Source organism: Pseudomonas sp. YNh (genome assembly GCF_037993085.1).
Taxonomy (GTDB): Bacteria; Pseudomonadota; Gammaproteobacteria; order Pseudomonadales; family Pseudomonadaceae; genus Aquipseudomonas; species Aquipseudomonas putida.
Window position 1 is genome coordinate 1 of sequence record NZ_JBBMRJ010000024.1, and the last position, 57,671, is coordinate 57,671.

At 60.9% G+C, this 57,671-nt stretch carries 52 protein-coding genes (1 of these 52 running past the window's edge); 9 read left to right on the top strand and 43 right to left on the bottom strand.

Annotated elements, in window-relative coordinates; translation table 11 throughout:
- From WF331_RS21400 to WF331_RS21425, 6 genes are all read right to left on the bottom strand, one after another.
- The coding region (locus tag WF331_RS21400) for a TniQ family protein (protein WP_340623267.1) at positions 1 to 736 on the bottom strand (736 nt) is incomplete at its 3' end.
- Positions 737 to 778: 42 nt separating this feature from the next.
- The gene (locus WF331_RS21405; protein WP_269807032.1) at positions 779 to 1,543 is read right to left on the bottom strand and encodes an ATP-binding protein; all 765 of its coding nucleotides are present in this window, start codon (positions 1,541 to 1,543) and stop codon (positions 779 to 781) included.
- A gap of 68 nt (positions 1,544 to 1,611) precedes the next feature.
- On the bottom strand, positions 1,612 to 2,538 hold the full coding sequence (locus WF331_RS21410) for a TniB family NTP-binding protein (protein ID WP_196185116.1): 927 nt from the start codon (positions 2,536 to 2,538) through the stop codon (positions 1,612 to 1,614).
- Positions 2,531 to 4,393 (bottom strand): hypothetical protein, encoded by a 1,863-nt coding sequence (locus WF331_RS21415; RefSeq protein ID WP_232877723.1) that lies wholly within the window; start codon positions 4,391 to 4,393, stop codon positions 2,531 to 2,533. Before WF331_RS21415 ends, WF331_RS21410 begins: the two co-directional genes overlap by 8 nt.
- 64 nt (positions 4,394 to 4,457) lie before the next feature.
- Complete coding sequence (locus WF331_RS21420; RefSeq protein WP_196185124.1) at positions 4,458 to 5,000, bottom strand: hypothetical protein; 543 nt, start codon at positions 4,998 to 5,000, stop codon at positions 4,458 to 4,460.
- A gap of 287 nt (positions 5,001 to 5,287) precedes the next feature.
- On the bottom strand, positions 5,288 to 6,205 hold the full coding sequence (locus WF331_RS21425) for a LysR family transcriptional regulator (RefSeq protein WP_284362346.1): 918 nt from the start codon (positions 6,203 to 6,205) through the stop codon (positions 5,288 to 5,290).
- A gap of 111 nt (positions 6,206 to 6,316) precedes the next feature.
- Between WF331_RS21425 and araD1 the strand changes: the two genes are divergently transcribed.
- The 3 genes from araD1 to WF331_RS21440 all read left to right on the top strand — a co-directional run bounded on the left by araD1 (position 6,317) and on the right by WF331_RS21440 (position 10,286).
- Positions 6,317 to 7,315: an AraD1 family protein gene (gene araD1, locus WF331_RS21430; RefSeq protein WP_016499710.1), complete on the top strand. Its 999-nt coding sequence runs from the start codon at positions 6,317 to 6,319 to the stop codon at positions 7,313 to 7,315.
- A 64-nt stretch (positions 7,316 to 7,379) separates the two neighbouring features.
- Positions 7,380 to 8,705, top strand: coding sequence for an MFS transporter (locus tag WF331_RS21435; RefSeq protein WP_016499711.1), 1,326 nt, complete (start codon positions 7,380 to 7,382; stop codon positions 8,703 to 8,705).
- A gap of 27 nt (positions 8,706 to 8,732) precedes the next feature.
- Entirely contained in the window at positions 8,733 to 10,286 is a 1,554-nt protein-coding gene (locus WF331_RS21440) for a UxaA family hydrolase (RefSeq protein ID WP_340623268.1), read from the top strand.
- A 265-nt stretch (positions 10,287 to 10,551) separates the two neighbouring features.
- On the opposite strand, the gene WF331_RS21445 is transcribed toward WF331_RS21440, so the two are convergent.
- From WF331_RS21445 to galB, 3 genes are read right to left on the bottom strand one after another with little or no spacing between them, the layout of a single operon-like run.
- The gene (locus WF331_RS21445; protein WP_340623269.1) at positions 10,552 to 11,631 is read right to left on the bottom strand and encodes a 4-oxalomesaconate tautomerase; all 1,080 of its coding nucleotides are present in this window, start codon (positions 11,629 to 11,631) and stop codon (positions 10,552 to 10,554) included.
- Positions 11,632 to 11,633: 2 nt separating this feature from the next.
- Entirely contained in the window at positions 11,634 to 12,350 is a 717-nt protein-coding gene (locus WF331_RS21450) for a 4-carboxy-4-hydroxy-2-oxoadipate aldolase/oxaloacetate decarboxylase (protein ID WP_284362356.1), read from the bottom strand.
- Entirely contained in the window at positions 12,347 to 13,081 is a 735-nt protein-coding gene (galB, locus tag WF331_RS21455; protein WP_241801225.1) for a 4-oxalmesaconate hydratase, read from the bottom strand. Before galB ends, WF331_RS21450 begins: the two co-directional genes overlap by 4 nt.
- Positions 13,082 to 13,235: 154 nt before the next feature.
- Here galB and WF331_RS21460 point away from each other — a divergent pair, with 154 nt between their 5' ends.
- Positions 13,236 to 14,441: a LysR family transcriptional regulator gene (locus tag WF331_RS21460; protein WP_284362453.1), complete on the top strand. Its 1,206-nt coding sequence runs from the start codon at positions 13,236 to 13,238 to the stop codon at positions 14,439 to 14,441.
- 32 nt (positions 14,442 to 14,473) lie between these two features.
- Here the strand turns inward: WF331_RS21460 and WF331_RS21465 are convergent, their stop codons facing one another.
- The 3 genes from WF331_RS21465 to WF331_RS21475 form a co-directional block, all read right to left on the bottom strand.
- Positions 14,474 to 15,730, bottom strand: a complete 1,257-nt coding sequence (locus WF331_RS21465; RefSeq protein ID WP_284362360.1) for a gallate dioxygenase — start codon at positions 15,728 to 15,730, stop codon at positions 14,474 to 14,476.
- A 25-nt stretch (positions 15,731 to 15,755) separates the two neighbouring features.
- Complete coding sequence (locus WF331_RS21470) at positions 15,756 to 17,093, bottom strand: MFS transporter (protein WP_284362362.1); 1,338 nt, start codon at positions 17,091 to 17,093, stop codon at positions 15,756 to 15,758.
- Between the two features lie 420 nt (positions 17,094 to 17,513).
- Positions 17,514 to 17,933, bottom strand: coding sequence for a PA0061/PA0062 family lipoprotein (locus WF331_RS21475; RefSeq protein WP_041168028.1), 420 nt, complete (start codon positions 17,931 to 17,933; stop codon positions 17,514 to 17,516).
- 181 nt (positions 17,934 to 18,114) lie between these two features.
- Here WF331_RS21475 and WF331_RS21480 point away from each other — a divergent pair, with 181 nt between their 5' ends.
- Together WF331_RS21480 and WF331_RS21485 are read left to right on the top strand one after the other, a co-directional pair.
- Positions 18,115 to 18,285 (top strand): hypothetical protein, encoded by a 171-nt coding sequence (locus WF331_RS21480; protein ID WP_019470887.1) that lies wholly within the window; start codon positions 18,115 to 18,117, stop codon positions 18,283 to 18,285.
- Positions 18,286 to 18,375: 90 nt separating this feature from the next.
- Complete coding sequence (locus WF331_RS21485; RefSeq protein WP_284398310.1) at positions 18,376 to 19,947, top strand: sensor domain-containing diguanylate cyclase; 1,572 nt, start codon at positions 18,376 to 18,378, stop codon at positions 19,945 to 19,947.
- Positions 19,948 to 19,986: 39 nt separating this feature from the next.
- Here WF331_RS21485 and WF331_RS21490 read toward each other — a convergent pair whose 3' ends face one another.
- From WF331_RS21490 to WF331_RS21640, 31 genes are all read right to left on the bottom strand, one after another.
- Entirely contained in the window at positions 19,987 to 22,056 is a 2,070-nt protein-coding gene (locus tag WF331_RS21490; RefSeq protein WP_284398312.1) for a hybrid sensor histidine kinase/response regulator, read from the bottom strand.
- A gap of 101 nt (positions 22,057 to 22,157) precedes the next feature.
- Positions 22,158 to 22,979, bottom strand: a complete 822-nt coding sequence (locus WF331_RS21495) for an NADPH-dependent oxidoreductase (protein WP_284362370.1) — start codon at positions 22,977 to 22,979, stop codon at positions 22,158 to 22,160.
- Between the two features lie 130 nt (positions 22,980 to 23,109).
- Complete coding sequence (locus WF331_RS21500) at positions 23,110 to 24,297, bottom strand: MFS transporter (protein ID WP_063424325.1); 1,188 nt, start codon at positions 24,295 to 24,297, stop codon at positions 23,110 to 23,112.
- Between the two features lie 24 nt (positions 24,298 to 24,321).
- Complete coding sequence (locus WF331_RS21505; RefSeq protein ID WP_016499746.1) at positions 24,322 to 25,359, bottom strand: Rieske 2Fe-2S domain-containing protein; 1,038 nt, start codon at positions 25,357 to 25,359, stop codon at positions 24,322 to 24,324.
- A 125-nt stretch (positions 25,360 to 25,484) separates the two neighbouring features.
- Entirely contained in the window at positions 25,485 to 26,315 is an 831-nt protein-coding gene (locus WF331_RS21510) for an SDR family NAD(P)-dependent oxidoreductase (RefSeq protein WP_059394833.1), read from the bottom strand.
- A 23-nt stretch (positions 26,316 to 26,338) separates the two neighbouring features.
- Entirely contained in the window at positions 26,339 to 27,103 is a 765-nt protein-coding gene (locus WF331_RS21515) for an SDR family oxidoreductase (RefSeq protein ID WP_016499748.1), read from the bottom strand.
- A 132-nt stretch (positions 27,104 to 27,235) separates the two neighbouring features.
- Positions 27,236 to 28,486, bottom strand: coding sequence for a helix-turn-helix transcriptional regulator (locus WF331_RS21520; RefSeq protein WP_241800695.1), 1,251 nt, complete (start codon positions 28,484 to 28,486; stop codon positions 27,236 to 27,238).
- A gap of 48 nt (positions 28,487 to 28,534) precedes the next feature.
- Positions 28,535 to 30,925 carry an efflux RND transporter permease subunit gene (locus tag WF331_RS21525; protein WP_284362378.1) on the bottom strand — a complete coding sequence of 797 codons (2,391 nt, stop codon included), beginning with the start codon at positions 30,923 to 30,925 and terminating at the stop codon, positions 28,535 to 28,537.
- A complete protein-coding gene (locus WF331_RS21530) occupies positions 30,912 to 31,955 on the bottom strand; it encodes a WD40/YVTN/BNR-like repeat-containing protein (protein ID WP_340623270.1) in 1,044 nt (347 codons plus the stop codon). Before WF331_RS21530 ends, WF331_RS21525 begins: the two co-directional genes overlap by 14 nt.
- 142 nt (positions 31,956 to 32,097) lie before the next feature.
- On the bottom strand, positions 32,098 to 33,306 hold the full coding sequence (locus WF331_RS21535) for an acetyl-CoA C-acyltransferase (RefSeq protein ID WP_284362381.1): 1,209 nt from the start codon (positions 33,304 to 33,306) through the stop codon (positions 32,098 to 32,100).
- An 8-nt stretch (positions 33,307 to 33,314) separates the two neighbouring features.
- Positions 33,315 to 33,785: a MaoC family dehydratase gene (locus WF331_RS21540; protein ID WP_241800699.1), complete on the bottom strand. Its 471-nt coding sequence runs from the start codon at positions 33,783 to 33,785 to the stop codon at positions 33,315 to 33,317.
- 9 nt (positions 33,786 to 33,794) lie between these two features.
- Positions 33,795 to 34,580 (bottom strand): SDR family oxidoreductase, encoded by a 786-nt coding sequence (locus tag WF331_RS21545; RefSeq protein ID WP_284362383.1) that lies wholly within the window; start codon positions 34,578 to 34,580, stop codon positions 33,795 to 33,797.
- 146 nt (positions 34,581 to 34,726) lie between these two features.
- Positions 34,727 to 35,605 carry an SDR family oxidoreductase gene (locus WF331_RS21550; protein WP_174369597.1) on the bottom strand — a complete coding sequence of 293 codons (879 nt, stop codon included), beginning with the start codon at positions 35,603 to 35,605 and terminating at the stop codon, positions 34,727 to 34,729.
- A 33-nt stretch (positions 35,606 to 35,638) separates the two neighbouring features.
- On the bottom strand, positions 35,639 to 36,790 hold the full coding sequence (locus tag WF331_RS21555; RefSeq protein ID WP_016499757.1) for an acetyl-CoA C-acetyltransferase: 1,152 nt from the start codon (positions 36,788 to 36,790) through the stop codon (positions 35,639 to 35,641).
- Positions 36,791 to 36,793: 3 nt separating this feature from the next.
- Entirely contained in the window at positions 36,794 to 37,852 is a 1,059-nt protein-coding gene (locus tag WF331_RS21560; RefSeq protein WP_016499758.1) for an acyl-CoA dehydrogenase family protein, read from the bottom strand.
- 9 nt (positions 37,853 to 37,861) lie between these two features.
- Positions 37,862 to 39,022: an acyl-CoA dehydrogenase family protein gene (locus WF331_RS21565; protein WP_016486852.1), complete on the bottom strand. Its 1,161-nt coding sequence runs from the start codon at positions 39,020 to 39,022 to the stop codon at positions 37,862 to 37,864.
- Positions 39,023 to 39,031: 9 nt separating this feature from the next.
- Positions 39,032 to 39,784: an enoyl-CoA hydratase family protein gene (locus tag WF331_RS21570; protein WP_016499760.1), complete on the bottom strand. Its 753-nt coding sequence runs from the start codon at positions 39,782 to 39,784 to the stop codon at positions 39,032 to 39,034.
- The gene (locus WF331_RS21575) at positions 39,781 to 40,887 is read right to left on the bottom strand and encodes an NAD(P)H-dependent flavin oxidoreductase (RefSeq protein WP_174369593.1); all 1,107 of its coding nucleotides are present in this window, start codon (positions 40,885 to 40,887) and stop codon (positions 39,781 to 39,783) included. The genes WF331_RS21570 and WF331_RS21575 overlap by 4 nt, the downstream gene beginning before the upstream one ends.
- On the bottom strand, positions 40,884 to 41,795 hold the full coding sequence (locus WF331_RS21580; protein ID WP_041168030.1) for an enoyl-CoA hydratase: 912 nt from the start codon (positions 41,793 to 41,795) through the stop codon (positions 40,884 to 40,886). Before WF331_RS21580 ends, WF331_RS21575 begins: the two co-directional genes overlap by 4 nt.
- 16 nt (positions 41,796 to 41,811) lie before the next feature.
- Positions 41,812 to 42,609, bottom strand: a complete 798-nt coding sequence (locus WF331_RS21585) for a CoA-transferase subunit beta (protein WP_016499763.1) — start codon at positions 42,607 to 42,609, stop codon at positions 41,812 to 41,814.
- 11 nt (positions 42,610 to 42,620) lie between these two features.
- The gene (locus WF331_RS21590; protein ID WP_016499764.1) at positions 42,621 to 43,496 is read right to left on the bottom strand and encodes a CoA transferase subunit A; all 876 of its coding nucleotides are present in this window, start codon (positions 43,494 to 43,496) and stop codon (positions 42,621 to 42,623) included.
- Positions 43,493 to 44,398 (bottom strand): VOC family protein, encoded by a 906-nt coding sequence (locus WF331_RS21595; protein WP_016499765.1) that lies wholly within the window; start codon positions 44,396 to 44,398, stop codon positions 43,493 to 43,495. Before WF331_RS21595 ends, WF331_RS21590 begins: the two co-directional genes overlap by 4 nt.
- Positions 44,399 to 44,592: 194 nt before the next feature.
- On the bottom strand, positions 44,593 to 45,540 hold the full coding sequence (locus tag WF331_RS21600) for a bifunctional OB-fold nucleic acid binding domain-containing protein/MaoC family dehydratase (RefSeq protein WP_284362393.1): 948 nt from the start codon (positions 45,538 to 45,540) through the stop codon (positions 44,593 to 44,595).
- 5 nt (positions 45,541 to 45,545) lie between these two features.
- A complete protein-coding gene (locus tag WF331_RS21605; protein ID WP_340623271.1) occupies positions 45,546 to 46,757 on the bottom strand; it encodes a thiolase family protein in 1,212 nt (403 codons plus the stop codon).
- 139 nt (positions 46,758 to 46,896) lie between these two features.
- On the bottom strand, positions 46,897 to 48,573 hold the full coding sequence (locus tag WF331_RS21610) for a DUF1302 domain-containing protein (protein ID WP_041167733.1): 1,677 nt from the start codon (positions 48,571 to 48,573) through the stop codon (positions 46,897 to 46,899).
- 71 nt (positions 48,574 to 48,644) lie between these two features.
- On the bottom strand, positions 48,645 to 49,733 hold the full coding sequence (locus WF331_RS21615; RefSeq protein ID WP_016499769.1) for an MBL fold metallo-hydrolase: 1,089 nt from the start codon (positions 49,731 to 49,733) through the stop codon (positions 48,645 to 48,647).
- Positions 49,726 to 51,591 (bottom strand): long-chain-acyl-CoA synthetase, encoded by a 1,866-nt coding sequence (locus WF331_RS21620; RefSeq protein ID WP_284362396.1) that lies wholly within the window; start codon positions 51,589 to 51,591, stop codon positions 49,726 to 49,728. The genes WF331_RS21615 and WF331_RS21620 overlap by 8 nt, the downstream gene beginning before the upstream one ends.
- Before the next feature lie 25 nt (positions 51,592 to 51,616).
- Positions 51,617 to 52,690 carry an alkene reductase gene (locus WF331_RS21625; RefSeq protein ID WP_340623272.1) on the bottom strand — a complete coding sequence of 358 codons (1,074 nt, stop codon included), beginning with the start codon at positions 52,688 to 52,690 and terminating at the stop codon, positions 51,617 to 51,619.
- A gap of 9 nt (positions 52,691 to 52,699) precedes the next feature.
- Positions 52,700 to 53,329, bottom strand: coding sequence for a nuclear transport factor 2 family protein (locus WF331_RS21630; protein WP_016499772.1), 630 nt, complete (start codon positions 53,327 to 53,329; stop codon positions 52,700 to 52,702).
- A gap of 5 nt (positions 53,330 to 53,334) precedes the next feature.
- Complete coding sequence (locus tag WF331_RS21635) at positions 53,335 to 54,105, bottom strand: SDR family NAD(P)-dependent oxidoreductase (RefSeq protein ID WP_340623273.1); 771 nt, start codon at positions 54,103 to 54,105, stop codon at positions 53,335 to 53,337.
- A gap of 14 nt (positions 54,106 to 54,119) precedes the next feature.
- Positions 54,120 to 54,854, bottom strand: coding sequence for an SDR family NAD(P)-dependent oxidoreductase (locus WF331_RS21640; protein ID WP_016499774.1), 735 nt, complete (start codon positions 54,852 to 54,854; stop codon positions 54,120 to 54,122).
- 226 nt (positions 54,855 to 55,080) lie between these two features.
- Between WF331_RS21640 and WF331_RS21645 the strand changes: the two genes are divergently transcribed.
- The 3 genes from WF331_RS21645 to WF331_RS21655 form a co-directional block, all read left to right on the top strand.
- Positions 55,081 to 56,415, top strand: coding sequence for a spinster family MFS transporter (locus WF331_RS21645; RefSeq protein WP_016499775.1), 1,335 nt, complete (start codon positions 55,081 to 55,083; stop codon positions 56,413 to 56,415).
- A gap of 17 nt (positions 56,416 to 56,432) precedes the next feature.
- Complete coding sequence (locus tag WF331_RS21650) at positions 56,433 to 57,263, top strand: alpha/beta fold hydrolase (RefSeq protein ID WP_284362404.1); 831 nt, start codon at positions 56,433 to 56,435, stop codon at positions 57,261 to 57,263.
- Between the two features lie 82 nt (positions 57,264 to 57,345).
- Positions 57,346 to 57,671: the beginning of an oxidoreductase gene (locus WF331_RS21655; RefSeq protein WP_340623274.1), read on the top strand. It continues 1,804 nt past the right edge of the window; only the first 326 of its 2,130 coding nucleotides appear in the window; the start codon lies at positions 57,346 to 57,348; the stop codon falls past the right edge of the window.

Sequence of the window (57,671 nt, forward strand, 5' to 3'; positions counted from 1 at the left end):
AACTAAACGGCAAACTCAGTGGCCAGAGCCATGATGAGTTACACCACTTCCTGGGACACGATCCATTTACATTTTGCCGGTATGCGTCTTCCCACAGCCAGAAATACATAAGGAAGCGAGCAGCCTTAAGCGACAACCGAGGCTCCAACCCAAGGCTTACGACTTCCGAATACCAACGCTGCGTCCTAGCAGCCAAATGGAGCAAAATCCTGTTCTTTTGCGGGGCTGTCGATGCAAAGGATTGCGTAATGGCAAAGTCTGTTTGCAAGCGAGCAGTAGGGCTTTTCACGTACTCTTGAAAAGCTAGCCAAGGCTTGTTGATTGCGTTGAACCGTGGCTCCTCTAATCTGCTCAGCAACACAGGATGGTCATGCAGCAGGCAAACGCAGACAGCCTGAACGCGCCAAGACCGTCGCCACCCTGGCGCACGATCTGCTGCGATGTCCTCCTGTAAACACTTAGGGCAGTACACGTTGCTCGTTTTGAAATGAAGCAGCGGCGCGTCCGGAAGCACAAACGCATCCCGAATCCCTCCCCGAAGCTCCTCAGCGAAGCATGAAGCGAAACCCGGACTTGCGTAGAGAGCGTCATGATCGCCTTGGACATCAGGAGCAAATTTTTTGATGCACTCTAACATGAGCTCTTGATCAAGAAATTGCTGATCCGCAACACGATGCAACCACGACGAAAATGTCTCATCGTAGAACGGCTTAGGTAATCCTGAAAAAACGGTCATAAAATTCACTCCATGTATTGCTTAGTAAAAGAATCGAAGATATTAAGAACCTTCATAAGGCCCAATAGCTTGCTCGGCGGAACGCATACTCAGGTAAGTAAATGTCGTTCCGACCAATCCTCCCGTAGCATTGTGAATTTCCTTAACTACTGCCGTTGACGGCAGATCGGGCCCATTGTATCGCTTCCAGACGTTGTGAACAAAATCAGTATATTCTAGCCCCAACGACATAGGAATGAGGCCAACAAATCCAGGGCAGCAGCCAGAAAAATAACTAAGATACTTTTCAATCGCCTCAGAATCACCCGCAATAACTATTCGACAACCAATTACCAAATTCAAAAGCAAAGAAATCGCATCAAAATTCGCTTGCGTCACAGGTCGTGTAAAAGACATAAAACGCTCAACATCATGAATTATGATAAACGCATATTTGCGCAGCGTTAAGACATATTCGTAGACGCCACCTAGAAAATTAAACGAATCATATTTCCTAGCATTTGGAAGCCTCAACTCTTCGACGAGTTGAGCCAAAATGAATCGTTCATTCGCATCCGTATCATCCCTAAGCGAAAGCACACGCTGACTGTTTCGGCGTAGCTGCTTTTCAAGCTGGAAAAGCAGCGTCGTCATTCCCGACCCCGACTCACCTGAAACACATAAAATCCGGGATTCTAGACCCTCCGCTGAGGCCCATTGATAACAAGCTTCTAAACTTGCTTGATTGCCGCTACCCTTGAGCCATCGAAAACGAGGCCAGGTCGGAGGTAAGCACTTCAGTAACGGTTGTGGCTGTCCTTCCTGCATAGGTATTCACCTAAAAATCCGACAATCCATATTAAAAAACACCGCAGCAACTAGAAAAAACATCCATATCAGTTCGAAAACTGACTCGCGCTCCACTCATTATAGCTATCAAGATTAACAACCACACCACTCATCTCTTGATAGGTCTCTACGAGGTCGGTTTCGTCAATATACTCCTTTTCATTTAGCACTGAACGGCGGCACGCTGAATTAAACAAGTAGAGCGCAGATCGTAGATTTACGAATGAAATCTTCCCCGATGCCTCCTGATTCAAATAAACAAGCGTCATTAAAAAATGGTCACTATTTACGATAGAAATTTCTTTCAGTGGCTTTTCACGAATATATGCCTTGAGAAATGCCGCAAATTCCGCATTTAATTGCCAAGGCTTTAGCCTTATGCAGAAATTCGCAAACCTAGTTCTAAGGGACTTAATATTCTTGACTGTATCAAGAAAATCTTCAACGCCAACTAGAATTATATTCAAGCCCCAGCGTGGGCCTGCTATCCCTCTGACCGAAAGAAGATTCTTCCTCCAACGCTGAACATTAACCACTACTTCTGTCTCACCAAATTCATCAATTACGACAGCTAAGATTTTGAATTCACGAATCGCGCGTTGTGCTTGTGCTACAGTTCTTACAGCCCGTCCGCATTTGATCGCAATTTCCTCTATCAGTCTTATTTGGACATTCAGCTGATCGGTGTCTTCAGACATATCTACGTAGACTATACGACCAGGCCATGAGCTGCCAGGCGCCCAGCTTTCATCAGCCCACTGCTTGACAAGCGATGTCTTCCCAGCTCCGAAATCACCAATCAACATCATGCCGGGGTTGTAAACGGATCGAGGAATAGTCATCAATGACCTTATCGCCTTGGTTGCGCGCACCGCAGCTGGGTAGTCCACCCAAGAATCGCGCATACACGCCGCAGCACGCTCCTTGCGTGGAAGATCTAACACCTCTATGGCAGAAGGACTAAGATCATTCATCACTATCATCCTCAGGGACAAAAATCTTCACGTCAGCAAAGCGATTGGTCTCCGGTGCACGTTGTGCTTTCTCGCCGGTAGGTTTATCGTAGGTTGGCAAGATACCTGAACGCTCAGCTTGCTTAACGCTCTCCAGAGCCTTGCGCAGAGCCTTGCCTTCAGCCTTGCCTAGCTCCATCAACTCCTGTTGCTCATTGCTTGCAGCATGTCCCTCAGCAGTCTTCTCACCGGCTTTGCCGCCAGATCGTTTTCGGGCTTGCTGTTCCATTTGAGTACGCGGCACCCGGCTCTTTTTTTGCGCCAGAACGATATGCCATTCATCTTTGTGCAGCACATATAAATGATGAAGATCCATAGGGTTACGCCGAACGGAAACTTTAACTTTTCGGTTAATAAGACTCCTGCATGGCCCATGATCATACATGACTCCCTTGTACTTTATGCCAGCAGGCAGTACAAACACACGGCCACCTGGCAACATATTAATAAGAAACGACTCAGCATCGAGCATCAACGGCGGTAATCTCATGCCAGCTTCTTGCGAGTTAAAATACCGCTCCCACCGCATGTTAGGGCTAAGGCCATCAACGTCACTCTTTGTGTCGTTAAGAGCGATAATTTCGAGAAACACCAACTGTGTTAGCCGCTCTAATGTGTACACCGCCTTTTTTCCAGGATTAAAATATTTATCATGCCTAGGTGCTGATCCCGTGCTTCCCTCAAGACGCTGGATGCAGTTCTTATTGAGCAGCTTGATTTCATTTTCCACTCCTCCACCTTGCTGAGGCCTGTCTCTAAAAGAAGTTTTTATGCCGAATTTATGGCAAGTGGACTTTACAGCTTTATTGGCATGCTCCGGCCCACCATCCATCAGCACCTCTACAACTTTTCCGTACATTATCCAATGACTGCTCTTTAAACCATAGTCAGCCAACAATTTTTTCTTGGGAAGAAACGCCTGATACATCGTCGCGGCGATGGTTGCACTATTAGGAGGAACAAACGAGATGGTGCATGCCAGATGCCCACCAGAATAGTCATCTCTCATAGCTGTCAAAAACGGTCGCCCCAATTCTTTTCCCGTTTCAGAATCAATCACAATACAATCAACGGGACTCGAATCAATTTGGGTTCGCCTCAGCGGCGCCTCTGGCATATAGGAACTCGGGAACGCGCCATACTTTTTGCTGACGTAATCAGGGCCGAACTTTTTTAAGTCCCGCTCGCGAGGATCAATCGAGAGAAAGAGGCGATGTCCAGTGCTTCTCGAGAATGGCTTTACCCCATCGTTGTGACACAGTGTCAGAAAACGCGTGTAGACGGCAGCCTCATACGCACCTTCATTATTGTACGCTTGTTCATAAGCGCGCATGAAGATGGAATCTAACTCAGAATCATGCGTCGGTGTTCCAGATTTTTTACCTGGCTTACGAGGCACCACCGATTGCCATCTAGGGTCTTCAGCGTATCGCTTCAGCACGTCCTTGAATGCTGTAGGTCGCAGCCCCATTTTTTCTCTTCCAGCCTCCCTGGAAAGCCCCGCTTCCATTTCTTGGATGATTACTGCGCGCCTTTGGCCCTCTGCTTCTTGCTCAGGCGTAAAGCGCTCTGCGCTGACAAACTTTTCCAGCAATGGTAGCGTGCGCTGTTTTTCCGCATCATGTAGTTGTGCCTGATGCATTGGGCCAAATGTACCAGGATCAATTTTGAGCGGAACATTGCTTTCGACTACTCGTTCAATGCCGGTGCTGCCCTTTAGGAAAATCTTGTCTCCGCTCGCCGAAGATTCGATCACAACGTAGGGCTGTGTAGGGTCATCTGGCAGGCTTACGATTTCCCCATCGATAAATTTCATTCAATACCTCTCTCCCGCAATTTCCATCAGAGGCCATCTAAATGCCGTAAGGGCTAAATTATGCTTATTGACTTAGTGATTGCATCAAGATACTTTTGGAGTAGCAACGTAGCCGCCTCATGACAAGCGAGATGCTGGGTGGCTCTAGCCCCACCATTAAGAGAAAGCGCTGTACTTTCATGACCACAAAATAATAAGACACGTACGGAGCCCCGAGAGTCTCTGCTGCTGATATCGCAATCGCTAATTCCCGGATAAAATCCACCCGGAATTGCAAAGCTGCGACGTTTTTATAGTTCACCACATACAATGTAATTTCATCTTGAAAACTTAGGTTATAAGCTTTGGCATTGTCATTGAGTAACGCATAACGACGGTTCGCTTGCAGTACCTTTGACCGCAGCGCTTGAGCCGCTTCGACGGGGGTAAGCAGAGTCAGGCCATCACGTGAAACACTCCTCACGGCGCCATCGCTCCAGCGCTGCAGTCGGACACGATCAGCGCTGCTCAAGCCACCCCTGACGAGGTAAAGCTCTGAGTCCTGGTCTTGTTTTACTAAGGCACCTACATGAAGCATGGCGTTCACCATGATCGAGATAGCGATCACTATGGTGTAGCACCGGATCGGATGTGGCGGAGAGGTCGGCGATAAAAGGCTTGTTTTGCACGCATATCACCGGCTTTTCAACACTGCAAAGCCGGTTATTAGCGATCATTCAAAAATAAAAGTGCTTGTAATCAGAAGTTTATGGCAAAGTCGAGGAAGATGGAAAAGTTGCAGCTGGTATCGCTTGCCCCTTAAACTGGATGTTGCTTGCAAGGCCCCTCCTTCAACATGGCGCGTGGACAATCAGCCTTAACTTGCACCACGCTGTCCGATCTGTCTCGAGGCGTTTAGTCCATCAGAATGTCTACCAGCACCTGCGCAGGCTTACTCAGCTCGACACCCACTCGAGTCACCACCTCGTAAGGCTCGCTTCGCGACTTGAGTTGCAGCGGCAAACGCACCAGCATGCCGTGGTCCAGGGCCATCCTGGCGACATCCCACGGCATCACCGCAAGCAGATCGCGATCTTGCATGAGCATGGACAGCGTCGTGAAAGTCGACGAAGTTTCGATGGGATACTGCGGGAAGCTCAAGCCTGCCTCGCGAAACTCGCGCTCAAGGGTAAGACGCATCGGCATGTTCACCGGGAACACCACCCAACGCGAGTGCGCCAATTGCTCAAGCGTCAATTCAGCGCAGGCTGCCAGCGGATGCGCCGGGTTTGCCACCAGCACCAACTGCTCCTGGTGTTTAACCCGGCTCTCATAGGCTCCAGGCCTTGGGCTGACGCTGGTTCGGCAAATCACCACATCCACACGCCCTTGGTCGAGCAGGTTGAGCAAACGGTCACTGGTGTCCTCTACCACCGATACTGATAGGTCCGGTTGGTTCTCGCGCAAACGCGCCAGGCCTTCCACCATGATCGGCACGGCGCCCATGATGGTGCCCACCGACAAACGTCCCCCATGTCCTTGGAGAATGCCCAGCATCTCTTCACGCAGGTGCGCAAGGTCATTGCCAATCAACCGCGCATAACGCACCACGCAGCGGCCCAGGTCATTGGCTTCGAGCCCTTTGCTGGTCCGCTCGAACAGTACTGCGCCAAGGGTCGACTCAATTTCATTAAGCGCCTTGGTGGCGCCAGGCTGGGTGATCGACATCGCCTCTGCGGCTTTGTGTATCGAGCCCAGTTCGTCAAGGCTGATCAACAGGCGCAGTTGGCGTAAACGAAGGCGCGAAGCCATGGAGCTTAATGATGGCAGCATAGGGGATCACTAAAAGTTATCGGGCAGTCCGCAGCTCTCATTAGGCAGCAATGCCATGGAAATTTAAAGTGGCTGGCAAGTGCTTCCCCACAACAGCAAACCGGAGCCAGCATGCGCCTGATCCAATTTGAAACCGCACCCGCCCAGCGCCATGTCGGCGTAGTGGAAGGCGACCTGATTCAGGTTGTGCGCCACACCACGCATCTGCGAGAACTGGCCCTCGCTGCCATCCGCAACCAGCGCAGTCTCGCCGCTGAGGTGCTCGAACGCGGTCTGGACAGCACCGAGCAGCGCTACAGCGTTGCCTTGAGTGAATGTCGGGTCCTTCCACCGCTCGACCACGAAGACCCGGCACACTGTCTGATCAGCGGAACCGGGCTCACGCACCTGGGCAGTGCCTCCACCCGCGACAAGATGCACCAACAAAAAATCGATGATGGGGCGGCGCTCACCGACACCGCGCGCATGTTCCAGTGGGGCATTGAAGGTGGCCGTCCCCCCGCAGGTAGCGCCGGCGCGCAGCCAGAGTGGTTCTACAAGGGTGATGGCTCGATCGTCGTCCGCCCAGGGCAAGCCTTGCAGCCCCCCGCCTTTGCCGAGGACGCGGGTGAAGAACCGGAACTGGCTGGGCTGTACGTGATCGGTGAAGATGGCCTGCCTTACCGGCTGGGCTTTGCCATCGGCAACGAGTTTTCCGACCACGTGATGGAGCGGCGTAGCTACTTGTACCTGGCGCATTCCAAGCTGCGTAATTGCTCATTCGGCCCCGAACTGCGAGTGGGCGAGTTGCCACGGCATCTGCAGGGCACCAGCCGGATACTGCGCGGTGACCGGGTAATCTGGGAAAAGGATTTTCTCAGCGGTGAGGACAACATGTGCCACTCGCTGGAGAATCTCGAGTACCACCATTTCAAGTACAGCCAGTTTCTGCGCCCCGGTGATGTGCACATCCACTTCTTCGGTACTGCAACGCTGTCGTTTGCCGACCAGGTCAAGGCCGTCGAGGGCGATGTGTTCGAAATCAGCCTGGCGGAGTTCGGCGCCCCACTGCGAAACGGCATCAGCGAGACGCCTGCGGCCATCTCACCCGGCGCGGTGAAGACGCTCTGACCCTACGGTGGCGCAGGGCCGCGCCGCCGCAGCATTTCATAACAATCACAAAAGTGAGATGAGCATGAACAACACCCCCTACCCTCCGGCCCCCGCGTCGGCCCTGGCGACTGCCAACACCGACAGCGCCAAGCCAACCACCGTGCGCTGGCGTATATTCCTGATCCTGCTGCTACTGGCAGCGATCAACTACATCGACCGCGCTTCGCTGTCCGTGGCGCTGCCGTTGATTTCCGCCGAGTTTGAACTCACTCCAGCGCTCGAAGGCTTGATCCTGAGCGCGTTCTTCTGGTCATACGCCTTGATGCAGATTCCTGCCGGTGTGTTACTCGACCGTTTCCAGGTGCGCAATATCATTGGCGTCGCGACCATCGGCTGGGGTGCCTTCCAGGCCTTGGGCGGGTTTGCTCACAACTGGATTACCTTGCTGGTCACGCGCATTGGCCTTGGCGTGGCCGAGTCGCCGATCATGCCCGCCGGCGCAAAGCTCAATGGTGCCTGGCTGACGCCTAACGAGCGTGGCCGCGGTGCCACGCTGGTCGACGGCGGCGCGCCGCTGGGCACCGCATTCGGCGCAATCATCATCGCGGGCCTGATTACCTGGTTCGACTCTTGGCGCATCGCCTTTATCGTCGCCGGGGTCGGCACGGTGGCCGCCGGTATCTGGGCCTGGTGGTACATCCGCAACCACCCCAGCGAGCACCCGCAAGTCAACGCCGCTGAACTGGCTTACATCACCCAGGCCAACGACGCCGCGAGCAAGGCCAACGGCAACCGCAAGGCGGTGCTCAAGGAGTTGCTCAAGAGCCGTTCGGTACTGTGCATGTTTGCTGGCTATGCCTGCTACAACAGCGTGTTCTACGGGCTGCTGACCTGGATGCCCAGCTACCTGCACCAGGCACACAACCTGGATATCAAGGCGATGGGCGGTGCGACTTTCCTGATCTTCATGTGTGGCTTCATTGGTGAACTGATTGGCGGCTGGATCTCCGACAAGTGGAAAGCAAAAGGCGGCCAGCCGAATACCGTCATGCGCAGCATGTTCGCCGGCTCTGCTGCAGTCGCCGCCCTGTGCATCCTGCTGGTGGCCTACACCCCGGATGCCGGCCTGGTCATCGCCCTGCTCTGCGTGGCGCTGTTCTTCATCCGGTGGTGCGGCATGTACTGGTGCCTGCCGGCGATCCTCGGTGGCAAGTCCAAAGCTGGCGTGCTAGGCGGCAGCATGAACTTCTGCGGCAACATGGTGGGCGTACTGGTGCCGATCCTCATTGGCCTGATCGTGCAGTTCACCGGTTCCTATTTCCTGGCCCTGATCTTCTTCGTGGTCATGGCCTTCGGCCTGATGCTGTTCTCTGGCCTGATCGACTACCGCGAGCGCGGGCTGGCCTGAGCCACGCGCCCTATTGAGGTGAACACCATGCAACTCATTACAACAACAGGCAGTGCAAGCGCTGCCAACGCCGTGATCCGACTCAACCCACTGGACGATGTGCTGGTGGCACGCCAGCCGCTGACCGAAGGCCTGTTGCTGGACGAGGGCATCGTGGTGCGCGAGCCGATCCCGGCGGGCCACAAGGTGGCTGCCCGCGCGCTTAGCGCAGGCCAGGCCCTGCGCCGCTATGGGCAGATCATCGGTTTCGCGAGCCAGGCGATCGCCGCAGGCGAACATGTGCACGTGCACAACCTGGCGATGGGCGAATTTGCCCGCGACTACGCCTTCGGCGTCGATGCCAAAGGCCAGCAGGCGCCCAACGACGATACCTTCATGGGAATCGTGCGCGCCGATGGCCGGGTCGCCACACGCAACTACATCGGCATCCTCACCTCGGTGAACTGTTCGGCCACGGTCGCGCGGGCGATCGCTGACCACTTTCGCCGCGACATCCACCCCGAGGCGTTGGCGCCCTACCCCAACGTCGATGGCGTGGTCGCCCTCACCCACGGCGTCGGTTGCGCGGTCGACCCCGGTGGCGAGGCGCTGGCGATGCTGCGCCGCACCCTCGGCGGCTATGCCGTGCATGCCAACTTCGCTTCGGTGCTGTTGATCGGCCTGGGCTGCGAGACCAACCAGATTCCCGACCTGCTGGCGGCCCAGGGCCTGCAAAGCAGCCACGCACTGCGCACGTTCACCATCCAGGGCACCGGCGGCACGTCCAAGACCATTGCCAGCGGCATCGCCCAGGTCAAGTCGCTGCTGGCCGAAGCCAACCAGGTCGAACGCCAGCCGGTCAGCGTCCGCCACCTCACGGTGGGCCTGCAGTGCGGGGGCTCGGACGGCTATTCGGGGATCACCGCCAACCCGGCACTGGGCAATGCTGTCGACCGCCTGGTGGCAGCTGGCGGCACTGCAATCCTCTCGGAAACCCCGGAAATCTACGGTGCCGAACACCTGTTGACGCGCCGTGCGGTCAGCCAGCAGGTGGGCGAGAAGCTGGTCGCCCGCATCCAGTGGTGGGAGGCCTACTGCCAGCGGATGGGCGCCGAGCTGAACAACAACCCTTCGGCGGGCAACAAGGCCGGCGGCCTCACCACCATCCTTGAAAAGTCCCTGGGTGCCGTGGCCAAGGCCGGTTCCAGTGACCTGATGGATGTTTACGAGTACGCCGAACCGGTGCGCGCCCACGGCCTGGTGTTCATGGACACGCCCGGCTACGACCCGATTTCCGCCACGGGCCAGGTCGCCGGCGGCGCCACCCTCATCGCCTTTACCACTGGCCGCGGCTCGGCCTACGGCTGCGCACCCTCGCCTTCAATCAAGCTGGCGACCAACACACGCCTTTGGGAAACCCAGGAAGAGGACATGGACGTCAACTGCGGGGGCATTGCCGACGGCAGCATGACCATCGAAGAACGTGGCGAACACATCTACCGGATGATGCTGAGCATCGCCTCGGGCGAGCGCAGCAAGAGCGAACAGCATGGCTACGGCCAGAACGAGTTCGTGCCGTGGCAGATCGGCGCCATCACCTGATCCCCCAGCCTTCATCAATGGCGCCAGCATGAAACGCCAATTGGCCTTTGCAACGGTATCGCGTCGATCAAATGCAACCAGGCCTCGCCTGATAACGGCGTGATTCAGTAAAGATCGCTTCAGGCTCGTGCCCGCTGCCTACGTATTTTGGCAGCGGGCATTACAATCAGATATACCTCCACCTGGGCTCTGTTGTTCCTGCAACCAAACCCGCTCCCACAGGTAAACCACAAGTTTCAGCGTCACGCGCTACCTGTGGGAGCGGCTACCGTCCTTCCCAAAGCGACCGCGCAATACACACGACCCCGTCAAACAGAACCCTGGAAGTCCGTACCAACCCGCAACCCAGAAGCTCTCCCTTCTGAAGAGTTGCTTCAACCGTGAACTCTCCGGTGGGATGCTCGATCGACAAACGCATGCGGTCCTGAAGTGCTACGCCAGCAATTTGCGAAGCAACCGTCTCCGGTAGCGTGCAAGCCGTCGCCACGCTGACAGCGCCGAACACGCCAATGCTGGTATGGCAGCGATGAGGAATGAAGGTACGCGTGTTCAGCGTACCTCCCGAGGCAGCAGCGGACACCAGGCACATCTTGGGCACATTGCGCTGGCTGACATCGCCAAGATTCATGGCCAGGCCGGCCTGCCGTCGGATACTTTCCAGCCGCCCTCTCAACGCCGAATCGGCCTCCAGCTGTTGCGGGCTCTCGTAACCGCTACAGCCCAATGCCTCAGCGCGCATCAGTACCACAGGCATACCGTTGTCGATGCAGGTGACCGCGATGCCATCGAACACATCCTGCGTGTTGCCTGTCGGCAGCAACGCACCACAACTGGAGCCGGCAATGTCCTGGAATTCAATTATCAACGGTGCGCCGGCTCCCGGCACGCCATCAATCTTCACATCGCCGGTATAGTCGACGCAGCCGTCGCGCGTGCGCACGTACGCAACTGCCATTTGCCCGGTGTTCTCCATGTAAATGCGAACGGGCGTGACCTCCCCCGCCGAGGTGACCAGCCCGCGCTCGATTGCAAAGGGGCCGACAGCAGCAAGGACATTGCCGCAGTTCTGGCCATAGTCGACACGCGGCTCATCAACGATCACCTGTGCGAACAGATAATCCACATCAGCGTCGGGCCGGCGTGACGCCTTGATGATCGCGACCTTGCTGGTGAGCGGGTTTGCGCCACCTACCCCGTCGATCTGGCGACTGTCAGGTGAGCCCATGGCGGCCAACAGCACCCGATCGCGCAGCTCGCCCTGGTCTGGCAAGTCGCTATCCAGAAAGCATGCAGCCTTGGAGGTGCCGCCGCGCATCAACAGGCAGGGAATGCGTGTCTGGGCCATGTCTACTCTCCCAGTTCATCCAGGCTGTCGATGTACCGTAACCCCTTCTCGGCCAAGCGGGGACGCATGTTGTAGATGTCCAGACCGAGTTCGCCGCTGGCCAGGCGCAACGCCTTCTGCTCTTCCAGATCAGCACGCCGACGCGTCGCCTCCAGCACCTGCGTCACCTCATCGCGACGCACAATCACCACACCGTCATCATCTGCCACGACCACGTCACCGGGGTTGACCAGCTGCCCGCCGCAAATGATCGGTAGATTCACCGAACCTAGCGTTTCCTTGATGGTGCCTTGCGCGCTGACCGCCCGTGACCATACAGGGAAGCCTATTTGCCGTAGGGTGCGGGTATCGCGCACCCCGGCATCGATCACCAGCGCACGCACACCATGCGCCTTGAGCGAGGTTGCGAGCAGGTCACCAAAGTAGCCGTCGGTACAGGGAGAGCTGGGTGCCACTACCAGCACATCGCCAGGACGGCATTGTTCAACAGCAACGTGGAACATCCAGTTATCCCCGGGCGCCACCAGCACAGTGACGGCAGAGCCGCTGACAGAAGTGCCCTGCTGAATCGCCGATATCGAGGGCGCCAGCAACCCTTTGCGCCCTTGTGCCTCGTGGATGGTGGCAACACCGTACGCCGCCAGTTCGTCCACCAGGCCCGCGCGCGCTCGTTCGATGTTGCGAAGGACAACGCCGGTTTTTCCCACGAGCGTACTCATGCCAGGTTCTCCGTCACGCGCGGGAAGGTGCTCTGGTAGCCCTCGGCGTAGACAATGTTGCGGGCGCAGGTGATGCCAACGTTGCGCTTGGCCTGTACACCACGCTGCAGGGCGACACGTGTGTAGTACTCCCACAGGTGTTCCTGCCCGGCCATGCATTGGATCGCAGCGTATTTCTTGTCCCATACATCGGTGATGTCCAGGAACACATCCGGGCGCCACTCACACTGTTCCGGCTGATGCGGCTCAAAGGCATAGACCGGGGGTGCCCCGACAATTTTTTCGCCCGGTCGGTAACCTTCTGCCTGGGCGATGATCCTCGCTTCCTGAGTGAGGTTCATTGCCAGCGGATGGTCGTAGTTGTACGGGTCCTTCAGCGAGTGGCTGAGTACGAAAGCCGGCTGGACGCGGCGCATGACATCGGCCAGGCGGAACAGCGTGTCCTTGTCAGCCCGCATGGGGTAATCCCCAACGTCGAAAAACTCCACACTTGCGCCAAGTATTTCGGCTGCAGCCATCGCCTCCTCCTGGCGAGCAGCTTTCACCTTGCCCTCACTCATGTCGCCCTTTCGCCAAAGCTTTGCAGACTCGCCCCGCTCGCCGTAGGACAGGCAAACGATGTGCACGTTGTAACCCTGCTGGGCGTGCAACGCGATAGCGCCACCTGCACGCCATACAAAATCGGCAGAATGGGCGCTGACAACCAATGCGTTTTGTTGAGATCCTGTCATTGCGAGTGCTCCTGTTTCGATAGGCACAGCTTCGCATTCGGTCTGACTGAAGCAGTAATGCGTTCGGGTGTATGGGGTATGCGTTTTCCTTATTGCCCTCCTCGTCCCGGATCGGCATAGTCAACGCACCTCAAGCAGAAAGTTGACTGTCGCAATGGAAACCAGAGAGCTGCCAGGCTTGATGCACGTGCGGGCATTTGTGCGCGTTGCGGAGCTCGGGAGTGTTTCCAAAGCTTCATCAGCGCTGTACCGCGCGCAATCAGTGGTTACACGCTCGATCTCCGAGCTGGAGGCCCGCTTGAATGCGCCTCTGTTCGAGCGTCACACCAATGGCATGCGCCTCACCGGCTATGGTGAGCGCGTGCTGCCGCGGGCGCGCAGGGTGCTGGAGGAGCTCGGTACTGTCCCTCGGCTGCTTGCCCCGGCAGACAAGCAGCCCGTGGAGCCGCTGTACCTGTTCCAGGTCAAGCGGCTGCAAATTTTCGTGAGCCTCTGCGAGACGCATCACATGCAGACCGTTGCGAACCTCATGGGCTTGACTCAGCCGGCCATCAGCTCAACGCTCAAGGTCATGGAGAGCGGCTGTGGGCAGACGTTGTTCGAGCGAACCCCTCGAGGCCTGCAACCTACCCGCACGAGCCACGAAATACTGTTCCCTATCCGGCGTGCACTCAATGAACTGCGCCACATGGAAACAGACATCTCAGCCCTTCAAGGCCAATTGCAAGGCGCAGTGCATGTGGGCGCCCTGCCCCTGGGCCGCACGCGAATCTTGCCTGCGGCCATCGTGCGCCTGATGGCCGCCCACCCCCATATCCAGGTGATTACCAACGAAAGCCCTTTCGACCTGCTGGCCACCGAGTTGCGCGCAGGCGATGTGGACTTCATCTTCGGTGCGTTGCGCAGTGCGGCTTACGCAAGTGACCTTACAGGAGAGAAGTTGATGTCCGAAGAAATGGTGCTTGTGGCCCGGCAACACCACCCACTCGCGAAAAGCCTGAACTACAGCGCGCTTTCAACCGCAAAATGGGTATTGCCAAGGGCCGGTTCACCCGCGCGGCAGATGCTGGATGGATGTTTCACTGCACTGGGCATGGCCAGCCCACACCCGGTGGTGGAAAGCGCCGATATGGCCATCATCAGAGGTTTGTTGCTGCGTTCCGACATGATCGCAGCCGTTTCCGCACACCAGTTGGAGCAAGAAATAGCCTCTGGCGAGTTATGTGTCTTGCCTGTCGAGTTGAAACAGACTTCCCGCGCCATAGGGCTGACATACCGAAACGGCTGCCTGCACTCGCCAGTAGCGCAGGCTCTGATGGACATGATCCGCGCAGTGACGGGCGAGCAGGCAACCGTCTAGAGAAATTGCTGTAAGCGCGCCGGCGATTTCGGTTATCGCTTGCCGGCCACCGAATACAGCACCTGCTGGTTGCGCGTCTTCATGAAGTCTTCCAGGCTCTGCCCACGCATCGCCGCGTACACCTGCAGGTTTGGCACCCCCACTACCGCAGCAAGCTTTTCCAGTACGAAGAAGATTGCGCCATACTGGATCAGCCCTCGCCAGTCACGGCGGCGTAACAGGTCGCATTCTTCTTCGCTCAAACCCGCCTCCTCAAAAAGCGCCTCTGGCGTTTCAAGAAAGCGACGGCGCCAGTCAGGTTCGATCATGCGGTGCAGAAACTTGTTCAGGCGGTAGCCCTTGGCGCTTCGCTCCAGCGTGAACGGGTAAGTCCCTTCGAGTTTGTCGATGCCGTCTAGCTGGTGCCGCATGTGCTTGAGGTGCCGGGCAGTGGTTTCGACGGGCACTGGCCGATCCCCATTCTCCAGCAGCAGCGTTGCAATACCTGTCATCGACGGCAGGTAGTAGTCCTGGTGCAGCTTCTTCACGTTGGATGACAGCGCACCTCGCATGATCAACCAGGTGATCACCTCTGCCCCTTCCAGCCCGCCTAACGTAGCGAATTCGGCCAGGGTCATTTCCGTGAGGCGCAGCGGGTCATGGACCAGCAGATCCAGGAACTGCGCATCCCAATCGGGGTTGTTGAACCCGCAGCGCTCGCCATGGACCTGGTGAGAAACCCCACCTGTCGCCACGATGGCCACCTTGAAATCCTCTGGGTAACTTTCAATCGCCCGGCGCAGCGCCTGCCCCAGCTTGTAGCAGCGACGGGCACTCGGAATGGGGAATTGCAGCACGCCTACCTGTAGCGGAACAATTTCTACCGGCCAGCCGTCGTCGCAGGCAAGCAACGCAGACATGGGTGAGAAAAACCCGTGATCAAGCGGCTTGTCACGGAAAAAACCCATGTCGAATTCATCGGCCACCAGGCTTTCGCCGATGTGCCGGGACAGTGCCGCATGGCCATTCACCGCGGGCAGATCGCGAGGGTTGCCGCCCTCGTCTGCAACCTCATAACGCTCGTCGACGCCAAGGGTAAAAGCACCGTAATGGTCGAAGAAGAACGATGTCACGTGATCGTTGAAGATATAGAAGAGCACGTCGGGCTTTTTCTCATCGAGCCAGGCCTTGATTGGCTCGAACCCTTCAAAGATGGGGGCCCAAGCCGCATCTTGCTGCTTGTCGTGGTCGACCGCGAAACCGATAGTGGGTGTATGAGAGACGGCGAGGCCGCCGATGATACGTGCCATGGAATGTTCCTTTACTTGAATGAAGCTACTGGGCCACTGCAGCCTGGCTTGGCCGGCGCCGGGCATGGCCGTTGGCCAGGATCGCCATCGCAGCGATAAAGGCCGGTACGCTCAACAACGCGAAGAGCACTGGAACAGCGAAGCCCATACTCAACACTGCGCCGCCAATGAGCGAGCCGAAGATCGCCCCGAAACGCCCGATCCCTAGCATCCAGCTGACCCCGGTAGCGCGAAAATCTGTTGGGTAGTAGCCCGGCGCGAAGGCGTTGAGCCCGGTTTGTGCCCCGCTCATGAAAAACCCGGCTGCAGTTACCCCAACGGCAAGCAGCGTCGACTCCAGGCTGGTGGCGCCCAGCAAGAGGATGCACAAGCCACCCAGCACATAAGCCCCGGCAATAACGCGATTAGGGTTGCGCCGATCCATTGCCCAGCCCACCGCAATTGCCCCAACGGTACCGCCGAGCTGGAACAAGCCTGTGATGCTGGCTGCTCGCTCGATGGACAAGCCACTGTCACGCAACAGTGTGGGCATCCAGCCCATGGTCAGGTAAATCACCAGCAGGCCCATGAAATAGGTGCTCCATAGCGCGAGCGTGCCGAAACGGAACTGACCGGTGAACAGCATGCGTACCGGTGCCTTGTGATTCGCTTGGCCCTCGCTGACGATGAACCGCGTAGCGGCAGTGAACGCACCACCGAGCCGGTTCAACACCTTGGCGATCTCGGCCGCAGGTGCATTGCGGGCAGCAAGGAACCGTGCCGACTCAGGCAACCACAACCAAAGAAGCGGAAGCAGTACCAGCGGCATGATGCCACCCGCGAGCAATACTGCATGCCACCCATACGCCGGGATCAGCCAGGCAGCCAGAAAACCGCCAAGCCCGGAACCCATGTTGAAGCCTGTGAACATGATGGTGATGAAAAGCGCGCGATTCCGCTCTGGCAGGTATTCAGACAGCAAAGTGGTGGTGTTCGGCAGCGCTGCACCCAAGGCTACCCCGGTGAGCAAACGCAGCAAGCCCAGCTCGTAGGGGTTGCGGGCAAAGGCGCAGGCCAGGCTCAGCACACTGAACCCAGTCACGGCGATCAGCAGCACCCGCTTGCGACCCAAGCGGTCAGCGTAAGGGCCTGCGGTCAAAGCGCCAATCGCAAGGCCTACCATGCCGGCGCTCATGACCGGGCCAAAAGCCGCGCGGGTAAGGCCCCACTCCTGAATCAATGAAGGTGCGACAAAACCCATCACCGCCACATCGAAACCATCGAACAGAACAACCAGAAAGCACAGGGCCATGATGAGCCACTGATACCGGGATACTGGTCGGTCGTCGATCCATGCCTTGATATCGACCGCTTCGTTGCTCATGCTTTCACCTTCTTGTTTTTGTAGGGACCAAGCCGAGGCGATGGGCTTGCCGCGAGGGCAAGCGCCATCTGACTTATGGACGAAGGTGACTCTAAGGCGGGCATCCCTTCCCCGCCTCCATGAAATCCTTAAGCAGGTATCTGTTTTTCTTATTGGATGAATGGAGAGCCCGGGCTGCCCATCGACCGGAAGGCTCTGCCAAGCAAAAAAGCTGCACGCCCTTCATCGCAGGTATGCAATTGAGGACGTGCAGCCTTACGGTGCCCAGCTTCAGCGAGGCGATCTAGGCTGAACAAGCGTTGGCTGGGCATTGTGATGGCGGTCAGCTCCACCCTCTCATCAGGCCTGGGCATCATTTTAGATACGTGCACTCGACGAGTGAAAACCACGCGTATTGGCTCGTTCAATAAACCCTGCCCCTTACAGGCAATAGAATTCGCTGACCTCTGCAACCACCTCCCCCTTGGCGTCGTACAACCGCGCCTCAGGAGTTAGCGCCATCGACCTCCCCTCCAGCACATAGCGCTGGCCTGCCTGGAAGTTGGCGTAAGGGACCGTCAGGTAGCATTCGCGCACAGTGGTGCCGCCCATCAGGCTCAGCCCCCCGCCACCGCCCACTTCATAATCGAACCTGACGATCAGCTCATGGCTGCCCGGGCTCACTTGAAAGAAGCGCCCGTCGCTCAACCGTTGCTTATCCAGCCGCTCAGCCATCAGTAACCTGTCATTGGGAAATGGCACCGAGAAATCGACCCAGGCCATGTGAGGATTGGCGCTTGGCAGCGGCGACTGGCAACCGGTAACTGCCGTGATTGCCAATAAAAGCATCATTGTGCGCATGATCGATGCACCTGGGGCTGGGGTTTTCAGGATACCGCCAACCAGCACTGCATACCGTGCGAAATAGGTCCGTTCTGCCATTTCACAGGTAAACACGGCCGCAGGCGCGCAAGTGGGCTGCACAATTTCGGCTGCGCCGGTATGGTCAGGGTTCTGATATCGAACTGCATCGGAGGCAGTCATGACAACCCTCTTTCGCATCAGCGTGCTGGTGTTGGTCGCAGGCATGTTGCTGGGCGACATCCTGCTTGCCAGTGTCGGCCTGGCTTGCGTGTGCGGGGTTGCCGTGTACAGCAACATTCAGCAGGACAAGCAGCCGGCTTGCCCTGCGGATTCGGAGTTTCTGGCCTGACGGCTCACGCCCTGCGCAGATGCACCTTTGCTGCCATACCCGTCTAAGCTTGTGCCGAACTTTCCAGCTATCGAGGGACGAGGCGTACTCATGAGCAAGGTGCTGTCATCGCGTATTGGCCTGCGTGGCCTGGTTCTTGGCTTTGTCCTGCTCGCCGTGCTGAGTACCCTCTGCAACAGCCTGATCACGGCCTACAGTGTGCAACGCGATGCGCTGGTGCACTCGGCACTGGAGGCCAACCGTGCCTATGCCTTCAAGGTCGCATCGAGCATCGATCAGTTTCTGTACACGGTCAATGAACGCCTGAAGTACAGCAGCCAACGCCTGGGCAGCGACTTTGCCAATCGAGCGTTGCTCGAGGAAGAAGCACGCCGCCTGCAGGCCCAGGACTCGGAGTTGAACACCGTGCTGATCACCGACCCTGCGGGCAAGGTATTACAGGCTTACCCGCCTGCGGTACCGATCGGTTCGACCGTCAGCTCCGATGAACTGCGCCAGGCGCTGAACGTGCGTCGCCCCATGGTCAGCCAGGCGTTTACCTCAACCAGCGGCAAGCTGATCGTCTTCGTCTCCCAACCTGTCTTCAGCCCCACAGGCGAGTATCTCGGGCTGGTCGGCGGCTCCGTGTTCTTGCAACAGCGTGGTGTGATGCATTCGTTGATTGGTGAACACCACCTCGATGGCGCCTTCGCCTTCGTCGCCGATGGCAACCGCCGGTTGCTCTACCACCCCGATCAGCAGCGAATCGGTGAAGTGCTCGGCTGGAGCGAGACGGTGGACAAGGCCTTGCTCGGAGACAACGGCCCGCTGGAGACGGTCAACTACCATGGGGTGCCCATGCTCGCCGGCTTCGCGCACGTGCAGGGTTCCAACTGGGCCGTGGTCGTCCAGCAACCCCGGGAGCAGGCACTGGCGCCACTGGGCAAGCTGATGCGCGACATGCTGGTCAGGATCATCCCGGCAGGGGTGATCGGTCTGGTGCTGATACTGCTCGGCGTCATGCTGATCACGCGCCCACTGCGCGCCCTGGCCGGCCATGCCATCGACCTTTCGACGCCGAATGCCACCGCTGAACTGTCTGCGATCAACGCCTGGTACGCCGAAGCGGCGGCGATCCGCCAGGCGCTGGTAGTGCAGTCGCAGCAACTGCAACAGAAGATCGGCAGCCTGAACGCCGCAGCCGACACCGACCCGTTGACCGGCCTGGCCAACCGGCGTGCGATGAACGCGGCACTTCAGGCGCTTGATGCAAGCCAACAGCCGTATTCGGCCCTGGCGTTGGACGTCGACCACTTCAAGCGGGTGAACGACAACTTTGGTCACGATGTTGGTGACCTGGCGTTGCAAAGGGTCGCGCAAGTGATCCGCGACTGCACCCGGGCCGGCGACCTGCCGTGCCGGGCCGGTGGCGAAGAGTTCTGCCTGCTGCTGCCGAACACCGCGCTGAGCACGGCCTGCGAAGTCGCCGAGCGGATCCGCACCACGCTCAGCGCTACCGCGGTGGCACAGATCGGCACCTTGACCATCTCAATCGGTGTGGCCTGTCGGGACGCAGACACTCCCAGTGCCCCGGCCATCCTCAAGCGCGCCGACGAGCGCTTGTACCTGGCCAAACAGAATGGACGTAACCGTATAGTGGCCGAAGATCGGGTAACGCTCTGATGCCTCTGGGGAGGCGGTGCTTGCGTGTCTTATACATCATCAATGCTTAAGTAACGCATTTACGTTCAACGTCAACGCTTCGAGTGTGAAAGGTTTCGTCAGCACAGCCGTGTTGGGCTCTAGCTGGGCGTTGTCCAATATATTGGGTTGCGCATACCCGGTCATGAACAAGACCGGAAGGCCCGGCCTGAAACTGCGGCCGGTATTGGCCATTTGCCTGCCGTCGATTCCTCCTGGCAGGCCAATGTCTGTGACAAGCAGATCGATGCGGGTATCCGAGCGGAGTAACTGAAGCCCCGCAAGGCTATCGGTCGCCTCAATGACGATGTATCCGCAGCTGCCCAGTGACTCACTCACAAACATGCGGACGGAGGGTTCATCATCGACAACCAGAACCGTTTCGCCTGACGAGCTCAGTTCTGATGCAGGCAATGGCTCGGCACGACCTTCAGCATCGACCTCAACCTCATGGCTGGGTAGCTGCAGATATACGCGGGCGCCTTGGCCCACCTCTGACTCGATCCGAACCTGCCCGCCTGACTGCTTGGCGAAACCATAGATCATGGACAGGCCGAGCCCGGTACCCGCCCCCACAGGCTTGGTGGTAAAGAAAGGCTCGAATGCACGCGTTAACGTCTCGGTGCTCATGCCGACACCGTCATCGGCGACACAGATCGTGAAGTACGTGCCGGGTGACAGTTCAGGGTCAAGATCTGCCCCTTGTACCAGTTCCTCGTTGTACGTCCTGATGGCGATCGACCCTCCGCCTTCCAGTGCGTCACGCGCGTTGATACACAGGTTTAGCAGCGAGTTCTCTACTTGTGCCGGATCCACCAGGCAGGTACTTGAGGTTGCATGGAGCTCTACCTTGAGTTGGATTGCCGGCCCTACTGTCCGACGTATCAGCTCCTCCATTTCGCTGATCAGGGTGTTCACATCGGTATGAACAGGCATCAGCGTCTGCCGGCGAGAGAACGCCAGGAGTCGATGGGTCAGGGATGCTGCCCTTTGTGCGGCACCCTGTGCCACCATCAGGTAACGCTCCACGTCAGCAATGCGCCCCTGCTTCAAGCGGAGCTTGATCAGTTCAAGGCTTCCCGTGATGCCCGCGAGCAAATTGTTGAAGTCGTGAGCGATACCCCCGGTCAGCTGACCGACCGCTTCCATCTTCTGCGATTGCCGTAGCGCCGCCTGCGCCGCTTCCCGCTCGGCCACGGCTTGTTCGATTTTCGCTTCCAGGGTGCGGTTAAGCTCAAGCAACTGCGCCTCGGCGTTTCTTCGCGCGGTGACATCGATGGACGAGCCGATCAGCCCGATGACCTCGCCTGCTTCGTCGCACAGGGGTGCCTTGACGGAAAGCCAGTAGGTAGCCGTGCCATCCGGCATGTCGACACGCTCTTCGATCTGCAGCGCGCCCTTCCCGCCATGCATGACATGACGATCGGTTTCCATGATCTGGCGTGCCTGGGCCTTGTCTTCCAGAAACTCCAGGTCGGTTTTGCCCAGGTACAGTTCTGGTGGTTTGCCAACCAGTCGAGTGACACCGTCATTTGCAACAATCAGCCGCCCCTCGAGATCCTTTGCGTAGACAACACCCGGAACGGCAGCCGTGAAGGTACGCAGCAACGCTGACATCCTGTCGCGTTCAGCCTCTGCTGACCGGCGTGACTCAATGTCCATGAGGATGCCAGGGAACCGAACAGCCTCGCCCCCCTCGTCAAGCTCAGCTCTGCCATTGGCCTCAATCCAGCGGTAGCTGCCGTCATCCTGTCTGACCCGGTATTCACACCGGTAGGCGCCGCCACGGCTCATCGCCTCCTGGATATCGGCAGAGACACGATCACGGTCGTCAGGGTGAATCGAGGCAAAAGCTTCCTCGATCGGAATACCCGCCAGGCATTTATCTGCAGGAAGCCCGAACGATCGCGAGAACCGCTCATCCGCGGTCACCTGATTGTGCCGAATATCCCACACCCACGTTCCAATGATCGCGCCCGCATCGAGCGCCAACTGCAGGCGCTCCAAAGCGGTTGTCGGAAACGCGGACTCCTGACTGGGTAATGCGGGAGCATCCAGCTCTCCTGAAAAGCCGGCGCCTTCGCGATCCATATATTGCCTCTTTTGCTTACGCACATGAACGACAAGCCAATGGATAAGATTCTAGAGTGTGATGCCGAGCTATGGCGAGCAAAGCCCTTCACCTGATCTGTTCAGCGCAGCCCAAAGCCCATCCGGCTCAATTCCCCCAGCAGCTCCTCGCGCCCATGCAGGCTAGAAACGTTCCGCAGCCTGCTGACCACCTGCTCCGACCAGCCTGAAGCCTTCATGCCTTCGCCTTGATAGAAAGCACCCAGGCGCTTGTCGTATTCCACCAGAACGCCCTGCTCGTCGGCAGCCGAGTACGTTTCGTGATGAAGCACTGCTGCCTGTGGCAGCCTCGGCTTCACCTTGGCTGGCCGATCAGGCGACGGATAGCCAACGCACAGGCCGAAGACCGGATAGACCTGGGGCGGCAGTTGCAGTTCCTTGGCAACGGCTTCGATGTCGTTACGAATACCGCCGATGTACACGCTTCCAAGCCCAAGCGACTCCAACGCAACAACCGCATTCTGGGCCGCAAGCGCTGCGTCGATGGTGCCGAGCAACAGGCTTTCCAGGTATGGCAAAGCCTCCAGCTCTACCCCATGCTGGTCTGCGATGCGCGAGACGCGGGACAAATCGGCAAGCCAGACCAGGAACAGTGGCGCTTGATGGATGTAGGGCTGGTTGCCGGCCAGCGCCGAGAGGCGGCCTTTGCGATCCCCCTCTTGCACCGCAACCACACTCCAGACCTGGAGGTTGGATGATGTGGATGCGGATTGCGCGGCAGCAACCAAGGTCTCGAGCGTACCCTCGGGCAGAGGCTGATCAGTAAACGCCCTGACGCTGCGGTGTTCGAGCAGTTGGTCGATGGTGTCATTCCATTGTTGCAGCGCAGAAATGTTCGGTGCGCCATAGCGTGCAGCGAGTTTTGCCTGAGCGTTGGATGTCATGAGAAGCCTCCAAAATGTTAGGAGGCTATCAAAATTCGGCGGTTACCACACAGCTACCCCGAAATTTTTCATTTTCCGCCCCTGCCGCCTGCATCTCGACCAGCCTCACCACCACGCTGCGTGTCAGCCATCATGCCTGCATACCCACTGCACAGCCAGTGCCCGCGCCCTGCAAACGTTGCGCCAGCAGCCAGGTAAACGCCAGCACCGGGATCAGCGCACAGCCAGCCGCCAGCCACAGCAGCATGCCGAAGCCCTCACCGACCAGTTGCCCGGCCAAGGCCGGACCTGCCATGGAGCTCAGGGCAAAGGCCCCTGGAATCAGCATGATCGAGCGGCCGCTGCGGTCCAGCCGCGCAATCGCTGCGGTCTGGTAGACGCAGCCCCAGGTAAAGCCGACCTCCCAGATCCAGGCGCCCGCGGCATACATCAAAAAGCCTTCGGCGTTGCCCAGTAACAACAGCCCGGTACCCAGTACCGCGAGCACGACAAGATGGGGCACGCGTACACCCAGGCGGTCACCCACCACCGCCAAGGCCAGCGCGGCTGCGCCGCCCAGCAGTTTCAGCACGGCGAAGACGACACCCAGTTCCGCCGGCTGCAACGCCAGGCCATGGCCCAAGCGCTCAAGGAACGCCCAGAGGCCAATCTGCCCGGCGCCGAACAGGAAGAAAAATGCCAGCGCTGCATATGCCGCCGGCGGGAACCTGAAGCGTGCCAGCAACGAGTCGGTTTGCGCCTGCTGCGCTTCGTGAATGAAGTCCTGACGCCTGGGCAAGGCCAGCGCGCTTAGGCTCAACAGCAAAATGATCGCGGCCAGCATCAAGGCCGCGCCGGCATAGTGGAAATAGGCAATCACTAGCGACGGCAAGGCGAACAGCACTGCCGCCACCACCCCCAGTTCAATACCCAGACGCATGCCCAAGGCGCGTTCCTTGTTGGCCATTTCACCCATGATGCGCATGCCCAGGCAGGTCATGAGCGCAGCAAAAAAGCCGATCACCGCCCACAGCGGCAGCTGGGCCGTGGCCGGCAGCCAGGACGACATCCCATACGCCGCCGCAGCGCCAAGTGCACAACCCAGGGTCAACCAGCGCCAGTTCATGCGGTCGATCAGCACCACTGCCAGCAGCGTGCCGAGCAGGTAGCCCGCAAAACACACCGAGCCCAGCAGGCCGATCTGTTCGACAGTAAAGCCCAGGCTGTCGACCATCGACCCGAGCAGGATAGGCAAGGTATTGAACGGCAAGCCGCCAATCGTCGAAGCGAAGCTGGCGGCCAGCATGATCGCCAGTGTATTACGGCCACTCATGTTCATTGCTCTCTCCTGCTCGGGTGGCTTTCAGCGCTGGCCGACGGTAATGATTTCGCGGCGCTCGGCCATGGCGGCCGGTACGCTGGCTTCGTCCATGAAAAACTGCTCGTACCATTCGCGCAGTTGATAGACCGGGCCATCGCCTTCGGCCAGGACCGGGTTGTTCACCCGAATCTTGTGCGCCCAGATATCCACGTCCTGATAAAAGGATTCGCGGTTGCGCATCACATAGTCCTTGGCCATTTCCCGATTTTGTTCTTCGCTCCACCCCGGCACTTTCTTCACCATGCAGCCAAAACGCAGCTCAAAACTGTTGGCGGTGATCGGTACATGGCAGTTGAGCAGGATCGAGTGGATCTCCATGCCCTCGAACACCGCGCGCATCCGGGTAAAGTGCGTGGCCGGCCCGTAGTACGCCGACTCGGCCACCAGATCACCGCCCAGGCGCTCGGAGTCGCCATGGAAAATCTGCTGGGCAATGTGCCCCTCAAAGACGTTGGCGAAATACTTGGTTGGCGTGCCATGAACCGGCCCGAAGTGCTGGGCATCTGCAAGGTTATCGACCAGTTCGCGTGGGTTGGTTTCGATAATCAGCTTGTCCATGTGCCAGTCGTGCAGCCATTCGTCACTGTCCTGCTCTGGCAGATGAGGAATCACCACGCCGTCTGCCGGCGCCTTGCCTTCCGGGTTGTTCCAGACAAACAGCAGGTTGTTTTCTTCACAGGTCAGCCAGCTGCGGGTCTTGGCCTTCGGAGGGATGCGCTTGCAGTACGGGATCTCCACGCACTTGCCGCTGGCGTCGTACTGCCAGTGATGAAAGGGGCATACCACCCGGTCGTTTTCCAGGGTCCCGCGCGAGAGGTCGGCGCCCATGTGCGGGCAATGCGCATCAATGACGCTGATCTGGCCGCTGGAAGTGGCAAATGCCAGCAAGCGCGTGCCGAAGATATTCAGGGTGTGCAGCTGGCCATCACGATAGTCGGCCGCTTCACCCAGGCAGTGCCAGCCTCGGCCGAAGCGCGGGGCCAGAGCAGTTTCGACATTGATTGCTGCGAGCTTGGTCATTGTTATTGTTCCTCGTGTGGAAATCCCCGGTAACTTGCCCGGTCAATCTTCACCGAGCAGCAGCCGGTGCTCATCCTCCGCATGGACTAGATGAGCACCACGAGTACTTCTTCAGCCAGTGTTCATCACCAGCTGGCGACGATGCCGTGCTCCAGCGCAAACGCCTGCGCGGCGATGGTGCGCCGCTGAAAGCGCGCAGCCTGATCGTGGGTGGCCAGCCATACCATCACCTCTGCCGGCACCTGGGGAGGCGCAGTGCCGATGCGCAGGGCCAGCAGGCCGTTTTCGCCGATGGTAGCCTTCAGCGCGTCGGTGGTGACCACCCCCGGGTTAAGCGTAAAGGCGCGAATCCCCTGCTCGCCCAGTTCGGCTGCAAGCACCCCCGAAACCCTGGAGACCGCAGCCTTGCCCGCACCGTAGGCATACCCCCAGCCACCGTCGACGGCAGCCACGGGCGGGTCGCCTTCACCGGCACCGGAGGTGACGTTGATCACCACCCCGTCACCCCGTTCGAGCATGCCGGGCAACACGGTCTGGGTAAGCAACAGCGGCGCCAGCACATAGCCCTGGAATACCCGCTGCATGGTCTGCGGCTGCAGCGACATGAATGCGCTGTTAAGGTCGCGGCCCTGATAGATAGCGTTGTTTATCAGCACATCAATGCGCCCGAACGCGGCCAGTACTGCCTGGCCGGCGGCCAATACCGAGGCGCTGTCGAGCAGATCCATAGGCACCACCAGCGCTCTGCGCCCCAAGGCGCGGATCGCGGCTGCCGTACTGTTGAGGCTGCCCGCCAGCGGCACGCCCTGGGCATCGCACAGCCGATGCGCGGTGCTTTCGCCCTCCTCTACAGTGCGGGCACTGATCGCCACATCGAACCCGGCCCGGGCAAAGGCCAATGCCGTCTCGCGCCCGATACCGCGGCTTGCCCCGGTAATGAATGCCACTTTGGTCATTGTTGTTCTCACGTGGACATAGGCTAGAAACGTGCCGGACGAACCATGGCATCCATACCGCCATCTACAAACATCACAGTGCCGTGCACAAAACTGGCTTGAGTCGACTGCAAGAATGCCACGACCTGGGCGATCTCCTCAGGGTTGCCGGCGCGCCCCAGCGGTGCGACAAACTCACGGACCGCCTTGGCAAAGCGCGGATCGTTCAGCGACGCCTGGTGCAGCGGCGTCTCGACTGCACCAGGCGCTACCACATTCAGGCGTATGCCTTGTTTTGCCCAGGCTACTGCCTTGCTACGGGCATTGCAGGTCACGGCGTATTTGGAGCTGGCATAGGCCACATGGGACTGCCCCAAGGTATTGGCGTGTTCCAGTGCCAGCGCTTCGTTGCCGGCGAGCATGGCCGCGATCATCGGCTGCTGATCGGGGGTGACGTGGGTGGCCGCAATCGATCCGATCACTACAGCGGCCGGCCGCTCGCCCTTGGCCAACGCATCGGCCAGGCCGTCAAGCAACTCACAGACGCCAAAGTAGTTGACCGACACGATGGTGTCGGACACCGCGCTGGAGCCAACCCCGGCGCAGCACACCAGGCCGTCGAGCACCCCGTCGCAGTGCTCGAGCACCGCACTGATGGCGGCCTGGCGCCCGCTTGCGCTGGACAGGTCGGCAATCACCTCGGCATTTGCCCGGTCGATGCCGATGACGCGGTGCCCGGCGGCGCGTAGCGCCTGGCAGACTGCCGCGCCGATACCGGATGCAGAACCGCTGACCGCTGTAACTGGCATAACGTTGCTCCTTGTTGAATGGTGGTGTTGGCTAGTATTGGTGCCGCGCAAACCCCACAACATCGTCCGCGCGGACTAAAACGCCCCGGCCTTGCAAGCAGGACCGGGGCGTTCGGGCAAGCCGGGCGAAGGTCAGGCGCTATTGCGCGCCGGGGTGGCCAGCTTCAACACCGGTTTTTCCGGCTTATCGTTTGGCAGTGCTGCCAGTTTGGGCTTTCCCAAGGCAACCACACTGTTGAGAATGATGCGCACCAACTCCGTCTGGCGGCGCACACCCGTCTTTGAAAAGATCGAGCGCAAATGCGCCCGTGCGGTGTTGCGGCGCACATTTAATACTTCGGCGGCCTCTTCAAGCGACAGGCCGTTAGCCAGCTCCATGGCCAGTGCGGTTTCGGCCCGGGTCAGGTTGAACAGTTGCTTGGTTACCGTTTCGCTAGCCATGGAGCGGCCCACCGCGTCGCGGATGTATACCACCGCTGCAGGTTTGCTCTTGCCCTCGGCCCAGTCCTGGGTAGGAATGGCCTCGATCACTACCCCCAGGTTGACCTGGCCCGATGGCCTGGCCACCGACATCGCTTCGGCCGCAGTGCTGACCTTTTCGCTATTGACGTCACGCGCGAAGGCATTGCGTACCAGGCGCTGCAGTTCGCGGTTGTCGCTGGGATAGGTGGCTTCAAGGCGCCCACCCACCAGTTTCAGGCCGTCCGCCTGTTCCAGCAGTTCGCTGGCCACCGGGTTGAGGCGCAGCACGCTGCCATTCTGGTCAAGCACGATGGTGGCCACTGACAAGCGGCTGATGGCCTGGGCATACAGCTCGCTGATCGACTCGCTGCGGTCGAGCAGGTTGTGCACGTGCATCGCACGGCGCAAATGCGGAAGGATCATTTCACACAGGGTGCGCTCGGAGGCGGTGAATTTCGGCGCGGCTTTAGGCCGGGTAATGCGAAAGCGCAGCTTGCCGCCGTCGGGCGTGGAAACGTCCGCACCCATGATGTGGTAGGTGTCGTGCACGGTACCGTAGGTCTTGTAGTAGACCGAATTGGCCCACTCGGCTTCGGTCATCAGGTCTTCGACGGTGAACACCTGGTCCATCGGCGGGTTGCTGAAGGGGGTGACAGCTTGTGGGTAGGCCCAGTAGCTCACCTCCCCCTCGCCTTCGATGTCACCGACGACAATCATCAGGCCCAGGTCCGGTTGCTCAGGCACTCTCAAGATCAAGGTGACGTAATTGGCCTGGTACAGGCTGCGCACGTGGCGCAAGGTCTTGGCCATCAACTTGTGGTTCAGCGAGCCGTCATAGAACTCGCCGATGAGCGTGTCATATTCCGCCAGCTCCATACCCATTTCTGCCAGCGCTTCAAACCCCACGGTGGAATTGCCCATCGCCCGTCTCCTCGCGGGGCACAGCCCAGGCCGTGCCCGCTTTTATTGTTATGATTCAAACACGTGTGCGCGCACTGCACGGTTGGCTTTGACCGCAACCAGGGGTTTGCCGAGGTTGAACCAGGCGGCCAAGGCCGGCAGCAGGAAAATGGCCCCAAGTACATTGACCAGAAACATGAACGATAGCAATACCCCCATATCGGCCTGGAATTTCAGCGGTGCAAAGGCCCAGGTGCACACCCCGATCGCCATGGTCAGGGCAGTGAACACGGCCGCTGTTCCGCGTTGGCACATGGCCTGGTAGAACGCGTGGCGCAGGTTGGCGCCCCCGGCCATCTCGTGCTGGATCCGCTCATACAGGTAAATGCCGTAGTCGACCCCGACGCCAACCCCAAGCGCCATCACCGGCAGGGTCGCCACCTTCAACCCGATGCCAAGCATGGCCATCAGTGCATTGCACAGTACCGCCACGATGGCCAGCGGCACCAGGATGCACAACACCGCGCGCAACGATTTGAAGGTCAACCAGCAGAACAACAGCACCGAGCCAAACAACGCCACCAGCATCAGCACTTCGGCGCGCTTGACCGCATCATTGGACGCCGCCATTACCCCCACATTGCCACCGCCGAGAAAGAACCTGATTTCCGGCACCTGGACCTGGGCAATGATCCGCTTGGCCTCCTGCACTACATGCGAGACCGTGGCGCCATCGTGGTCGGTGAGAAACACCAGAATCTGCATCTGCTGGCAGCCATCGGTCACCAGGCCGTCCTCGGGCATGTAGGCACGGGCACCTTGACTCAAGCCCCGGGCCGAACCGGGAATGGCCGCCCAACGTGGGTTGCCTTCGTTGTTGCCGGCAATCACCGTCTTGCCAAAGCCGGCCACCGACTGCACCGACTGCACGCCGGTGACGCTGCGCATCTGGAAGTCGAAGGCTTCCACCGCACGCATCACCGACGGTGACAGGCATGCCTCTTCCAGGCCCTGGGCCTGGACGAACACCGCCAGCACATCCAGGCCGATGGAATAGCTGCTGACAATTTTGCTGTTGTCCTGGTTGTAGCGCGACTCGGCGCGCAGTTCCGGTGCGCCAGCACCGATGTCACCGACTTCCAGCTGCCGGGCCTTGAGCACCGCCACGCTCAGCAACATCACGCTGAGCACCAGCACCGCCAGGGCCGGGCGCGGTTCGGCCAGCGCCGACAAGCGCCACCACAGCGGGTGCCTGCTCTGCTGCTGGACGCGCTCCTTGCTCAGCACACTACGCTCCAGGCGCAGGTAGGAAATAATGATCGGCAACATCAGCTTGTTGGTGATGATCATCAGCATCACGCCGATGCAGGCCGTTACCCCCAGTTCATGCACGATAGGAATGTCGATCAGCATGATCACGCCAAAGCCCAAGGCATTCATCAGCAACGCCAGGGAGCCAGGAATGAAGATCTTGCAAAAGGCCAGGTGCGCCGCCTGCAGCGAATCCTTGCCGGCCAGCACTTCCTGTTTCCAGGCATTGGTCATCTGCACGGCGTGCGAAACGCCAATGGAAAAAATCAGGAACGGCACCAGGATCGACATCGGGTCGATACCCAGGCCCATCAGCGGCAACAAGCCCAGCAGCCACACCACCGGCAACAACGCCACCAACAGCGCCACTACGGTCAGGCGCAACGAGCGTGAATAAAGCCACAGCAACAGGCCGGTGATCAGGAAGGCGACGACAAAAAAGCCGATCACGGTCATCAGCCCTTCGACAACATCACCCACCAGTTTGGCGAAACCGACAATGTTGACCTCGATCTGATCGCTGCTGTACTTGCCGCGAATGTCCTCCAGACGCTTGGCGACTTCAACATAACTGACCGATTTGCCTGTTTGTGGGTCAACGTCCTGCAAGTCGGCCCGGACCATGGCCGACTTCAGGTCATTGGCCACCAGCCGCCCGACCTGCCCCGAGCGCGCTGCGTTGCTGCGCACCTGGGCCAGGTCTTCGGCGCTGGCGGTAAAGCGTGGCGGTACCACCACATCACCAAAAAAGCCTTCTTCGGTGATCTCGATGTAACGCACGTTGGCGGTGAACAGCGAGGTTACGCTGGCGCGGCTGACCCCGTTGATGAAGAACACATCGTCAGTCACCTTGCGCAGCGTGTCGAGGAACTCGGGGTTGTAGATGTCACCCTCGCCCTTCCATCTGACGCTCACCAGAAAGCGGTTGGCGCCGGTGAAGTACTGGCTGAATTCGAGGAAGTTGAGCATGTACTCATGCCGCACCGGGATCTGCTTGTTGAAGCCAGGGTCGAGCTGGGTATGCGTGGCGCTGTAGCCCAGGCCCAGGGTCAGCAGCAGGAACACCGTCAACAGCAGTTTGCGTCGTGCCAACAGCAGGTCGGCGCAACGCTCGACCAGGCGCCCGGCTCGGGCTTTAGCGTACTTCATGCACTTGCTCTCCTTTGCCCAGAGCGGCAACGCTGTTACCGTTCCCCTGGAAAACGCCCCGTTCACCGGCTACCAGCAACTGATCGGTGCCCACCACGATGGCTGCGGTCAAGGTGCCCAACCCCGGTTGGCGGGTGGTGCCGATCAAGCGGCCTTCTGCGTCCAGGCGCACCATTGAGCTGCCGCCGCCGACAATCAGTACGCCGCTGTGGTCTGGTAGCACAACATGGCCATAAAGCGGCTGGGTATTGCCAACCTTGATCGCCTGCCACTGCTCACCGAAGTTGTCGGTGACAAACACATGGCCGCGCATGCCATAGGTCACCCAACGCTGGGCGCTCAGGCGAACCACGCCAAACAGTGAGCCGTTGTAGAACGCCGGCAACTGTTGCCAATGCTGCCCGTTATCGGCGCTGCGCATGACCAGGCCCTGTTCGCCGACCAGCATGCGCCGGCCATCGCTGCCGCCATCCAGCGCATTGAGATGAGCACGGTCGACCTCCAGCGCCACCGCGCGCCAACTGCGCCCGGCATCGTCGGACTGGTAGAACTTGCCGTAGCTGCCGAACACGACAACCTGCTTGCCACCGGCCGCCCAGGCACCGAGCAGCGGCTCACCAGCTACGGGATCAAAATGCACCTCTTGCCAGCTGCTGCCAGCGTCATTGGAGCGCAGAATCAGGCTGTCCTGGCCAACGGCGACCAATTGCTCGGGGTTCAACGCGGTCAAAGCCGTCAGGGAAATCTGACGTTGCGGCTCGACTGTGGCTTGCTGCCAGCTGCGGCCGCGGTCGTCGCTGATCAGGATGGTGCCGCGCTCACCCACCGCCACCTGACGGGTGCCCAGATTGAGCAGGCCGTTTATCTGCATGCGCTCGGTATTCAGCGTGGTCTGGGCAATGTTCAGCGCGCCGCGTGGGGTAAATGCCAGCGCTACGATTGCGGCAACCGTAATGCACACGAAATAGGCAATAAGCTTGGCGCATGGGCGACTGCGTGCAGCGACATCCAGGCGCTCGACAATAGACATACGGTCCACCCTCTTGTTCTTGTAGTCGTGAATCACCGCGCCACCTGGGCGCGGTGTCTGAGGTGTGTAGATAGTCCGTCTGCTCGACCTGCAGGACATCGTCCAAATGGCCTACCCCGGTGCCGATAGACAGAACCGCGGGTCAGTCCAGCTCGAACAGGCCCGCCGCGCCCATGCCCCCCCCGATGCACATGGCCACGACCACGTAGCGCACGCCGCGACGGCGCCCTTCCAGCAGGCCATGACCGACCATACGCGCACCCGACATGCCGAACGGGTGACCAATCGAAATAGCCCCGCCGTTGACGTTCAGGCGCTCCGCAGGGATGCCCAGGGCGTCGCGGCAATGCAGGACCTGGCAGGCAAAGGCTTCGTTGATTTCCCATAGCCCGATGTCGGCCACGCTCAAACCGAAGCGTTTGAGCAGCTTGGGCACCGCCAGCACCGGGCCGATGCCCATTTCTTCCGGCGCGCAGCCGGCCACGGCAATGCCGCGGTACGTCCCCAGCGGCTTCAGGCCACGCCGGGCGGCCTCGGCGCGGCTCATCAGCAAGCTGGCCGATGCACCGTCGGAGAACTGTGAGGCGTTGCCGGCGGTAATGAACTCGCCCTGCTCGACCCATTGGCCGTTCTTCCACACGGGTTTGAGCGCCGCCAGGTCTTCGAAGCGAGTCGAAGGACGGTTGCACTCGTCGCGCTCGGCCACCACCTGCTCATGGCCATCGGGCTGGCCTTCCTTGTCAACGCGCAGCTTGCGCACTTGCAGCGGTACGATTTCTTCGTCGAACAGGCCGTCGCGCTGGGCGGCTGCGGTGCGCTGCTGACTTTGCAGTGAGTAGTCGTCCTGGGCCGCGCGGCTGATGTCATAGCGCCGGGCAACGATCTCGGCGGTTTCGATCATCGGGATGTAGGCGCTTGGCATGCACGCCAGCACCGCCTCCGACTGGTTGCGGTAGGTGTTCTTGTGCTTGTTCTGGGTCAGCGACAGCGACTCGACCCCCCCGCCGATGACAATGCTCATTTCACCGGCCAGAATGTTCTTCGCCGCCATGCCGATACTGATCAGGCCGGAAGCGCACATACGGTCCAGGGCCATGCCCGGCACGCTGTCGGGCAAACCGCCGGTGTAGGCACATAGCCTGCCAATGTTGTAGCCCTGGGTGCCCTGCTGTACCGCCGCGCCCATGATCACGTCATCCACCGCGCCAGGCTCGATACCGGCACGCTCGACCACCGCGCGCACCACATGGCCGCCAAGCACCGGGGCTTCGGTGTCGTTGAAAGAGCCGCGAAAGGATTTGCTCAGCGCGGTACGGGCAGTCGCTACGATTACAACGTCTTGCTTGTCCATGAACAGGCTCACTCGGTGATGGGGTTGAAGGTGTAACGGCTGATGGTGTCGACCACGCAGCCAGGGCGCTCGGCGCCCTCGATCTCGACGCTGATGCGCACCACCAGCTGTACCGCGCTGCCGATCAGCTCGGCGCTGACAACCTGGCCTCTGCCGCGTACCCGCGCGCCGACTTTCACCACGGCGGGGAATCGCACGCGGTCGGTGCCGTAGTTCACCCCCATGGCCATGTTGTCGATGCTCATCAGCTGCGGCATGAACAGGTTGGCCAGCGCCAGGGTCAGGTAGCCATGGGCGATGCACGCCCCGAACGGGCCATTGGCGGCGCGCTCGGGGTCGACATGTATCCACTGCTGATCGCCAGTGGCTTCGGCAAACAGATTGACCCGCGCCTGGGTCAGCTGCAGCCAGTCGGTGACGCCCAGGTCCATGCCTTGGGCCTTGAGCATTTGCTCGGCGCTACTGAATCGGGTGCTCATGGGGTGCCCTCAAGCCTGTTGTGAACTGACCGACAGCACTTCGCCGACCATGTAGGAGGCGTAATCGCTAGCCAGGAAGATCATGACGTTGGCGACTTCCCACACTTCAGCGGCGCGGCCGAAGGCTTCACGGTCGGCCAGTTTGGCCAGCAGTTCTTCGCTGCTGGCCTTCTTGAGAAAATCGTGCAAGGCAATCGACGGCGACACGGCGTTGATGCGCACCCCGCTTTCGGCGGCTTCAAGCGCGCTGCAGCGGGTCAGCGCCATGACCCCGGCCTTGGCGGCGGCGTAATGCGCCTGCTCTTTCTGCGCACGCCAGCCGAGTACCGAAGCGTTGTTGATGATCGCCCCGCTCCCTCGGCGCTCCATGTGCGGCAGCATCGCGCGGGTCATGCGGAAGGTGCCGGTGAGGGTCACATCAATTACCCGCAGCCATTCCTCGTCGCTCATCTCGGTGACCCGCCTGGAACCACCAAGGCCTGCGTTGTTGATCAGCACATCGACGCCGCCAAGGGCCTGTTCGGCGGCAGCGACCAGGGCTTGCACCTCGGTCTCGACGGTGACGTTGCACAGCTGGCCGTACACGGCCTGCAAGCCGGTGTCGGCCTTGAGCTGTTCCACCGCCTGCTCCAGGCGCCGGGGATGAACATCGGAAATCATCAGGGCGCGGCAGCCTTCTTCGGCGCAGCGCCTGGCTGCGGCATAGCCGATGCCAGCGCCGGCGGCGGCAGTGATGAGCACGGATTTGCCAGCCAGCAACTGGTGGCCTGGCACATAAGGAGGGGCTTGTTTCACGCGGTATACCTCTGACAGAAAACAGGTTGTCGACAGGTATAAAGGCCGCAGGGGGCAGGCACATCGTCAAAACGGACGGGGTCGGTTGTGGCAGGGGGACAAGAGGCAGGCGCCGGTAATGCCGACGCCTGTGCTTCAAGCTGCGCTCACGTGCCCCAGACCTTTTGCGCCTTGGGTGCTTCGCTGAGGATCGCATCGACCGCCGCCCCGACTTCAGCGACCTGCCAGCGTGCCCCCTTGTCGCGGGTGACGCCGGTACGCCAGCCATCACCCAGGGAAATCCGGCCACCTTGGCTCTCGAACAGCTGGCCGCTGACATGCCCGGAAGCCTCACTGCCCAGCCACACCACCAAAGGCGCGACGTTCTCTGCCGCCCAAGCGTCGAAGCTGCCGTCATCGGGCCGCTTGACCATGTCCGGCATTGCGCTTTCGGTCATCGCCGTACGCGCCGCCGGGGCCAGGGCGTTGGCGGTGACGCCATAGCGGGCCAGTTCCGCCGCCTGCACCAGGGTCAGCGAAGCGATACCGCCTTTGGCCGCCGCATAGTTGGACTGCCCGATCGAGCCCTGCAAGCCGGCGCCAGAACTGGTATTGATAATGCGCGCCGCCACCGGCGTACCGGCCTTGGCCTGATCGCGCCAGCGCCGGCCGAGGATGTTGGCCAGGCAGTAATGCCCCTTCAGGTGCACGCGCATCACCATGTCCCAGTCCTCTTCCGACAGGCTGATGAACATGCGGTCACGCAAGACCCCGGCGTTGTTGACCAAAACATGCACTTCGTCGAACACCGCCAATGCAGCATCGACGATGCCTTGAGCGCTGCTCAGGGTGGTGATGTCGCCATCGTTGGCGATTGCTCGGCCACCCTTGGAGCAAATCTCGTCGACCACTGCCTCGGCGGCCTCGCGACGAATGTCATTGACCACCACATTGGCGCCTTCGGCGGCAAATGCCAACGCATACGCGCGGCCCAGCCCGCCACCGGCACCGGTGATGATCGCGGTACGACCTGCACAGATTCCCATAGGATGTTTTCCTGTTGTTGAGTGTGGGTGGCTTCAAAGCCGTTCGATGATGCTGACGTTGGCCTGGCCGCCGCCTTCACACATGGTCTGCAGGCCATAACGCCCGCCGGTGCGTTCAAGCGAATGCAGCAAGGTGGTCATCAAGCGCGCACCGGTAGCGCCCAGCGGGTGGCCAAGGGCGATGGCGCCGCCATTGACGTTGGTGCGAGCCGGGTCGTAATCGAGCTCCTTGGCCCAGGCCATGACCACCGAGGCAAACGCTTCGTTGATTTCCACAAGGTCGATATCAGCCATGCGCAGGCCAGCCTTCTTGAGCGCCGCACGGGTGGCTGCAATCGGTGCCGTGAGGTGCCAGATCGGGTCGTCGCCGAGCACCGACAGGTGATGAATGCGTGCCCTGGGGGTCAGGTTGTAGCGCTTGAGCGCCGCCTCCGATACCACCAGCAAGGCCGCGGACGCATCGCAGGTCTGGCTCGATACGGCGGCTGTGATCGACGGGAACTCAGCGCTTACAGGCTCCAGGCTGGCCATTTTCTCCAGGCTGCTGAACCGCGGCGTTTCATCAAAGGCCAGGCCTTCGCAGGCAACGATCTCACGGGCGAAATAGCCGGCTTCTGCGGCCGCCAAGGCACGACGATGGCTTTCCAGGGCAAACACCTCCATTTCTTCGCGGCTGATCTGCCAGTGATCGGCGATGCGCTGGGCGGCGTAAAACTGATTGACCGGCTGCTGCCCAAAGCGCGCCTGCCAGCCTTTGCTGCCGGAAAACGGGTCACTGAAGCCCAGCGGTTGGCCAGCGAGCATCGCCGACGAGATCGGGATCTGGGTCATGGTCTGCACACCACCGACAGCCACCACCTCCTGCATGCCACTCATCACCGCTTGCGCGGCAAAATGCAGCGCCTGTTGCGACGAACCGCACTGCCGGTCGACCGTGGTGCCCGGCACGTTCAGCGGCAAGCCGGCAGCCAGCCAGCTGGTGCGAGCGATGTCACCCGCCTGCGAGCCGATGGCGTCGACACATCCGAAAATCACGTCGTCATACGCGTGGGCAGGAATGGCGTTGCGTTCGACCAGCGCTTTCAACACATGCGCGCCCAGGTCAATGGCATGCACATGGGCCAGGCTGCCTTTGCGTTTGCCCGTGGGGCTGCGCAGGGCATCGACGATATACGCTTGGGGCATGGCTCAGTCCTCGAAGGTAGCGCCCGGCCCAAGCCGGGCTTCATCGCTGAGCACATAGGCGGCGACGCGGGTTTTATGGGTGGCACGGTCGCCCCAGGACGGGTCCAGCGACCACACGCGCTTCATGAACATCTGCAGGTCGACTTCCCAGGTGTAACCCATCGCACCGTGCACCTGGATACCGTGGCGCGCCGCCAGCCAGCTGGCGTCGCAACAGGCCAGCCGGGCCTGCGATACATAGACATCGGCGCGGCGATCCCCCTGCGCCAGGGCATAGGCCGCGCGATACAACACAGGTTTGGCGAATTCGATCTTGCTGGCGATATCGGCCAGGTGATGCTTGACCGCCTGAAAGCTGCCGATCGGCTTGCCAAATTGCTTGCGCTGGGCCACGTAGTCCACCGACAGGTCGAGGATTCGCTGGGCCAGCCCGAGCAGTTGCCCGGCAACCGACAAGGCGCCGCGGTTCAAGGTATCGGCCCACAAGGCCCGCCCCTGTTCGCCGCCGATCAGCAAGGTGTCGCGAGTTGGCTGCCAGCTCACCAGGCCCAGGCGCCTGGAGGCATCGATACTGGCGTTGGCCTGCACATCGACCTGCGCGCGCGGCACCGCATGCACCTCATCACCGTGGGCAAGGATCAGCCACTCTGCCAGCGGTGCATCAGGCACCAACGGGTTGATCGGGTGGCCGATAGCCAGGCGCACGCTGCCATCGGCGATGCGCGGCAGCAGGCGGGCTTTGACCGGGTTGTCGTCTGGCAGGCCGTTGAGCAGCCCGGTGACCACATAAGCCGTGTCGGCCAGCGAGTCCGGGATGGCGTAGTAGCCCAGCTCCTGGGTCATCAGTGCCCAGGCCACATCGTCCATGCCCAGGCCACCGAACTGTTCGGGCACCGACAATGCCGTCAGGCCCTGTTCGGCTATCTTGTTGCGCAAGTCAGCGGAGCGGCCTGTATCGGTTTCCCAGATCTCGCGCAGCATTTCGGGCGCCGCCTCGGTCATCAGGAAACGGCTGATGGCTTCGCGAAACGTGAGCTGATCATCGGTAAAGGTAAAGTCCATGGCCGGCTCCTATTTCGGCAGGCCGAGCATGCGCTCGGCGATGATGTTGCGCTGGATTTCGTTGGTGCCGGCGTAGATCGGCCCGGCCTGAGCGAACAGGAAGCCATCAAGCCAGCCGCCTTCGACCGCTTGCGCAGCACTGCTCAACAACTCCCCGTGCGCACCCAGGATGCGCATGGCGGTTTCGTGCATCTTCAAGTCGAGCTCCGACCAGATGATCTTGTTGATGCTCGACTCGGCGCCGATCTGCGCGCCACGGCTCAAGCGCCCGACGGTGTGGTAGGACGACAGCGCGTAGCCTTCAGCGCCCAGCCAGGCCTCGACAACCGCTTCGCGGATGCTCGGGTCACGGTCGGCGCTCTGCCGGTTGGCGTTGTACAGCTGTATCAACTTGCGCGCCGTGGCCTGGAAGCGTGCCGGCGAACGCAATAGCAAACCTCGCTCAAAGCCCGCGGTGGCCATCGCCACATGCCAGCCCTGGCCTTCGGCACCAATGCAGTTTTCAACCGGAACGCGCACATCGTCGAAAAACACTTCGGCGAAGGTGTTCTTGCCATTCAGCGCCTTGATCGGCCGGATGGTCACGCCCGGGGCATCGAGCGGCACCATCACGAACGACAAGCCGTTGTGCCGGGTCGAGGCCGGGTCGCTGCGGAACAGGCCAAACAGCCAGTCGGCAAACAGTGCGCGGCTGGACCAGGTTTTCTGCCCGTTGAGCACATAGTGATCGCCATCACGGATGGCCTTGCTGGTGATCGCGGCCATGTCGGAGCCGGCATTGGGCTCCGACCAGCCCTGGGCCCACATGTCGACACTGGACGCCATGCGCGGCAGGAAGCGCTGCTTCTGCGCCTCGGTACCGAACTCCATCAACGTTGGGCCGAGCAGCAGCTGACCGTTCTGGTTGATACGCATCGGTGCGTCTGCGCCGTAGTACTCTTCCTCGAAAATCAGCCACTCGATCAGGTCGCAACCGCGCCCGCCGTAGGCCTTGGGCCACATGACCATCGACAGGCGCTGCTCGAACAGCTTCGCCTCCCAGGCCCGGTGCTGCTCGAACCCTTCCCGGGTGTCATAGTTGGCCAGGGGCGTAGTCGGCTGATTGGCCGCCAGCCATTCACGCACTTCCTCACGGAAGGCCTTCTGTTTGGGGGTATAAGCTAGTTCCATGGCACTCTCTCAGAACTTGGCGTCGCGTTTTTCGACGAAGGCGCGGCGGGTTTGCGCAGAATCCGGACTGGTGTAGGCCTGCAGGGTCAGCCCCTGCTCCCAGCGGTATTTGTCTTCCAGGTTGCCGTCCTCGATACCGTTCAGGGCTTCCTTGGCGATACGGATCATCACCGGGCTCTTGGCAGCGATTTTGGCGGCAATCTCCAGCGCGGTTTCGCGCAGCTGCTCTTTGGGCACCACGCGCTCGATGAAGCCATACTGCGCAGCCTCTGCGGCGCCGATCTTGTCGCCGGTGAAGAACAGATAACGAACCTTCTGCACCGGGAACAAACGCTGCAGGTGCGCGCCGCCGCCCATGGCCCCACGGTCAACTTCGGGCAAGGCAAAGGTGGCGCACTCTGAGGCCACGACAATGTCGGCAGCACCGGTAATGCCGACGCCACCACCGAGGACGAAGCCGTGCACGGCGACGATGACCGGCACAGGGTTGCGATGTACCGCCTTGAACGCCGCATAATTACCGGCGTTGACCGCTACGATGCGTTCGGGGTGGGCGTCCAGTTCCTTGATGTCGACACCCGCGCAGAAACCACGGCCTTCGGCACGGATGACGATCACCCGGACGTCGGGGTTGGCGCCCAGGGCTTCGACCTGATGGGCCAGGTCCATCCACTCCTGGCTGCCCAGGGCATTGACCGGCGGTTTGGCCAGCACCAGCTCGGCAATGCCCGCCTCGATCTGTGTGGTAAATGCTTGACTCATGAGGGTGTTCTCCAAAGTTCGGCAGGCTGATGCTCGCTACGGCAGGCCAACAGGGCTTCCAGGCAGCGTTCGGCTTCCTGGGCAATTTCTTCGATCACTTGCTGGCAACTCTTGAGTTCGCCAATGGCGGCGGCTACCTGGCCGCTGGGCAGAATGCCTTCGTCCGGAACACCGTCGATCATCGAACGCTGCAGCAGTACCGGCTGGTTGGCGGCCATCAGCGTTTGCGACAGCGCGCCGGGGTCTTCCTTGAGTGCCTGGCGCAGCACACCGAACAGATGGCTCAGGCTCATTCCGGTTTGCTGCTTCCATTTCCAGGCGCTGCGCAACGCGATGCGCAGGCGCCCGAAAGACCCGGCCTGCTCCAGGCGGTTGATAAACGGGTTCTCGATCATGCGGTGGCGCATGCCATCTACCGCCGTGGTCACCCGCACCCGTTGCGGGTCGTTGACCTCGAGGTAATGCACCAAGGTGCTCGACGGCGTAGGCGAGTCCCGGGTCATCAAAAAGCGCGTGCCCATGGCAATACCCACGGCGCCGGTCGCCAGCGCGCCGGCAAGGCCTCTGCCGGTGGAGTAACCACCTGCGGCGATTACCGGGACCGACACCGCGGCGAGCACCTGGGGCAACAGGATCGAACTGGGCACACCACCGGTATGCCCGCCGCCCTCGCCGCCCTGGATGGTGATCATGTCCGCGCCCAGCTCCACCGCCTTCAGGGCGTGTTTGAGTGCGCCCACCGTCGGGATGCACAGCACCCCGGCAGCCTTGAAGCGGGCGATGGTCTGTTTGTCCGGGCCACGTCCGTAACTGACCGCTCGCAAGCGGTAGCGAATCGCCAGGTCAACGCATTGCGCCGCGTTTTCCTGGAACATATGAAAGTTCAGGCCGAAATTGCTGCCACCGGTGGCGGCAATTACCTTGTTGATCTCGCCTTCCAGGGCATCGGACGCAATCGTGGCACCGGCCAGAAAACCGAATCCACCGGCGCGGGTCGTGGCAATCACCAGGTTGGCGTCTGCAACCCAACCCATGGCGGTCTGCACGATCGGGTAGCGGCAGCCCAAAGCTTCGGTCAGTGGCGTACACAACCAGCGGCTCATGCCTGCTCTCCACTGGCGGCAGCCTTGTTGGCCTGGGCCATGGCCTTGGCATCGAAGCCGCCCAGCTTGTCGCCCGACAGCAGTTCATTGTGGGCATGGGCGAAGTGGTGCCAGGCAAAGGCAGCGTCCATCGCCGTGCGTTTACCCTGCAGATCCTCGACGTGGTTAATGGCCTGCTTGGTCAGCGCAAGGCCCATTCGCGGCTGCCGGGCAATACCGGCCGCCAGCGCATAGGTGCCCTGCTCCAGTTCCTCACGTGGCACTACCCTGTTGACCATGCCCATCTGGTAGGCACGCTCGGCACTCATGCGATCGCCGGTGAACAGAAACTCTTTGGCGATGCGCGGGTTCAGCTCATACGGGTGGGCAAAATACTCCACCCCCGGAATGCCCATACGTACCACGGGGTCCTGGAAAAACGCATCATCGCTGGCCACGATCAGGTCGCACACCCAGGCCAGCATGAGCCCACCGGCCACGCACGCACCCTGGACCATGGCAATGGTCGGCTTGGGCAGCTCACGCCAGCGCCGGCACATGCCCAGATAAACCTCTTGCTCGCGGGCATATAGCTGCTCGCCGCCGGGCTTGTTGGTGTGATCCCACCAGAGGTGTGCACGCTCGAACGGTTTGTTGATATCGCGCCCGGGCGTGCCAATGTCATGGCCGGCCGAAAAATGCTTGCCCGCCCCGCGCAGTACAATGACCTTGACCGCGTCATCGTTGACAGCCTGGCGCAGCGCCGCATCCAGCGCATACGTCATCTGCGAGTTCTGCGCATTATTGAAGCCTGGCCGGTTCATGGTCAGCGTGGCGATACCCTCGGCCACGCTGTACAACACCGGTTCCTGCGTTTCGTACACCGAGTGGTCTGCACGCTCGACGAATTCACTGTCAGGGCTGTTCATGCTCATGTCCCTCGCCTTACGCCACGCGAATGCCAGCCGGGTTGCCCTTGATTGCCGAACTGCGCAGATCATGGGGGTCGAGCCGACGGATCAGCGCCAATTGCTCAGGCGTCGGGTGTACGGTTTCTTTCAGCGACGCTGACTTGAGCAACGGGAAACCGGTGTTTTCCTGCACCTGCTCAAAGCTCACCCCCGGGTGCAAGCTGCGCACCTGCACCGCGCGGTCCGGGCCGTCGAAATCCATCACACACAAGTCGGTGACGATCAGGCGGATGTCCATCAGGTCGCGGCGTACCCCTTTTGGCCAGCGGTCGGCCTTGAAACCGACACCGGAAACCATGTCCACTTCGCCGCTGACGAACACGCGGGTGTTATGGCTGGGTACAAAGAACGAGTTGATGTGATTGATGCTGTTGCCGGGCAAGCCGCGCACACCGAGCATTGCAGCCTTGGGCTTGTGGTAATCGCCCACGCAGGAGAGGTTGCTCTGGCCCCAGCGGTCGATCTGGGTCGGGCCGATCATGGCGTGACGGCGGCCACCCCAGACGCACTCGAACACCCGCTCGAAGTTGAGCGAACCCGAATATTTCGGCACATGATCGCCACGCGGCCCTAGCGGGATCGGCTCTTCGACCAGGTACGCCTCGCTGTCGGTCATCAACAGTTGCGGACTGTGGCTGAGTTTGGCCAGGCTAGCGCCCAGGCGCGGGATCACGCCCAGGCCCGAGGCGATCAACTCGCCGTTGTCACGCCAGGCTTCGCTGGCCGCGACAATCATCAGTTCCGCGAGGGTAAATTCACAGGTAGTCGACATTTTCATCCTCCTCAGAACACTGGCAGGGCCAGGGAGCCCATGCGTTCGGCACCGCCGTTCTGCTCTTGATAAGCCCGCTCACCGGCCGCCACGTACTGCGCCACATAGGCTTGCCAGCCGCCCTCTTCACCGGCACTGGCGGCATAGCGTTTGAGGTGGCTCAGGTCCCAGCCATACTCGGGCTGGCAGGCGGTCGGGTGGGCGCCGAGCGGTGCATGGATCACGCCACTGACCAGGTACCGCTCAAAGGTGTTGCAGCGTGCCTGTTCGGTGGTCAGTTCCAGTCGTTCGTGCAATTGCTCGCAAGACACGAAGCACTGCTGGGCCGCGCGAGCGAACAGATGGTCGAAATAAGGGTCTGGACCGGTCACCAGGGTGTTGCCCAGGCGGTCGGCGACGTTGACGTGGACAAACGCCACGTCCAGGTTCAGGGCGGGCATGGCCAGCAGCACTTCGCCGTCGTCATACGGCGACTGGATGGTTTTAAGGTCAGGGTTCAGCCGTGTGACATCGGTGGCCAGGCCGCAGCGGGTCGGCAGAAACGGCAAACGCATGGCCGCTGCACGCAGGCCCCACTGGAACATGCCTTCATCCACCTCTAGCAACTCCAGCCCACCGGCTTCGCGGGCTTTGCGGTAATAGGGCTCCAGCGGAATGGCGTCAAGGGTGGCAAAGCCGAACACCAGCTTCTTGACCTTGCCCGCCGCACACAGCATGCCCACTTCGGGGCCACCGTAGGCGACCACAGTCAGGTCTTTGACGGGAGAACGCAGAATCTCGCGCACAACCGCCATCGGCTTGCGCCGTGGCCCCCAGCCGCCGAAGCCGATGGTCATGCCATCGCGCAGGTGCGCAACGGCATCGGCCGCCGTCATTTGCTTGTTCATTGCACATCTCCTTGCTGTTGGCCGACGGAAAAGTCATGCCCCCACAGGCTTACCCGGGTAAATTCGAAGGCCGAGTGCTCAGCCCAGTCCACTTGCAGGCCGCCGTAGCCGTACTCCAGGTCGAAGCCGGATGGGGTCTTCATGTAAAAGGAGGTCATTCGGTCATTGAGGTGCTGGCCGAGGGTCGCCGACAGCGGCACCTGATGGGCCAGGCGCCGGTCATGGGCGCGGCCCACTTCAGTCATCGAGCCCACTTCCACCATCACGTGCACGCAGCCTGAAGGCACCGCGTACTCCGCCAGCGCCAGCGAGTGATGGCGGCTGTTGCGGCAATGCAGGAAGTGAATGCGGATTGGCGGTGCTGCCGGGTCGGGGCGAAAGTTGAAGATGTCCGACAGTTCGAAGCCCAGCACGTCCTTGACGAAGGCCAGGGTCGCGTCAAATTCCGGGGCCGGCAGCACGGTGTGGCCCAGGCCCATGTCGCCGGTGACAAAACCCGGCACGCCTTGCGGCGAAACGAATGGCAGGCAGTCGGAACGGTGTCCCCAGCTCAATTCGTGGCGGTTGCCGGAGGGGTCCAGAACACTGACCAGTGCCTGTACGCCACGCTGCTCGATCTCGGCGGCAGAGCCTGCTTGCCAGCGCACACCGTTTTGTTCCAGTGCCTGCAATGCGGCGTTGAATGCCCGCTCGCTGGCCAGTTCCCAGCCAGAGGCCAGGTAGCCTGCCTCGGCGCCTTCGACGATGAGCATGCGAAACGGCCGCTCGTCCATCTTCACATACAGTCCGCCACCGGGCGCGGGCACCACCATCATGCCCAGCACGTCTTCGGCATAACGTTGCCACTGACTGAGGTTTTCGATTTGAGCGACGAAGTAGCTCAGCCCCCGGATATCCATCATGCCCTGCTCCTCAATGACTGGACCTTTGTTGGTCTTCATTGTGCTGAGGGCAAGCCTGGTGCTCATCGTCCGTTGAGACTAAGCAGTTGATCTATCGGGAATACTGAAATGCAGGCGGTGGAAACACGCTTGCCCCGCGACAGTGATGCGCCAGGCACATCGCATCGCAGGGCAATCTCGCGCCTTCGGAGGGGTTACATGTACAGGATTACCAGGTCGTTGATGACCGAGGGGCGATCACTGCCGACGACGTGGGTATTCACCTCCAGGGTCAACTGGGTGCCGCGCTTGACCCGCGCCACCTGCTTCACCCTGGCCCGCGCATGAACCCGCGAGCCGGCCGGCACCGGCGCCGGAAAGCGCAGGCGGTCTGAGCCGTAATTGACCATGGTGCTGAAACCGGTGATTTCATAACCCAGCGCCAGCTTGAGCCGCGACTGCAACACCTGTACCAGCGCGCCGTGGGCAATGGTGCCGCCAAACGGGCTGTCCTTGCGTGCACGCTGCGGATCGGTGTGAATCCAGTAGTCATCACCCGACAGCGCGGCAAAGGCATCGATCAGGGCTTGATCGATGACAATCTGGTTGCTCCAGGGGCTGAAGGTCTCACTGACCAGGCTCTGCAGCGCCACCTCATCATCCATGGCGACCAAGCGCACAGATGCTGCTTCACCCTGTTCCGGCATTTGCGCCTGAGGCGTGCCGTTGTAACGCTGTAGCGCAATGCTGTCCTGGTCCGGACCGGTAAAGCGCAGTAAACGCGTACCCTTGGCGTCGACTTCGGCAAACACCGGTTTGAGCCGCATGCCGATGCGGATCTGATCCTCTTCAAGCCCCACCAGGGTGGTGTTGATTCGCACGCCTTCGTCCAACTCGATGACAGCCAGCTTTTGTGGCATCTCATCGGCAAAATCCGGCAACGTGGCAATGCGTGCCACGGTGAAGCTGTACAGGGTGGCGCCACCACTGACTTCGCGCCAGCTCAGGTCATGGGCCAGGCACCGCGGGCAATGCCTGCGCGGGTAGAACACCCAGTGTTCGCAGGCGTTGCACTGCTGCATCAACAGGCGCTGTGCTTTCAGGCCTTCCCAGAACGGCGCGGAAATTTCAGTCGGCACCGGCATTGGCTTATTGTTCGACATGCGGGTCATGCTCCCTGAAGTATCAACGCGGCCTGCTCACTCATCACGCCACCAGTGCCGGACACGTAGACAGCGTCGCAGCGTTCAAGCTGGCGCTCGCCCGCCTCACCGCTGATCTGCGTGACAGCCTCGATCACCTGTGACATGCCCCCGGCAGCGCCGGCCTGGCCAAAACTGAGCTGGCCACCGTGGGTGTTCATGGGGAAATCGCCGCGCCAGGTCAGGTCATGCTCGCGAACAAACTGCATGCCCTCGCCTTTGGCGCAGAAGCCGGCGTCCTCCAGGGTCAGCAACGCGGTAATGGTGTAACAGTCATAGATCTGCACCGCATCGACATCGCCCGGTCTGAGCCTGGCCATCTCGAAGGCACGGCGCGAAGCAGGCCCAATCGGCGTGTGGAGCATGTCCTGGGCATACGAAGGCGACTTGAACGCCAGGTGCTCACCGAAGCCGGTGATGAATGCCGGGCGCTTGCGTGTACGTGCGGCCACTTCTTTGGAGGCAATGATCAATGCCGCACCGCCGGCCACCGGCATGACAATCTCGAGTACGTGCAAAGGATCAGCCACGCGCTTGCTCGCCAGCACCTGCTCGATCGTCAACGGCTGGCCATGGAACATCGCCTGGGGGTTGGCCAAGGCATTGGTGCGTTGATCAACGGCAATCTTGGCCATGGCTATCGGGTCATAACCGTACTGCGCGGCGTAGCGTTGGGCGATCATGGCGTAGCCGGTGTTCTGGCCCATGTGGCCATAAGGCAGATCGAACTCCGCCTCCGGCGCACCAAAGGCGGTGCTGTGACCGCCGTAACGCATGGCGCGGGCCATTGCCCCGGGATCTTCATCGGGGCCCATCGGCGCCAGGCGCGCCGGCATTACACACAGCACCGCCTGGCACAGGCCCAGCTCGATCGCCGCAGCCGCGCGCCAGACCATACCCACTGCGGTACAACCACCAAGGTCGACCACTTCGGCGAAATTAACAGACAAACCCAGGTATTCGGCGGCCATGGCCGGCACGAACACCGAAGCTTCGTGGAAGTGCGGGCCATTGATCACCAGACCGTCCAGGTCTTCGGCACGCAAGCCGGCGTCGCGCAGCGCCTGCGCCGCCAGGTCGGCCACTTGCTCAAGATGGAACATTCGCGGCGCTGTGGCGTACTTCTCGGGTTTGTATTGCGCGGCGCCGACAATCGCCGCATGACCTTTAAGACCCATGTATCCCCCACTCGAAGGCTGTGTGCTTGAGGTTTTTGTCTTGCGACCATGCCACAGGTGCCGTGGCGAGTGATCGTCCATTTTGACTAGAACAGCGGCCAGCGCCAGGGTTGACTCAACCCTGACGCCGTCGCGCCAGTCAGAAGCTGTATTTGACCGAGAATGTCCCGTAGTCGCGGTCTGCCAGCAAGCGCTTGACCGGGTCAGCGTCGCCCAGGTAACCGGTAACCCGCAGGGCGACTTCCAGGTTGCCCAAGTACTTGAAGGTGGCGCCCAGGCTCAACCGGCGGTCACCCTGCAACCCGGAAATGGTCCCGGCCATCGGCGTGGCACCACTGAACACGTTGGAGAAGTTCACCGGCACTTCCAGGTCCCAGCCTTCGAACACGCCCGGGTAGCTGAAGGACGCACCCAGGGTGTAGGCACTGGCGGTCTTGCTGCGCCAGCCAGTCGAGGTCTTGTAGGTGTAGTCGTCGGACGGTTGCACCAGCGGGCGCATGGACGGAATCAGGCTGTTGCCCAGGCCCAGCAGGTTCGGCGCGGCCGAGGCCTCATCAACACTGTCGACACGTACATGCACGATTTCGGCGGTGAGCGAGGTCTGGCTCGCCCAAGGCCGGTCACCCAGGATACGGATCGCCGACAACTGCATTTGCTGGCCCTTGCCACGCGCAGGCGTGGGGCCGAGGCCGGTGTTGACCATGACCGGTGCACCGTCGCGATACGACCACTCGCCACCGATCTGGGTCTCGCCGATTTTGGTCGAGGCACTGATCCCGGTCAGCTTGATGTCTTCAAAGTAGGTAATGCGGTAGCCATCCGGCGTTCCGAAGAACACGCCTGGCCCGGCCGGGACGGCCCGGTAACCCACCAGGGCAGTGGCTGGGTTCTTGTCATGATAATTGACATGAAACAGTGACAGTTCCAGGGCGGGCACGGGTCGAAAGCGTACCTGTGCCCCCCACTGACCGCTGTCACGCGGCTCATCGGTGCCCTGGTAGTTGATACGCGACCCATTGGCGCCGATGAGAAACTCTCGCCCTGGCCCGACCACATCGCTGGTGGACAGGTAGCTGCCCACAGGCGGCAGTTCCGTGCCCATCCATTCGTATTGCACGTAAGCGCCCAAGGTCCACTGCGGGTTCAGGCGATACGACGCCGACACCTGGCCGACCGGCAACAGCACTTCCTTGACCTCGACCCCTGGCTGCGCGGCCTTGACCGCATCGGACGGGTTCTGTACACCACTGACGCCGGGGTAGAACAAGCTTTCACCCCACGACTCGATATGCCGCCCGGCCTTGACGTCGAGCATCGAACCATTGTCAAAGCGCCAGCCGCTGAACACATAAGCATCGAGGAACTTGCTGCGCCCGCCGCTGTAATACTTGGTGTCGCTGGTGAACTCGTCATGGTCGCCAGCCTTGTTGACCGTGCCCGGTGAGTCGTTGTCGTTGGAACGATGGTAAACATCATCGTAGAAGGTACTGGCCCGCAGCACCCCGCCGTAGTTGTCCTTGCGCACGATCATCTCGGCCAGGGCGCCGATCCGGTTGGTCACCAGGCTGCCCTTGTCGAAGTTGCGATCGCCATCATCGGCGTTGGGTGTCAACAGCTTGCTTGACGGGTTCGACAGGCGAACCCCCAGGCCGTAGCTGGTGGTCACCGTCCAGTCGATTGTCGTGCCGTTGTCGAACTCGATCGTTTCACCAGACCATGCGGGTGTGCAAACCAATGCGGTTGCCACCACCAGACCCGATAATTCGAAACCCGATACAGCTGGGCCAGCACCATATTTGTTGTTTTTATTAGTCACACTGCCTCTCCGATTAACGACCTGACGGTCGCGCAAAAGTGCAAGAACACCACTCGTTACCTTCAGCCCGCTCACAGCTGCCCTAGCACCGACTGAACGTTGACACCCTCGGGCGTGCGCCCGTAGCGGAACACGCCGGCTGTTTCTTCACGCACCAGTTGCCCCTGCGCAATCAGGTAATTGACATGCGCCAGGGTCTCGCCAATCGCCATCAATTCATCGAAGCGCCCCTTCACCTTCGGAAACAGCTCGGCCATCAGCTCCACGGCACTGCGCGGCGCGGTGCAGGCGGCCAACAGTTGCTGCAAGTGCCCTTGGTGGTGTGCCCGCAGTTGATCAAGGCGCAGATGCAGGTTGTAGAACGGCCGTTCATGCGCCGGCAGCACCAGCACGCTGTCGGGCACCTCCCGCAAGCGCTCGACCGAGTCCAGCCAGTCGCGCAGCGGGTCGGCATCGGGCTCGGTGACCTGCACGCAGACACTGGAGGTGATGCGCGGCAGCACCTGGTCACCGGAAATCAACAGGCCGTCCTCGGCGCAGTACAGGCAGGCATGTTCCGGCGAATGGCCGCGGCCGATCAGGACCTGCCAACGGCGCCCGCCAATCATCAGTCGGGTGCCTTCACGCAGGCGCCGGAAGCTGGTCGGCACCTCTGGCCGGAAGTGCGCGGAGCCCAGCAGCGGGAACAACGCTGCGGTCTGTTCCTGGTTGAAACCTGCGCGCTGGTAATGCTGGTAGAACGCCCAGCTAGTGCCGGTGTCGCCTGGCGCGCCCAACTGGTGCATCGCCTGATATTCACTGGCGCTCATGAACACCGGGCAGCGGAAGCGCTCGGTCAACCAGCCGAGCACCCCGACATGGTCCGAGTGAAAGTGCGTGCAGATCACCGCCAGCAGCGGTAAACCACCCAACACCGTGACAAACAGCGCTTCCCAGATGTCGCGGGTCTGCGTGTTGTTGAGCCCGGTATCGACCGCCACCCAGCCCTCGCCGTGGCGCAACAGGTACAGGTTGATGTGGTCAAGCCCGAACGGCAGCGGCATGCGCAGCCACAACAGCCCTTCAGCGACCTGTTGAACCTCGCCATTGGCCGGTGGCTGCGGCCAGGGGAAGCGCAGGCCTGCGCGCCATTCGTGCCCCTGGGCATCCAGGCTACTCACTGACGTCACCCGCAAAAGCGGCCAGGCCAATGCGCTCCAGCACGTGGGTGCTGTACGGCACATAGCTGCGGCTGCTTTCGTCACGGATGAACAGCGGGTCGCTGAACGCCGTCGGCGCGTAGCCCTGGCGCTGCAGGTCGACCTTGCGCAATTTGAAGGTGCTGGTCAGGTCGGCCGCCGCCGACACCCGCACGAACACAGGCGCCGCATAGCGTGGCAAACGCGCTTCGGTCAGCGCGTAGAACGCTTCAGGGTCAAAAGGCTGCCCTGGCTGCATCAGCACCGCCGCCATGCCGGCGCGCCCCTCTTGCCCGGGCACCTGCACACCGTAGATGTTGATCAGCTCGAGCCCGGCAAAATCGCCCAGCGCGGCCGCCACCTCCAGAGTAGAAACGTTCTCGCTTTTCCAGCGGAAGGTGTCGCCGATGCGGTCGATGAAGTACAGGTAGCCGTCTTCGTCATAACGCAGCAGGTCGCCCGAACTCCAATAGGCATCCCCATGGCGCAAGACATTGCGGCGGATCTTGCTGTCGGTTGCCTCGGCCGAGGTGTAACCCTCGAAGCGGCCGCCGCCGATCTGCGGATGGTCGATGATCAAGCCCAGGGCTTCACCCACTTCACCCACTTCGCAGAGCTGGTAAAAGCCGTGCTCGTCGCGTGGGTGGCTGTCGGTTTCAACGTCATAGCGCACCAGGCGCAGGTTGCTCTTGTCCCAGAACGGTATGCGCCCGCAGGCGCCCACATAGTTGTCGACGTTGACCACATTGGTATTGGACTCGGTAGAACCCCAGCCCTCGAACACCTGGATCGGCCCGAAACGCTGCACCCAGTTCTGCCAGGTTTCACGCGTCAACCCGGCGCCGAGCATGCAGCGCAGGCCGTGCTCGCGTTCGCCGGCCGCCTCGGGCTGGTTGAGCAGGTAGCGGCAGATCTCGCCGATGTACTGGAACACGCTGATGCGGTGCTCGCGCACGTCCTTCCAGAATTCGCGGACGCTGAACTTGCGCCGCACCACGATCGCCGCACCGGTTTTCAGCGCGGTTGACGTCACTGAAGTGGCCGCAGCGCCGTGGTACAGCGGCAGGCAGCAATAAAACACGTCGCTCGGCGTGGTCTGCAGGGTGACTTCCATGATGTCGCCCGTCGACATCCAGCGCATGTGGCTGTAACGCGCCGCTTTTGGCAAACCTGTGGTGCCCGAAGTAAAAATCAGCAGGCTCGGCGACTCGGCGCGCAGGTCGGCACGCAGGTCACGCGGGAATGGCGTGCACGGGGCATTGGCCAATGCTTCGGCCAAACCGGTGTCAACCTGTGCAGGCATCGCCCCGCCCCACGGTTGCTCGGCATCTTCGACCAGCCAAAGCGGCAGCGGCGGCAGGCCTTCGGTGGCCAGCACATTGCCCAGCACTTCCTCGCCGACCAGCATTGCCTTGGCCTCGATGGCCTCCAGCGCGTGCACCAGCGGCCGGCCACTGACCTGGGTATTGACGAAGCCCACCACCACACCGAGCTTGACCAGGCCAAACCAGCAGCAGAAAAACGCAGGCCGGTTCTCCATGGCCAGTGCGCAGACATCGCCGGGGCGCAGGCCTCGGGCATGGAAAACGTGAGCCAGCTGGTCGGCCCGCGCGTTAACCTGGGCGTAGCTCAAGCGCTGATCGCCATAAATGACGAAAGGCCGCTCGCCGTGGCGTTGCGCCTGTTCTTCGAGGCGATCAGCCAGGGTATAGCGATCCGCAGGTTTGATCCGCGCGGCGGCTTCGGCCCGGCGATCAAGGATGGCCTGGGTTTGTTCGCGTGGCACAACCCCGCGATCAACACTGGACAGCAGGCTTGCGTTGTTATTGAAATTGTTCATCCCTACCTCCGATAAAACCGGCTGTTCATGCAGTCGCCTGGGCGTGGGTCGGATAGTCCGAATAGCCAGGCGAGCCTTTCGTATAAAGTGTCTTGCGGTCGAAGCCGGCCAGCGGCAGGCCGGCGCGCAGGCGCTCGACCAGGTCGGGGTTGCCGATAAAGTGGCGGGCAAACGACACCGCGGCGCCCTGCCCGGCTTCTATTGCCGCAGCGGCCGAAGGCCCGTCGAAACCGTCATTGAGGATCAGCCCGCTGCTGCTATGGCTGCGAGCCATGGCAAAGGCATCCAGTGCGGCCAGCGGCGAGCGCATGATGTGCAGGTACGCCAGGCCAAGCGGCTCGACCTGCGCGCACAAGGCTTGTGCTGTGGCGGCCGGGTCTGCGTCACTGATGTCGTTGTAAGGGTTACCAGGGCACAGGCGGAACCCCACACGCCCCGAGCCGATTGCCGCTGCCATCGCGGCCAGCACCTGGGCTGGAAAACGCACGCGGTTGGCTACCGCGCCACCATACGCATCACTGCGCTGGTTGCTGCCCGACGCCATGAACTGCATCGGCAGGTAACCACTGGTGCAATGCAGCTCGACCCCTTCGAACCCGGCTTCGCGGGCGTTCAGGGCCGCGCGCCGGTATTGCTCGATCACGCGCTCAATGTCCTCCAGGCTCAACGCCAGAGGCTCATCGGTATCGACCAGGCCAACCCCGTCGCAGAACACCTGGGTGCGGGCACGTATCGCCGATGGGGCGACGGTCCGTGCCCCGGCCGGTTTGTTTTGCCAACTGGCGGCGCGGCCCACGTGCATCAACTGCAACACCATGCGCCCGCCGGCATTCCTCACCGCACGGGTGATCTGGCGCCAACCCTCGATCTGCGCGCTGTCGTAGATGGCCGGCGTGCGGCAATAGCCCAGCCCGTCGGCGGACGGTGCAGTGCCTTCGGCAATGATCAGCCCGGCACTGGCGCGCTGGCGGTAGTAGTCGACCATTTCAGCCGTCGGCACCGCCTGTGCGGTGGCGCGGCTGCGGGTCATCGGCGCCATGACAATGCGGTTACTCAGCTCCAGCTCGCCCAGGCGCACGGGCTCAAACAAAATGCTCATCGCGATTCCTCAGCGCACACGAATCTTCGGTGCCGCAGCACCGCGTCGCAGGGTGGCTAGAAAGTGTTCCAGGGGCGCGGCCGGGGCGACATCGGGCAGTTGGTCCTTGTCCGGGCGCTGCGCCCAGAACTCGGCCCACGACGGGAACAGGTCGTGGAAGCTGCCGGCATAGGGTTCACGCCCTGGCCAGCGCATCTTTCGCTCGCCGATCGGCGGCTTGTTGAGGTCGCTGGCGTACCAGTAGCACGGCAGGCGGCGACGGAAGTACCAGCGGCCATCGATGCGCTGGTAGTCATCCCAATAAAGCATTTGCATGGTCACCCACTCGGGGCCGGTCTCATGCTCGTTCTTGGAATACACCACGCCAACGGCATTGTCGGCGTCAAGCAGTTCGATGATGTGCTGGCCCAGGTGATGCGAGGTGCCGCTGAACTGATCGCGCAAAGTGGCATCGACCCACGCTTTCAGATGCGCACGGCCGGTCTTGTCGCGGCCGACGCGGATGTCTTCGGCAAACAGATTGACGTGGGCATCGAGGTCGCGCATGTCCAGCGACAGCGAGTACTTGGCCGCCAATTGACGAATTTCCTCAATCGACTCAAGCCGGTCGATGCGTGCCAACAACGTGTTCGGTTCCATGCTCATCACTCCAGCACCGTGTAGAGTTCCGAGCTGCGCCCGCCATCCACCGGCACACACGCGCCGGTGATATAGGACGCTTCGTCGCTGGCCAGGAACAGAATCGCGTTGGCTACCTCCTGCGCCTGGCCGATACGGCGCAGCGGGATCAGTTTCTCGGTGTTGCCACGGGCCTTGGCGTCGGCCAGCATGCCCGCGGTTGCCGGGGTTTCGATGACGCCCGGGACCACCACGTTGCAGCGAATCCTGTTGGCCGCCCCTTCGCTGGCTGCAGCGCGGCTGAAGTTGATCACTGCGGCCTTGGCTGCCGAGTAGCCGGCCATCCAGGGCGTACCGAACAACCCGCAGATCGAGGCGATGTTGACGATGGCGCCGCCTTGGGCTTTCATCAGCGCCATGGCCGTGCGCGTGCCCCAGAACGTGCCGTCCACGGTGGTGCGGAAGTTGGCGTGCCAGTCACCCGTGCTGGTGCTGTCGATGGCACCCCAGGTGTAGGCCATGGCGTTGTTGACCAGGATGTCCAGGCGGCCATGCTGCTGCGCTGCGGCCTCGATTGCGCTGACGAAGGCGTGCTCGTCGCTGACATCGGCGACCTGCCAATGGGCCATGCCACCCGCTTCGCGAATGGCGCTGGCCACAGCGTCCAATGGCGCCTGATTACGCCCGCAGAGCACCACGGTGGCGCCCTCCTGGGCAAAACGTCGGGCGGTGGCGGCACCAATCCCGGAGCTGGCACCGGTAATGAAGGCGATCTTGCCTTGAAGTCGTGTGCTCATTGCCTGCTCCCGGTTCAAATGAAGGCCATGCCGCCGTTGACGGCGAGGTTCTGACCGGTAATGAAGCTGGCGTCGGAACTGGCCAGAAACACGGCGGCGCGGGCGATCTCATCGACCTCACCCATACGGCCCAGGGGGATTGCCTTGAGCATGCCTTGCAGCCACTCATCGGGGATGTCGGCCATCATCGGGGTGTTGGTCGGGCCGGGCACCAGGGTGTTGACGCGGATGCCGCTGGCGGCCAGCTCCCGCGCCATGCTGCGGGTCAGCCCCATGACGCCGGCTTTGGCTGCGCAGTAATGGCTTGGGCCTTCGCCAGTCATCGCAGCGGTGCTGGAGATATTGATCACCACACCCTGAATGGCGTGCTTTTGCATCAGCCGCACCGCTTCACGGCTGCACAGGAAGGTGCCCGTGAGGTTGACCCCAATGACCCGCTGCCAATGCGCGTCCGGGGTGTCGACAAAGGTGTCGACTGAACCGACACCGGCGTTATTCACCAGGATGTCGAGGGCACCGAACCGGGCTTCCAGCCTGTGCATCGCCGCCGCCACCGAGTCGCTGTCGGCGACGTTGCACGCCAGCGCCAAGGCGTGCTCACCGAGCCCTTCGATCGTCTGCTCGGCAGCCTGCAGGTTGATGTCGGCCGCCACCACCCGTGCGCCGGCCTCTGCAAAGCGCTGGGCAATCGCCCGCCCCATGCCTTGCCCGGCACCCGTGATCAGGGCCACTTTGTTCGCTAACTTCATCGTTGATCTCCCGCAAGCCTTGGCTTCCCCGATCAGCTGCACACGCGCTGGATGATCGAGCACGGGACAAATCATTAACCCTGTACAAAACCGCAACATCGTCCGATAAGACTACGCAGCCGCGCTTGCCCTATGTGCCGTCAGCAAGTGGTCTGAATGGACGATGTGCCCGAGCGTGATCGGCGCCACGCTCCTGCTCACTAGAACAAAACCGGGAGCACCCGTCGTGAACTCTTCCAACCGCGTCACCTGGCGTAGCCACTACGCACTGTTCGTGCTGGCCGTGATTTACATCTTCAACTACATCGACCGGCAGTTGATGGCGATCCTGATCGAGCCGGTCAAGGCTGAGTTCGGCATTTCCGACACGGGCATCGGCCTGCTTTCAGGGGTGACATTTGCGGTGTTCTATACCCTGTTCGGCTTCCCTTTGGGCCGGCTTTCCGACCGTATCGGGCCGAAACCGGTGATTGCCGCCTGCTGCATTGCCTGGAGTGTGATGACCATGGCCTGCGGCCTGGCCACCAGCTTCTGGCTGCTGGTGTTGGCGCGGATCGGCGTAGCCGTTGGTGAAGCGGGCGGCACGGCGCCTTCGGTGGCGATGATTTCGCAGCTTTACCCAGCAAAAAATCGCTCCACTGCGTTGTCCATCCTGATGCTCGGCTCAAGCTTCGGCGCCATATTCGGCCTCGGTTTCGGTGGCTGGATCGCCCAGCATTACGGCTGGCGCTCGGCGTTCCTGATCATTGGCGTACCGGGCATCCTGCTGGGGCTGCTGCTGTGGCTTACGGTCCGTGCGCCGAAAATTGCCAGCGAAGTGCAGACAAAGGTCCAGGTCGCCCAGGAAGGCTGGGCAAAGACCGTGGCCAAGCTGATGGAGACCCCATCGTTCCTTTGGCTGGTGCTGACCGGCGCATCCAGCGCCATCGCCGGCTATGCGATTGGCACCTGGAGCCCGAGTTTCCTGATCCGCTCCCACGGTTTGAACCTGCAGGATGCAGGCTTTCTGGTCGGCGTGGTGGGCGGCAGCGGTGCCACCTTCGGCACCTTGGCCTGCGGCATCATTTCCGACCGCATGGCCCGCCGTGATGCCGGCTGGCAGATCGGCGTACCGCTGCTTGCCACCCTGGTCAGTATCCCGTTCGCGTTGGCGTACTTCCTCTGGCCAACCGGCATTCTGTTCCACCTGGGTAGCACCCCGGTACCGACCGCGTTTCTCTTCTATGCAGGTTTTGCCTTCTTTGGTACCTGGTGGGCGACCCCTTGCCTGGGCGCCGTCACGCATTTGTTCCCGGCAGCGCGCCTGGCCCAGGCAACTTCAATCTTTGTCATGGCCATGACCCTACTGGGTGTCGGCGTCGGCCCGCTGCTGATCGGGGTACTCAGCGATCTGTTTACCCCGGCCCTCGGCACCGAGGCACTGCGCTATGCGCTGGCCGCCTCCATTTCGATGCTGATGCTCTCGACCGTATTCCTGGGCATGGCCCTGCCCCGCTACCGCGCCCAACTGCAGCGATCGGCTGCACCGACTGCCACCCCTGAAAATGCCGTAACTGCCTGATCAATGGAGATTCGAAGATGTCAGAACAAGACCTACCGTTGCCTATCGGCCACTTCGTCACCCTCGACAACGGCCTGCGCCTGCATTACCTCGACGAAGGCAGCGGCCCTGTCGTGGTGTGGTTGCATGGCAGTGGCCCGGGCGCCAGTGGCTACAGCAATTTCAAGGGCAACTACCCAGACTTCGTCGCGGCCGGCTTTCGTAACCTGGTGATCGACCTGCCCGGCTTCGGCCGTTCGGACAAGCCCGACAACGTCCAGTACAACCTGGATTTCTTCGTCAACGCCGTGTCCGGCTTGCTCAAGGCCCTTGAAGTGCATCGTTGTACCCTGCTCGGCAATTCCCTGGGTGGTGCCATCGCCATTGGCCTGGGGCTGGCCGAACCGCAAATGCTCGACAAGCTGATCCTGATGGCCCCGGGCGGTGTCGAAGAGCGCGAAACCTACTTCAAGAAGATCGGTATTCAGCGCATGGTCGAGCTGTTCAATGCCGGCCCGCTCGACATCGACAAAATGCGCCAGATCATGAGCCTGCAGCTGTTCGATGCCTCGCAACTGCCCGACAGCCTGCTGGCCGAACGCGTTGCCGTGGCCAAATACCAGCCGCACTGCCTGTTCTCGACCATGATGGTGCCGAACATGACCGAGCGCCTCGAGGAGCTGTGCGTACCGATTCTGGGGTTCTGGGGCACCAACGACAACTTCAACCCGGTCGGTGGCGCGATGAAAGTGCTCGACAACGCCCCTGACGCCCGCTTTATTCTGCTCAATCGCTGTGGACATTGGGTTCAGGTGGAGCACCGTGAGTTGTTCAACCGTTCCTGCCTCGAGTTCCTGCGCCAAGCCTAGTCGTCGTACGCAACGTACCTTGCGACAGCAGCAACCTGGCCGCTGTCGTATCGACTGGCTTCCACCAAGGGCTGACATAACAATGACAAAACTCTCCCACTTGCTTGCGCCTGGCCGCATCGGCCCCCTTCAACTGCGTAATCGCATCATCATGGCGCCCATGGGCTCCAACTTCGCCGAAGCCGACGGGCACTGTGGCGAACGTATCCAGGCCTACTACGAAGCACGTGCCGAAGGCGGTGCCGGGCTGTTGATCATGGGCGTGTGCGCCGTCGCCTTCCCCGCCGGTACCGCCGAGCCTTACCAGGTCGGTGTCTCTTCTGATGAATTCATCCCGGGCCTTGCCCAACTGGCTGGACGCGTGCACAGGCACGGCGCAAAGATCGCCATGCAGCTGCAGCACGCCGG

Excerpts from the sequence above, each read along its gene's own strand:
- WF331_RS21480 (WP_019470887.1), top strand. The coding sequence starts at position 18,115 with ATGACAACCCTCTTTCGCATCAGCGTGCTGGTGTTGGTCGCAGGCATG.
- WF331_RS21600 (WP_284362393.1), bottom strand. The coding sequence starts at position 45,540 with ATGTCGAACAATAAGCCAATGCCGGTGCCGACTGAAATTTCCGCGCCG.
- WF331_RS21440 (WP_340623268.1), top strand. The coding sequence starts at position 8,733 with ATGCAACTCATTACAACAACAGGCAGTGCAAGCGCTGCCAACGCCGTG.
- WF331_RS21405 (WP_269807032.1), bottom strand. The coding sequence starts at position 1,543 with ATGCAGGAAGGACAGCCACAACCGTTACTGAAGTGCTTACCTCCGACC.
- WF331_RS21445 (WP_340623269.1), bottom strand. The coding sequence starts at position 11,631 with ATGGCCCAGACACGCATTCCCTGCCTGTTGATGCGCGGCGGCACCTCC.
- WF331_RS21470 (WP_284362362.1), bottom strand. The coding sequence starts at position 17,093 with ATGAGCAACGAAGCGGTCGATATCAAGGCATGGATCGACGACCGACCA.
- WF331_RS21525 (WP_284362378.1), bottom strand. The coding sequence starts at position 30,925 with ATGAAGTACGCTAAAGCCCGAGCCGGGCGCCTGGTCGAGCGTTGCGCC.
- WF331_RS21595 (WP_016499765.1), bottom strand. The coding sequence starts at position 44,398 with ATGATGGATATCCGGGGGCTGAGCTACTTCGTCGCTCAAATCGAAAAC.
- WF331_RS21475 (WP_041168028.1), bottom strand. The coding sequence starts at position 17,933 with ATGCGCACAATGATGCTTTTATTGGCAATCACGGCAGTTACCGGTTGC.
- WF331_RS21550 (WP_174369597.1), bottom strand. The coding sequence starts at position 35,605 with ATGGGAATCTGTGCAGGTCGTACCGCGATCATCACCGGTGCCGGTGGC.
- WF331_RS21585 (WP_016499763.1), bottom strand. The coding sequence starts at position 42,609 with ATGTCGACTACCTGTGAATTTACCCTCGCGGAACTGATGATTGTCGCG.
- WF331_RS21500 (WP_063424325.1), bottom strand. The coding sequence starts at position 24,297 with ATGAACATGAGTGGCCGTAATACACTGGCGATCATGCTGGCCGCCAGC.
- WF331_RS21560 (WP_016499758.1), bottom strand. The coding sequence starts at position 37,852 with ATGGACTTTACCTTTACCGATGATCAGCTCACGTTTCGCGAAGCCATC.
- WF331_RS21520 (WP_241800695.1), bottom strand. The coding sequence starts at position 28,486 with ATGGGCAATTCCACCGTGGGGTTTGAAGCGCTGGCAGAAATGGGTATG.
- WF331_RS21635 (WP_340623273.1), bottom strand. The coding sequence starts at position 54,105 with ATGAGCACACGACTTCAAGGCAAGATCGCCTTCATTACCGGTGCCAGC.
- WF331_RS21605 (WP_340623271.1), bottom strand. The coding sequence starts at position 46,757 with ATGGGTCTTAAAGGTCATGCGGCGATTGTCGGCGCCGCGCAATACAAA.
- WF331_RS21410 (WP_196185116.1), bottom strand. The coding sequence starts at position 2,538 with ATGAATGATCTTAGTCCTTCTGCCATAGAGGTGTTAGATCTTCCACGC.
- WF331_RS21650 (WP_284362404.1), top strand. The coding sequence starts at position 56,433 with ATGTCAGAACAAGACCTACCGTTGCCTATCGGCCACTTCGTCACCCTC.
- WF331_RS21425 (WP_284362346.1), bottom strand. The coding sequence starts at position 6,205 with ATGCTGCCATCATTAAGCTCCATGGCTTCGCGCCTTCGTTTACGCCAA.
- WF331_RS21580 (WP_041168030.1), bottom strand. The coding sequence starts at position 41,795 with ATGAACAGCCCTGACAGTGAATTCGTCGAGCGTGCAGACCACTCGGTG.
- WF331_RS21435 (WP_016499711.1), top strand. The coding sequence starts at position 7,380 with ATGAACAACACCCCCTACCCTCCGGCCCCCGCGTCGGCCCTGGCGACT.
- araD1 (WP_016499710.1), top strand. The coding sequence starts at position 6,317 with ATGCGCCTGATCCAATTTGAAACCGCACCCGCCCAGCGCCATGTCGGC.
- WF331_RS21625 (WP_340623272.1), bottom strand. The coding sequence starts at position 52,690 with ATGAGCATTTTGTTTGAGCCCGTGCGCCTGGGCGAGCTGGAGCTGAGT.
- WF331_RS21620 (WP_284362396.1), bottom strand. The coding sequence starts at position 51,591 with ATGAACAATTTCAATAACAACGCAAGCCTGCTGTCCAGTGTTGATCGC.
- galB (WP_241801225.1), bottom strand. The coding sequence starts at position 13,081 with ATGACAGGATCTCAACAAAACGCATTGGTTGTCAGCGCCCATTCTGCC.
- WF331_RS21485 (WP_284398310.1), top strand. The coding sequence starts at position 18,376 with ATGAGCAAGGTGCTGTCATCGCGTATTGGCCTGCGTGGCCTGGTTCTT.
- WF331_RS21630 (WP_016499772.1), bottom strand. The coding sequence starts at position 53,329 with ATGGAACCGAACACGTTGTTGGCACGCATCGACCGGCTTGAGTCGATT.
- WF331_RS21490 (WP_284398312.1), bottom strand. The coding sequence starts at position 22,056 with ATGGATCGCGAAGGCGCCGGCTTTTCAGGAGAGCTGGATGCTCCCGCA.
- WF331_RS21510 (WP_059394833.1), bottom strand. The coding sequence starts at position 26,315 with ATGACCAAAGTGGCATTCATTACCGGGGCAAGCCGCGGTATCGGGCGC.
- WF331_RS21555 (WP_016499757.1), bottom strand. The coding sequence starts at position 36,790 with ATGCCCCAAGCGTATATCGTCGATGCCCTGCGCAGCCCCACGGGCAAA.
- WF331_RS21515 (WP_016499748.1), bottom strand. The coding sequence starts at position 27,103 with ATGCCAGTTACAGCGGTCAGCGGTTCTGCATCCGGTATCGGCGCGGCA.
- WF331_RS21530 (WP_340623270.1), bottom strand. The coding sequence starts at position 31,955 with ATGTCTATTGTCGAGCGCCTGGATGTCGCTGCACGCAGTCGCCCATGC.
- WF331_RS21640 (WP_016499774.1), bottom strand. The coding sequence starts at position 54,854 with ATGAAGTTAGCGAACAAAGTGGCCCTGATCACGGGTGCCGGGCAAGGC.
- WF331_RS21495 (WP_284362370.1), bottom strand. The coding sequence starts at position 22,979 with ATGACATCCAACGCTCAGGCAAAACTCGCTGCACGCTATGGCGCACCG.
- WF331_RS21460 (WP_284362453.1), top strand. The coding sequence starts at position 13,236 with ATGGAAACCAGAGAGCTGCCAGGCTTGATGCACGTGCGGGCATTTGTG.
- WF331_RS21415 (WP_232877723.1), bottom strand. The coding sequence starts at position 4,393 with ATGAAATTTATCGATGGGGAAATCGTAAGCCTGCCAGATGACCCTACA.
- WF331_RS21450 (WP_284362356.1), bottom strand. The coding sequence starts at position 12,350 with ATGAGTACGCTCGTGGGAAAAACCGGCGTTGTCCTTCGCAACATCGAA.
- WF331_RS21505 (WP_016499746.1), bottom strand. The coding sequence starts at position 25,359 with ATGACCAAGCTCGCAGCAATCAATGTCGAAACTGCTCTGGCCCCGCGC.
- WF331_RS21570 (WP_016499760.1), bottom strand. The coding sequence starts at position 39,784 with ATGAGTCAAGCATTTACCACACAGATCGAGGCGGGCATTGCCGAGCTG.
- WF331_RS21540 (WP_241800699.1), bottom strand. The coding sequence starts at position 33,785 with ATGAGCACCCGATTCAGTAGCGCCGAGCAAATGCTCAAGGCCCAAGGC.
- WF331_RS21535 (WP_284362381.1), bottom strand. The coding sequence starts at position 33,306 with ATGGACAAGCAAGACGTTGTAATCGTAGCGACTGCCCGTACCGCGCTG.
- WF331_RS21590 (WP_016499764.1), bottom strand. The coding sequence starts at position 43,496 with ATGAACAAGCAAATGACGGCGGCCGATGCCGTTGCGCACCTGCGCGAT.
- WF331_RS21575 (WP_174369593.1), bottom strand. The coding sequence starts at position 40,887 with ATGAGCCGCTGGTTGTGTACGCCACTGACCGAAGCTTTGGGCTGCCGC.
- WF331_RS21565 (WP_016486852.1), bottom strand. The coding sequence starts at position 39,022 with ATGGAACTAGCTTATACCCCCAAACAGAAGGCCTTCCGTGAGGAAGTG.
- WF331_RS21465 (WP_284362360.1), bottom strand. The coding sequence starts at position 15,730 with ATGGCACGTATCATCGGCGGCCTCGCCGTCTCTCATACACCCACTATC.